54 protein-coding genes, 1 tRNA gene and 1 pseudogene (2 of these 56 running past the window's edge) are annotated in these 57,671 nt (G+C 61.0%); 37 read left to right on the forward strand and 19 right to left on the reverse strand.

Annotated features, from left to right (window positions below; genetic code table 11):
* The 12 genes from DVR09_RS08540 to DVR09_RS08590 all read left to right on the forward strand — a co-directional run.
* Positions 1-529, forward strand: partial view of a hypothetical protein gene (locus DVR09_RS08540; RefSeq protein ID WP_115416557.1) — the final stretch only. It extends 713 nt beyond the left edge of the window; the window shows 529 of its 1,242 coding nt (coding positions 714-1,242); its start codon lies beyond the left edge, outside the window; it ends in the stop codon at positions 527-529.
* On the forward strand, positions 522-1,460 hold the full coding sequence (locus DVR09_RS08545) for an ATP-binding cassette domain-containing protein (RefSeq protein ID WP_115416558.1): 939 nt from the start codon (positions 522-524) through the stop codon (positions 1,458-1,460). Before DVR09_RS08540 ends, DVR09_RS08545 begins: the two co-directional genes overlap by 8 nt.
* On the forward strand, positions 1,457-2,497 hold the full coding sequence (locus DVR09_RS08550) for an ABC transporter permease (protein ID WP_115416559.1): 1,041 nt from the start codon (positions 1,457-1,459) through the stop codon (positions 2,495-2,497). Before DVR09_RS08545 ends, DVR09_RS08550 begins: the two co-directional genes overlap by 4 nt.
* Entirely contained in the window at positions 2,490-3,656 is a 1,167-nt protein-coding gene (locus DVR09_RS08555; protein ID WP_115416560.1) for an aromatic ring-hydroxylating oxygenase subunit alpha, read from the forward strand. Before DVR09_RS08550 ends, DVR09_RS08555 begins: the two co-directional genes overlap by 8 nt.
* 10 nt (positions 3,657-3,666) lie before the next feature.
* A complete protein-coding gene (locus DVR09_RS08560; protein ID WP_115416561.1) occupies positions 3,667-4,464 on the forward strand; it encodes a hypothetical protein in 798 nt (265 codons plus the stop codon).
* Entirely contained in the window at positions 4,461-5,681 is a 1,221-nt protein-coding gene (locus DVR09_RS08565; RefSeq protein WP_115416562.1) for a carboxypeptidase-like regulatory domain-containing protein, read from the forward strand. Before DVR09_RS08560 ends, DVR09_RS08565 begins: the two co-directional genes overlap by 4 nt.
* A gap of 14 nt (positions 5,682-5,695) precedes the next feature.
* On the forward strand, positions 5,696-6,466 hold the full coding sequence (locus tag DVR09_RS08570; RefSeq protein ID WP_115416563.1) for a hypothetical protein: 771 nt from the start codon (positions 5,696-5,698) through the stop codon (positions 6,464-6,466).
* A gap of 186 nt (positions 6,467-6,652) precedes the next feature.
* Positions 6,653-6,781: a hypothetical protein gene (locus DVR09_RS17785; RefSeq protein WP_267899713.1), complete on the forward strand. Its 129-nt coding sequence runs from the start codon at positions 6,653-6,655 to the stop codon at positions 6,779-6,781.
* A 339-nt stretch (positions 6,782-7,120) separates the two neighbouring features.
* Positions 7,121-7,519, forward strand: coding sequence for a single-stranded DNA-binding protein (locus DVR09_RS08575; RefSeq protein ID WP_115416564.1), 399 nt, complete (start codon positions 7,121-7,123; stop codon positions 7,517-7,519).
* Between the two features lie 310 nt (positions 7,520-7,829).
* Positions 7,830-8,051: a hypothetical protein gene (locus DVR09_RS08580; RefSeq protein WP_115416565.1), complete on the forward strand. Its 222-nt coding sequence runs from the start codon at positions 7,830-7,832 to the stop codon at positions 8,049-8,051.
* Positions 8,052-9,245: 1,194 nt separating this feature from the next.
* On the forward strand, positions 9,246-10,586 hold the full coding sequence (locus tag DVR09_RS17465; RefSeq protein ID WP_199798567.1) for an RHS repeat-associated core domain-containing protein: 1,341 nt from the start codon (positions 9,246-9,248) through the stop codon (positions 10,584-10,586).
* A complete protein-coding gene (locus DVR09_RS08590) occupies positions 10,583-10,990 on the forward strand; it encodes a hypothetical protein (RefSeq protein WP_162814920.1) in 408 nt (135 codons plus the stop codon). Before DVR09_RS17465 ends, DVR09_RS08590 begins: the two co-directional genes overlap by 4 nt.
* A 12-nt stretch (positions 10,991-11,002) precedes the next feature.
* Here the strand turns inward: DVR09_RS08590 and DVR09_RS08595 are convergent, their stop codons facing one another.
* Positions 11,003-11,200: a hypothetical protein gene (locus DVR09_RS08595; protein WP_115416567.1), complete on the reverse strand. Its 198-nt coding sequence runs from the start codon at positions 11,198-11,200 to the stop codon at positions 11,003-11,005.
* Between the two features lie 362 nt (positions 11,201-11,562).
* Here DVR09_RS08595 and DVR09_RS17595 point away from each other — a divergent pair, with 362 nt between their 5' ends.
* On the forward strand, positions 11,563-11,823 hold the full coding sequence (locus DVR09_RS17595; RefSeq protein ID WP_234041377.1) for a hypothetical protein: 261 nt from the start codon (positions 11,563-11,565) through the stop codon (positions 11,821-11,823).
* A gap of 190 nt (positions 11,824-12,013) precedes the next feature.
* Positions 12,014-12,715 (forward strand): RHS repeat-associated core domain-containing protein, encoded by a 702-nt coding sequence (locus DVR09_RS08605; protein ID WP_234041378.1) that lies wholly within the window; start codon positions 12,014-12,016, stop codon positions 12,713-12,715.
* A 424-nt stretch (positions 12,716-13,139) separates the two neighbouring features.
* Here the strand turns inward: DVR09_RS08605 and DVR09_RS08610 are convergent, their stop codons facing one another.
* Positions 13,140-13,382, reverse strand: a complete 243-nt coding sequence (locus tag DVR09_RS08610; RefSeq protein ID WP_369692516.1) for a hypothetical protein — start codon at positions 13,380-13,382, stop codon at positions 13,140-13,142.
* Here DVR09_RS08610 and DVR09_RS08615 point away from each other — a divergent pair.
* From DVR09_RS08615 to DVR09_RS08620, 3 genes are read left to right on the forward strand one after another with little or no spacing between them, the layout of a single operon-like run.
* Complete coding sequence (locus DVR09_RS08615) at positions 13,329-13,865, forward strand: hypothetical protein (RefSeq protein WP_177822620.1); 537 nt, start codon at positions 13,329-13,331, stop codon at positions 13,863-13,865. The two genes, DVR09_RS08610 and DVR09_RS08615, sit on opposite strands and share 54 nt — an antisense overlap.
* A gap of 26 nt (positions 13,866-13,891) precedes the next feature.
* Entirely contained in the window at positions 13,892-14,275 is a 384-nt protein-coding gene (locus DVR09_RS17600; protein ID WP_234041374.1) for a hypothetical protein, read from the forward strand.
* Complete coding sequence (locus DVR09_RS08620) at positions 14,221-14,847, forward strand: RHS repeat-associated core domain-containing protein (protein WP_234041610.1); 627 nt, start codon at positions 14,221-14,223, stop codon at positions 14,845-14,847. Before DVR09_RS17600 ends, DVR09_RS08620 begins: the two co-directional genes overlap by 55 nt.
* 391 nt (positions 14,848-15,238) lie before the next feature.
* On the opposite strand, the gene DVR09_RS08625 is transcribed toward DVR09_RS08620, so the two are convergent.
* Both DVR09_RS08625 and DVR09_RS08630 read right to left on the reverse strand, forming a co-directional pair.
* Positions 15,239-15,436 carry a hypothetical protein gene (locus DVR09_RS08625; RefSeq protein WP_369692517.1) on the reverse strand — a complete coding sequence of 66 codons (198 nt, stop codon included), beginning with the start codon at positions 15,434-15,436 and terminating at the stop codon, positions 15,239-15,241.
* Positions 15,433-15,630 carry a hypothetical protein gene (locus DVR09_RS08630; protein WP_115416571.1) on the reverse strand — a complete coding sequence of 66 codons (198 nt, stop codon included), beginning with the start codon at positions 15,628-15,630 and terminating at the stop codon, positions 15,433-15,435. The genes DVR09_RS08625 and DVR09_RS08630 overlap by 4 nt, the downstream gene beginning before the upstream one ends.
* A gap of 216 nt (positions 15,631-15,846) precedes the next feature.
* Between DVR09_RS08630 and DVR09_RS08635 the strand changes: the two genes are divergently transcribed.
* The gene (locus tag DVR09_RS08635; RefSeq protein WP_199798570.1) at positions 15,847-16,932 is read left to right on the forward strand and encodes an RHS repeat-associated core domain-containing protein; all 1,086 of its coding nucleotides are present in this window, start codon (positions 15,847-15,849) and stop codon (positions 16,930-16,932) included.
* Entirely contained in the window at positions 16,932-17,342 is a 411-nt protein-coding gene (locus DVR09_RS08640) for a hypothetical protein (protein WP_115416572.1), read from the forward strand. The genes DVR09_RS08635 and DVR09_RS08640 overlap by 1 nt, the downstream gene beginning before the upstream one ends.
* A gap of 173 nt (positions 17,343-17,515) precedes the next feature.
* Here DVR09_RS08640 and DVR09_RS08645 read toward each other — a convergent pair.
* Positions 17,516-18,457: pseudogene (locus DVR09_RS08645) on the reverse strand (IS630 family transposase).
* Between the two features lie 261 nt (positions 18,458-18,718).
* Positions 18,719-19,075 carry a metallopeptidase family protein gene (locus tag DVR09_RS08650; RefSeq protein ID WP_234041380.1) on the reverse strand — a complete coding sequence of 119 codons (357 nt, stop codon included), beginning with the start codon at positions 19,073-19,075 and terminating at the stop codon, positions 18,719-18,721.
* Positions 19,076-19,206: 131 nt separating this feature from the next.
* Here DVR09_RS08650 and DVR09_RS08655 point away from each other — a divergent pair, with 131 nt between their 5' ends.
* The 3 genes from DVR09_RS08655 to folE are packed head-to-tail and all read left to right on the forward strand — an operon-like array spanning position 19,207 to position 21,867.
* Positions 19,207-19,698: a hemerythrin domain-containing protein gene (locus DVR09_RS08655; RefSeq protein ID WP_115416574.1), complete on the forward strand. Its 492-nt coding sequence runs from the start codon at positions 19,207-19,209 to the stop codon at positions 19,696-19,698.
* A gap of 19 nt (positions 19,699-19,717) precedes the next feature.
* The gene (locus DVR09_RS08660) at positions 19,718-21,259 is read left to right on the forward strand and encodes a phospholipase D-like domain-containing protein (RefSeq protein WP_234041381.1); all 1,542 of its coding nucleotides are present in this window, start codon (positions 19,718-19,720) and stop codon (positions 21,257-21,259) included.
* The gene (gene folE / locus DVR09_RS08665; protein ID WP_115416576.1) at positions 21,256-21,867 is read left to right on the forward strand and encodes a GTP cyclohydrolase I FolE; all 612 of its coding nucleotides are present in this window, start codon (positions 21,256-21,258) and stop codon (positions 21,865-21,867) included. Before DVR09_RS08660 ends, folE begins: the two co-directional genes overlap by 4 nt.
* 74 nt (positions 21,868-21,941) lie before the next feature.
* Here folE and DVR09_RS08670 read toward each other — a convergent pair whose 3' ends face one another.
* Positions 21,942-22,217 (reverse strand): LuxR C-terminal-related transcriptional regulator, encoded by a 276-nt coding sequence (locus DVR09_RS08670; RefSeq protein ID WP_115416577.1) that lies wholly within the window; start codon positions 22,215-22,217, stop codon positions 21,942-21,944.
* An 840-nt stretch (positions 22,218-23,057) separates the two neighbouring features.
* A complete protein-coding gene (locus tag DVR09_RS08680) occupies positions 23,058-23,537 on the reverse strand; it encodes a peroxiredoxin (RefSeq protein WP_115416579.1) in 480 nt (159 codons plus the stop codon).
* Positions 23,538-23,768: 231 nt separating this feature from the next.
* Between DVR09_RS08680 and ahcY the strand changes: the two genes are divergently transcribed.
* The 9 genes from ahcY to trxA all read left to right on the forward strand — a co-directional run bounded on the left by ahcY (position 23,769) and on the right by trxA (position 36,595).
* On the forward strand, positions 23,769-25,175 hold the full coding sequence (gene ahcY, locus DVR09_RS08685) for an adenosylhomocysteinase (protein ID WP_115416580.1): 1,407 nt from the start codon (positions 23,769-23,771) through the stop codon (positions 25,173-25,175).
* A gap of 83 nt (positions 25,176-25,258) precedes the next feature.
* A complete protein-coding gene (locus DVR09_RS08690) occupies positions 25,259-27,604 on the forward strand; it encodes a sensor histidine kinase (protein ID WP_115416581.1) in 2,346 nt (781 codons plus the stop codon).
* Complete coding sequence (gene tsaE, locus DVR09_RS08695) at positions 27,601-28,038, forward strand: tRNA (adenosine(37)-N6)-threonylcarbamoyltransferase complex ATPase subunit type 1 TsaE (RefSeq protein ID WP_115416582.1); 438 nt, start codon at positions 27,601-27,603, stop codon at positions 28,036-28,038. The genes DVR09_RS08690 and tsaE overlap by 4 nt, the downstream gene beginning before the upstream one ends.
* Positions 28,035-29,024 (forward strand): aminoglycoside phosphotransferase family protein, encoded by a 990-nt coding sequence (locus tag DVR09_RS08700; RefSeq protein ID WP_115416583.1) that lies wholly within the window; start codon positions 28,035-28,037, stop codon positions 29,022-29,024. The genes tsaE and DVR09_RS08700 overlap by 4 nt, the downstream gene beginning before the upstream one ends.
* Positions 29,021-29,743 carry a nucleotidyltransferase family protein gene (locus DVR09_RS08705; RefSeq protein ID WP_174223735.1) on the forward strand — a complete coding sequence of 241 codons (723 nt, stop codon included), beginning with the start codon at positions 29,021-29,023 and terminating at the stop codon, positions 29,741-29,743. Before DVR09_RS08700 ends, DVR09_RS08705 begins: the two co-directional genes overlap by 4 nt.
* Positions 29,736-32,747, forward strand: a complete 3,012-nt coding sequence (addB, locus tag DVR09_RS08710) for a double-strand break repair protein AddB (RefSeq protein ID WP_115416584.1) — start codon at positions 29,736-29,738, stop codon at positions 32,745-32,747. Before DVR09_RS08705 ends, addB begins: the two co-directional genes overlap by 8 nt.
* Positions 32,744-36,043 (forward strand): double-strand break repair helicase AddA, encoded by a 3,300-nt coding sequence (addA, locus tag DVR09_RS08715; protein WP_369692519.1) that lies wholly within the window; start codon positions 32,744-32,746, stop codon positions 36,041-36,043. The genes addB and addA overlap by 4 nt, the downstream gene beginning before the upstream one ends.
* Entirely contained in the window at positions 36,040-36,222 is a 183-nt protein-coding gene (locus DVR09_RS17910; protein ID WP_369692520.1) for a hypothetical protein, read from the forward strand. The genes addA and DVR09_RS17910 overlap by 4 nt, the downstream gene beginning before the upstream one ends.
* A 52-nt stretch (positions 36,223-36,274) precedes the next feature.
* Complete coding sequence (trxA, locus tag DVR09_RS08720; RefSeq protein ID WP_115416585.1) at positions 36,275-36,595, forward strand: thioredoxin; 321 nt, start codon at positions 36,275-36,277, stop codon at positions 36,593-36,595.
* Here the strand turns inward: trxA and DVR09_RS08725 are convergent.
* On the reverse strand, positions 36,592-37,359 hold the full coding sequence (locus tag DVR09_RS08725) for an inositol monophosphatase family protein (RefSeq protein ID WP_115417870.1): 768 nt from the start codon (positions 37,357-37,359) through the stop codon (positions 36,592-36,594). The genes trxA and DVR09_RS08725 overlap by 4 nt on opposite strands.
* A 44-nt stretch (positions 37,360-37,403) precedes the next feature.
* Positions 37,404-38,630: a bifunctional glutamate N-acetyltransferase/amino-acid acetyltransferase ArgJ gene (gene argJ / locus DVR09_RS08730; RefSeq protein ID WP_115416586.1), complete on the reverse strand. Its 1,227-nt coding sequence runs from the start codon at positions 38,628-38,630 to the stop codon at positions 37,404-37,406.
* Between the two features lie 50 nt (positions 38,631-38,680).
* Here argJ and DVR09_RS08735 point away from each other — a divergent pair, with 50 nt between their 5' ends.
* Complete coding sequence (locus DVR09_RS08735) at positions 38,681-38,989, forward strand: hypothetical protein (protein WP_115416587.1); 309 nt, start codon at positions 38,681-38,683, stop codon at positions 38,987-38,989.
* A 97-nt stretch (positions 38,990-39,086) separates the two neighbouring features.
* Positions 39,087-41,846: a preprotein translocase subunit SecA gene (gene secA, locus DVR09_RS08740; RefSeq protein WP_115416588.1), complete on the forward strand. Its 2,760-nt coding sequence runs from the start codon at positions 39,087-39,089 to the stop codon at positions 41,844-41,846.
* Positions 41,847-41,867: 21 nt separating this feature from the next.
* Here secA and DVR09_RS08745 read toward each other — a convergent pair whose 3' ends face one another.
* A complete protein-coding gene (locus DVR09_RS08745) occupies positions 41,868-42,485 on the reverse strand; it encodes a GNAT family N-acetyltransferase (RefSeq protein WP_115416589.1) in 618 nt (205 codons plus the stop codon).
* Between the two features lie 63 nt (positions 42,486-42,548).
* On the opposite strand from DVR09_RS08745, the gene DVR09_RS08750 reads away from it, so the two are divergent.
* Positions 42,549-43,289, forward strand: a complete 741-nt coding sequence (locus DVR09_RS08750; RefSeq protein WP_115416590.1) for a sulfite exporter TauE/SafE family protein — start codon at positions 42,549-42,551, stop codon at positions 43,287-43,289.
* Between the two features lie 6 nt (positions 43,290-43,295).
* Here the strand turns inward: DVR09_RS08750 and DVR09_RS08755 are convergent.
* Together DVR09_RS08755 and DVR09_RS08760 are read right to left on the reverse strand one after the other, a co-directional pair.
* Positions 43,296-43,370, reverse strand: a tRNA-Asn gene (locus tag DVR09_RS08755).
* Between the two features lie 96 nt (positions 43,371-43,466).
* Positions 43,467-44,249 carry an NAD kinase gene (locus tag DVR09_RS08760; protein WP_115416591.1) on the reverse strand — a complete coding sequence of 261 codons (783 nt, stop codon included), beginning with the start codon at positions 44,247-44,249 and terminating at the stop codon, positions 43,467-43,469.
* A 131-nt stretch (positions 44,250-44,380) separates the two neighbouring features.
* Between DVR09_RS08760 and DVR09_RS08765 the strand changes: the two genes are divergently transcribed.
* Entirely contained in the window at positions 44,381-45,703 is a 1,323-nt protein-coding gene (locus DVR09_RS08765; protein WP_115417871.1) for a bifunctional diguanylate cyclase/phosphodiesterase, read from the forward strand.
* Here the strand turns inward: DVR09_RS08765 and mfd are convergent.
* Together mfd and DVR09_RS08775 are read right to left on the reverse strand one after the other, a co-directional pair.
* Positions 45,700-49,191: a transcription-repair coupling factor gene (gene mfd, locus DVR09_RS08770; RefSeq protein WP_115416592.1), complete on the reverse strand. Its 3,492-nt coding sequence runs from the start codon at positions 49,189-49,191 to the stop codon at positions 45,700-45,702. The two genes, DVR09_RS08765 and mfd, sit on opposite strands and share 4 nt — an antisense overlap.
* A gap of 116 nt (positions 49,192-49,307) precedes the next feature.
* Positions 49,308-49,586, reverse strand: a complete 279-nt coding sequence (locus DVR09_RS08775) for an FAD assembly factor SdhE (protein WP_115416593.1) — start codon at positions 49,584-49,586, stop codon at positions 49,308-49,310.
* Between the two features lie 121 nt (positions 49,587-49,707).
* Here DVR09_RS08775 and recG point away from each other — a divergent pair, with 121 nt between their 5' ends.
* A complete protein-coding gene (gene recG / locus DVR09_RS08780; RefSeq protein ID WP_115416594.1) occupies positions 49,708-51,771 on the forward strand; it encodes an ATP-dependent DNA helicase RecG in 2,064 nt (687 codons plus the stop codon).
* Here recG and DVR09_RS08785 read toward each other — a convergent pair.
* The 4 genes from DVR09_RS08785 to acs form a co-directional block, all read right to left on the reverse strand.
* Positions 51,768-52,574, reverse strand: coding sequence for a fructosamine kinase family protein (locus tag DVR09_RS08785; RefSeq protein ID WP_115416595.1), 807 nt, complete (start codon positions 52,572-52,574; stop codon positions 51,768-51,770). The two genes, recG and DVR09_RS08785, sit on opposite strands and share 4 nt — an antisense overlap.
* Positions 52,561-53,034, reverse strand: a complete 474-nt coding sequence (locus DVR09_RS08790) for a low molecular weight protein-tyrosine-phosphatase (protein WP_115416596.1) — start codon at positions 53,032-53,034, stop codon at positions 52,561-52,563. Before DVR09_RS08790 ends, DVR09_RS08785 begins: the two co-directional genes overlap by 14 nt.
* Positions 53,035-53,073: 39 nt before the next feature.
* Positions 53,074-54,273 (reverse strand): sensor domain-containing diguanylate cyclase, encoded by a 1,200-nt coding sequence (locus DVR09_RS08795; protein WP_115416597.1) that lies wholly within the window; start codon positions 54,271-54,273, stop codon positions 53,074-53,076.
* Between the two features lie 107 nt (positions 54,274-54,380).
* Positions 54,381-56,330, reverse strand: a complete 1,950-nt coding sequence (gene acs, locus DVR09_RS08800) for an acetate--CoA ligase (protein ID WP_115416598.1) — start codon at positions 56,328-56,330, stop codon at positions 54,381-54,383.
* A 104-nt stretch (positions 56,331-56,434) separates the two neighbouring features.
* Here acs and DVR09_RS08805 point away from each other — a divergent pair, with 104 nt between their 5' ends.
* Positions 56,435-57,671: the 5' portion of a TonB-dependent receptor plug domain-containing protein gene (locus DVR09_RS08805; RefSeq protein WP_115416599.1), read on the forward strand. The gene runs 773 nt beyond the window's last position; only the first 1,237 of its 2,010 coding nucleotides appear in the window; its start codon is at positions 56,435-56,437; the stop codon falls past the right edge of the window.

Consider the following 57,671-nt stretch of genomic DNA (forward strand, 5'->3'; position numbering starts at 1 on the left):
CGACGAGGCTTGGGGTTGGTCCGCGCAATCGAAACCGGACTTAATGTCATCGCAGGAAATCCTCGCCTTCGTCGATGGCTCGCTTGCCGATGAGCCGCTTCATCGGCTGTCGGCCTTCGGTCAGTTTCTTGCGCGAACGCAGATGCTCTTCTCAGATCCCGAATACGATACAGGCCATGTCGCATTCGCGCTCCAGCATAGCGAGTGGCGCAGATCTGGAGAATTGTCAGAGCCGGCGACCGAGGCGCATCAGGCGGTGATTGAGCTCTACCGAATGGTAGACGACGCGATCGGGTGCTTGGGCGACCCGGGCGAGCTATGGGAACAATCGTACGCCCACCTTTCGGCCTCGCTCGCACGCTATCCGGATGACCCCCTTCTGGCGGCGGCTGCCCTGATCTACCTTGCAAAGACACAGATGCCTGAGATTCCGGGCGCGCCATCGATAGAAGTGCTGTCGGCCAAGTGGCGGAATGACGAGGTTTTCGGCCGCGCTTTTGCAAGTTTGAAGGAGCGCATTTGTGAATAGTAGCCAGAAGATCGTGCTACCTGAACCCACAAGCGCGCTGGTGGTAAATAGCCTTACGCTCCTTGGGTCCGACGGGTTCGTCCTGAACGTACCGGAGCTTTCGATCGAGCAAGGTTCGATCGTCGCTATTATCGGCGCGAATGGCTCGGGTAAGACAAGTCTCCTCGAAGCTATCCTCGGATTGCGAAAGGCCAAATCGGGTGATGCGAAATTCCGGGGCCGGAACCTGGATACTCTGGTTCGGAAAGAGCTGGGTGTATACCTTCAGTCCGCCAGCTTTGAACCGAGCATGCTTGTCGGCGAAATACTCGCTCTGCATGCCAGCCTTTATGACCATGTAGAAGTCAATCTTCGCGAAACACTCGGCATTGACGAGTTGAAGAAGAAGACCTTCGAGCATTGCTCGACCGGCCAGCGCCAACGGGTTGGGATCTATCTTGCTTTGGCCAGTCGGCCACGCCTTTCGATACTCGATGAGCCCACCTCCGGGCTGGATGCAAGTGCGGCGGCGGCATTTCGAAAGCACCTTGGAGAAACGGACTGGCGAAGCTCCCAGCGGACCTGTGTCATCGTCACCCACACCGATGCCGATGCGCGCCTCGCTGAACGCGTTGTCTGGTTAAACCAGGGCAAGATCGTAGGCGATGGACCGCTTGATGCGTTGATCTCCGCTCGGCTCGGCCCCAGGCACCTAGTTCTTAATCACCTCACCGTCGATCAGCACAAGTCGATCAAGAAGGCTATCCCCAGCGGTTCCGTGGTGCGCGAGACGTTCGATGGTGAACGGCATACAATCCATGTCTTCGGCGACGATCAATTCGAGCGGGAGTTGTTGCCGAGACTTCAGGACGAACGGAGGCTTAGCTACACGGCCTCCGAAACCGGCGCTGAGGATCTAGTGCTTTTTGGAATGCAGGAGACGGACCAATGAGCGCACTCAAGACAGCCACATTGGTCGAATACAATTCGTTTATCCGACAGCCGGTCTCTTTGTTCTGGACCTTCGTATATCCGATCGTCCTGTTGCTGATCCTCGCCTTTGTGTTCGGTGGATCGTCGGTAATGTCTTTCTCGGTTTTCAGCCAAGACAGCGTAGCGGAAGCGAGGTTCGAAGGCGCTGCCAAATTGCTGGAGGAAAGTGGCTGGACTATCGAACGCGCCGACGACGACGAGGGCGCGGAAGTGATTCTCAAATCGGAGACCGACGGCTCCATCGAAGTGGGGGGATCGGTGAGTCAGGAAACACTATCGTCTGTACGCCTCGCGCTTGCGGCGGAGTCTGGAACCGATGCAACGGACGTGCCTGGCCTGTCCCCTGATGCCTCTGGGGCGCAAAGCGAAGGTTCCGAAGACTATCGACTATTCCTCGTATCAGGTATTGTAGCGCTTTCGGTAGTTAGTCTGGCACTGTTCGGTTTTACCCCCGTGCTTGTTGCGAACCGCGCTGCTGGTCGCCTGAAATGGCTCGCATATTGGCCGCTTGGTAAACTTCGATATCTCATCGCCTTTACTGTCTCACGCGCTGTCGTGATCATCCTTTTCTCTATGTTCTTGCTTTACGGCTTTGGTTGGCTTTACGGCGCAGAGGCCATCTGGAACGCGCCGACAGCAATTGCTCTGATCGTCTCATTAGTCGCCGGGACATTTGCGTTTTTGGCGCTGGGACTTTTGCTGGCGAGCGTCCTGACGAAGCCCATGACTGCGGCAGCAGTCGTCAATCTGCTGAACTTGCCAATCCTTTTCTTGTCGGATCTGGTCGTACCTTTGAGCGTATTGCCGGACTCAGTGGCGGCGACTGCCAAGCTTTCTCCAGTTTACCTTTTTGTCGACAACATCCGTACCATCTTCGAAAATGGTGCCGCGGTTCTCACAATAGGCGACATCTTTGTCTGGGTTGGTCTAATCGCAACCGGTGTCATCGCATACTTGGTGTCCGCAAAACTGTTCAAGATTTCGGAAGATGGCTAGTTTGGCGAGCAGTGTTACGCCCGGCCAGCAAGAACCGCAGCGCCACTCTCACAATGGTGCTCATTCAGACCTGCTTGCCCGCCAATACAGTTGCGTGGCCCATGCGAATGAAATCCGCCAAGGTCGTTTCCGGCGCGTATCACTGCAGAACGAGAGCATTCTAATCGCACGAGATGACAGAGGAAAGCTTACCGCCTTTGCCGATGTTTGCCTTCACCGCGGTTCCCGTCTCGCAACGAGTGAAGAAGGAGATGCCAACGCCATTCGATGCCCCTATCATGGTTGGGAGTACGACGCAGCCGGTTGCCTGACCTATGCGCGTCTTATGCCGCGGCAGAGTTCGGCAAGACTACCTCGAATTGATTTGCTTGAGCATTCAGGGTTGATTTTTCTGGCGTTCGATGCGCAGCAGCGCGAAGACTTTGGAACAGCGCTGGATCAGGTCTTCGGCTCACTCGGCCCTTTTGGGCTTGAAACGCTGAAGGTGGCTGAGAGGTTGGTTTTCTCCGCACACGCTGCATGGCCGCTGTTCGTGCAGAACTTTGTCGAGTGCTACCATTGTTACGGTGCTCACGAATTGTTGAGACGCAGTGAAGCCTTTATCGACTTCGCCGAAAATGGCGAAGGATGGAAGATTGGTCAGCTTGACAAGGCGACTCAGCTCCGTGCGATCGACCACGGCAAACCGGTCATGGCGATCGAACCGTCATCTCTGAGTCCAGTACTCAGAGCTGCGCGAACATCGACCCTCTCGACCGATTCCGAAACGGTGGATGGAAATCTTATCGGAAAGCCTCTTGGTGGATTGCCGGCGGGAGATCGCGCTTTCGTTTATGGTTTTGTCGGTCCACTTACGCACTTCACAGTCCTGCCGGATCAGCTTGTAGTGTTTACCTTCGACCCAGTTGGAGATGATCGTACCGATATCACAGTGACTTGGCTCGTTCATCAGGACACCAGTCTCGATGAGGATCAGAAAGCAAACATGGTAGGGTTCTGGGCACGCACGCTCAAGGAAGACATCGCGCTCACGGAAGCGGTTCAGCAAAACGCGAACTCTCGCTTCATTCCAAAGGCGAGCTTTGCCTCGTTGGAGCATGACGCGAAGATATTCACCGCCTGGCTCAATCGGCACAGTGAAGAGGCGAATCCTCAATAGGAGAGATAGAATGACGTTCAGGGTCTTACTCGCTGCGTCGATACCTGTCGTTGCCAGTTCCGCTACGCCCGCAATTATGGCGCAGAATTCTGCTGTCGAAGCACCGGCAGTCGATCCGGTGGAGATGTTGCGCGATATCGAGGTAAGAGTGGACGAAGCCGCACTTCTTGCTTTGACTGACAACGATTTCGGCATATTTGAACAAATCGAGAGCGATCTGCGCAGACTCGACACAAGAGGGGTCGTGTCACTCGAGAATTATCGCACCTACTGGCTCTCTTACGCATTGTATCAAGAGTCCATTGCCCATTTGCGCACACAGGACATGGAAGCGACTGAACAAGCGCTTTCGCAAGCGTCGGCCGCGCTCTCCCAATTGAAGATCGAGGACGGAGAGGTTGAAACTCTGCGGTCCTTAGTTACTGGGCTGCAACTGATGTTTGTGCCGCCGCAGGACGTGCTGCGCGATGCCCAAATATCACAGCAGCATCTAGATGCGGGTATGAGACAAGGGCCAACAATCCGGTCATACTACGCGCTGGCCATTGCCGATTGGAACACTCCCCCAGAGTATGGTGGTCGTACTAAAGCTGAAGCCGCACTGCGTGAAGGATTGGAGCTTCCGAACGAAGCAAGCGGGCGGCTAAAGCCATCTTGGGGACGCGATCAAGCACAGGCACTGCTGATACAAATTCTCTACACGACCTCACGAGCCGAAGAAGCTGACACCAGGTTGGTAAGCGCGCTTGAGATGTATCCTGACAGCGTCGCGCTACGTGAATTGATCAGAATGAAAAAGGCTCAATGATAGCACGTGTGCTTTGGGGCCTCAGCCTGCTTTCGGTGCCGCAATATGCACGGGCGGCAGAGGATTGTCCTGAAGACCAAGTTTGCGGAATAGTTGTCGACTCAGACGAAAAGCCGCTCGCCTTTGCAGAAGTCGAAATCACTTTTGAGGCTGAAGCAATCTTCGCATTGACCGACGAAAGTGGCACGTTTGTGGTGCCTCGCGATGCTGCCGGTGAGCCGACCCTTGTGACGGTTAGCTTGATTGGTTTCCAATCGTTGTCGGTCGACTTCGCTGAATTCGAGGCTCGCGATGCGAGGCTAATTCTGGACCGGGCAACCGACGGCACTGCGACCGAGGACAATTCGATCATTGTCACCGCAAGAGCCCGATCTCGGCCTTTTGCGAACCGTGAACTCACAACGCTCGATATTGTCAGCGATCCATTGGCTTCTGCTGATGTCCTGCTGGCGGTTTCGGGTCTGGCCATCTCGACCAACGTCAATAACTCGGCCGACCTGCAGCTTCGTGGCGGCGCTGTGGGCTTGAGTCGGACCTACTTCAATGATGTACCGCTCTATGAAGTGGTGCGCGGTAATTCGGTCGATCAAACCACTCGTTTGTTTTCGATCTTCGACCCGCGAATCCTCAGCAATGTCGAGGCCTATCCGACGAACCCGCCGACATATCTCGCCAATTCGGCCGCAGGTGCATTGCGGGCACTTCCTCAGTACGATGCATCCGAAACGACGTCCGTGTTAGTTGGGCTATCGGGTATTAAGGTAACAAGCTTACAGCCCGTTCTCAAAGACGGCACCGCGCAGCTCTATGCAAGCATTGAAGATGTTGCCCCCCTCATCGAAATCAATCCAGAACTTGCCGATATCATCACCTCATCGAGCACACAATCTCTCGGCGCGACGATTAGTTTGCCGATAGAGAATGGCGGCGAAGTCACACTATTCGCGGCCCTCGACTTGGAGGACGGTGAATTCCCGCTGCGTATTCTCAATCAATCTGGGCAGTCCACCAATGATCGGCTACGTGCTTACGGGGTGATCTGCTCGGCCCCGAACTCGACTACCGTGCAGGACTGGCATACGAGCGTTTCGATCTGCGCTCCGAGAGTGCTGCGAACTTTGGCTTCGGCGATGCCGCATTGTCGTCGCCAATTTCGACGGTTGAACGGCAGAACCCTGACTATCTTGCAGCCTATGCGTTTCTCACAAGCCGCCTGAGTGACAATCTGACCATGCAATTGGGCACTCGCCAATTTCTTGTCGATGATGCCGGACAAGACGCAGTTTATTCGCTTGGCCTCACCTTCACGTCTGATGACAGGCGGCACAGATTGATTTTCGGGGCTGGCCAGTATAGTGCGGTGGTCCCGCCTGAACTTGGCGGTGTGCAACCATTGTTCGCTTCGACCAGTCAGCAGGTATCTCTGGATTATCTCTTCGATGGTGACGGACTGAGAGTTGCTGCGGGAGCCTATGCGAAGACGGATAGCTTCGATGGCGCCGAGGTCGACATTCTCGGCTTCGATGCAGAACTCGACGCGCGCCTAGCGAACTGGTTGGACCTGTCGCTTCGATTTGCGTCGTCCGATCATCGTTCGGGTGGAGCGGTCGGGGACAATGATTTGGGATATCAGTTGCGCGCTATCCTTAAGGCCAGACCAAACCGATCCTCCAGTATAACGGGCGCTCTCACTATGAGAAGCGGTGCGGTGTTTACGCGAGTGATCGGCGCGCAAAACGATCCTGGGCGGGGAGTTGAACCAATCTTCAGCAGCGATATCAACGGCGAGAGATTGTCCGATTTTGTCAGTCTTGACTTCAATTTTTCGCACGTGCTGGGACTTTGGCCCGGAGAAACTAAGCCCATAGGCATTTTGGCAATCACCAACGCTCTCGATAGCAGCAACGAGGCTCGAGCAATATACTCGCCGGATTTCTCGCAGGAGCAAAGATCATTCTTTGGGCCCCGAGTCTTCTATTTTGGTCTCATTTTCGACTTCTGACCGACGTTTCGCGGCTTGAGACTTCGCGGGGAACAAGAGTGGTCGCAGCGTAAGAGCCGACGAGGCAACTCGTTGCCGTTTGCGGTCGTTGTAGCGCCTTTATTCCGCGTACTCTAATCCCGCTTCGTTAGCTTGGAGCTTAGGTCATCGAATTCCTAAAAAGCCTAGAAGCAAGCGGTTTGCACTGTGGTCGTTCCTGCACATGTTCGGGTCTGCCCCGACCTCGACGTGGCGTTCGAGAACGAGGAAGACCGGGAAGCAGCTCGCAACTTCATGGATCTCCTGGCGGCATCGGAAGGCGATGGTGTAGGTTGATTGCAGCGAGGTCACGCGAGCCTTCAGACCCACACCCGATACCCATCCGGCTTTCTTCGCGAACAGTCCTGAATCAGGTCAGCTGAGTAGCCGCAACCCGTTCCTTTGACGGCCGTGTTGGCAGCGTCTCCCTGTGCGATTGCGGACGCAAAACCGGTTCCCACTTTTGCTGCAATCGCTTGGGCGCTGCCTGCCCGCACCACCCGTCATGAACAGGTTTCCCTTCGGCCCGCAGACGATGTCTGTTGGCCTGCGGTGCAGTCCTCCCATGCCCTGCTTCTTCTAGATGTTCGCAAGCCGGAGATGGTCTCCGGTTTGAGGAACTGAAGGACTTACACCATGACCAATATCGCAATCCTCACCGGCCGCATCGCCCGCGATCCCGATACCCGCGAGACCAAGGGCGGCACCAATGTCACCGGGATCACCGTCGTCACCGATCGCCCCGCACGCGACAAGGACGGCAAGACCTACAAGGACGAGAACGGCTACACCGCCAAGGAAAGCGAGTTCCACCGGGTGACCTGCTTCTCGCAGCTAGCCAAGACCGTCGGCCAGTACTGCTCCAAGGGCCAGCTGGTATCGGTCCAGGGTCGCATCCACTACACCCAGTGGGAGGACAAGGACGGGGTCACGCGCTACGGCACCGAGATCCTCGCCGGCAAGGTCGACTTCCTCTCCCGCGGCAACGGCTCCGGTGAGAACGACGACAACAAGGATGCTCCCGAGATCGACTGATTTCCATCATCATTGGTCCGGCTCAGAAGGGCGCTGTCCGGACCAGACAGCGCCCCTTCTCACGTTGTTCAAACTCTCTGGCGGGGAGGGGGCCTGGCTCACGTTCTCCCATTCTGATGGGCGTGCAACAGGCGCGTCAAGGACGGCGGGATCCCACCATTTTGCCTCCCCTTCGCTCACGCTACGGTCCGACAAAATCGTTGCCCCTACCGCCGCTTCGCGGTCGCCCTTTTGGGGCGATCCCTGACCCGCCGGCCGCACGCCCATCCGTCCTGCTTCTGCCGTCAACGGCAGACATCAGGAGGATATTATGGCTACGCAATTTCAATCCACTTCGACTTCGGATCGCTACTTTGCCGCACTGGCTGTGGCAGAGCATAGGGCGCTGCACAGCTTCTTCGATCAGCACATCGTTGAGGACCGGGAACTTGGATATTTTGCTCTGGACGAGGGAGACTACAATGCACTTCCGGAGCACCTTGCAGCGCGCGTAGTGCATACGGTGCACGGTGCGATGTCAGACGAGTTCTGACCGTAGGATCAGGGCAGGGGCCGGGTACGGCTCCTGTCCTTTTTTCATGTTCGCAAAGATTGGATCGATGCCCGAATAATTCGGCAAGACAGCACTCTGTTCGGGGCGGTTTTGGACGATGGAAGTCGTGCGCAGTTTGGCTTTTGAAAATGGCTATTTGTTACCAAAATGCTCCCGAATGAGAACAAACTCGCGTTCTAGTCTCTTCCCCTCCAGCCCGGTTTGGGCTAGGAAACCCGAGTGAAACCAGTGCCTTTGCCGTCACGGAACGGTCGGAGTAGTGATGGATCAGACCATGCACATATGGGGAACAACTTCGTGCACACCGTACGCAGCGGTTCTGGCAAGTAAGTTATTGAGGTGTTTGTGGAAAACGGCAATGTCCCTTTCTGTGCCAGTAGTGGGTCAATGGTAATTTAGCGGCACAGACCGTGTCAGCCGCGCTCCAAAGCTCTGTAATCGCTGACCAATCTCCCGCCATTCGACTGTGCCGCTTTGACCCGGATGATCGCCGCTCGCGTGTGGCGATAGAGCGCGTGAAACCACCCTCAATAGCGTCCCACCGAGTCTCATTTTTGAGACTGATTTGCATGGTTATCTATAGTGCAAATCTTCGCGCCCGATGATCCTCGCGCTGCGTCCGCGTCCTCGCTCGCTCCCGCTCGCTGCGGTGCGCAGACTGGCGCTGAAGGATCGATTTGGCGGAGTGGGTAGCCAAGCCATGTTCCGCTGTTAAGCGGCGTGTTCCAGATGGAAAACCCTCCCACATCTCAGCGGCCCGACCGGTATGGGACCGAGGTCAGCGAGCCAGTCCCTGTTAGAAGCACACCCTACACGGATAAACCGTGGTTCGTTGTAACGAGATAGCCGCGTAAATCCAGAGGCTTGCGATCGCGGAGGGGGTGCTCGGAGAAGTTGCAACGGGTTGCAAGATCGCGTGGGCAGGGTGGTTGTTGTGCGATGTCAGTGACTTGGCGTTGCAAGGGGTTGCAACCGGGCGTGCGTGTGAGCGTGGTTGCAACGGTGATACGCCGTCCTGATCCAATCCTTTTTAGAGCAGCCAAAAGGCTCCGCCGAGGGGCTTGCGGGTGTGTCCCGGCCCCTGACCTATGTCTGCGCTGATATGCCGCTAGAGAGCGGCTGAGAGAGGATCAGGCGGCGTTGGCGCTCTCCTGTCTGTGCTGTGCGGCGAGGTTGTCGAGCAATCCCGCTTCTCAGATTGCGTCCGAGACGCAGTCGAACGATGCCTATAGCTGGGACGGCCATGTCGATGCGGTCCGCGCCTACACCACCAACGGGCTCAACCAGTATAGTGGCGGCGGGAGCGCGAGCTTCTGCTACGATGCCAATGGCAATCTCACCGCCGACGGGACGAGCGTCTATCTCTACGATGTCGAGAACCGCTTGGTCGAGCGGCGCGCGCAGGGCAGCGCCAACAGCAACTGTGCCGCGCTATCCTATACCGGCGCGCTCAAGGCCGAGTTGCGCTACGATCCGACCGGTCGGCTCTATCAGGTCAGCGGGGGCAGCCTGGGCACGCAGCGCTTCGCCTATGACGGCAATGCGCTGATCGGCGAATATAATGCTGCCGGCGCTTTGCTGCGGCGATACGTCCATGGCTCGAATGCGGAGGCCGACGATCCGCTGATCGTCTATGAGGGCGCGGGGGTGAGCGATGCCTCGCGGCGCTATCTCCACGCCGATCCGCGCGGCTCGATCGTGATGGTGACGAACTATCAGGGCGCCCCGCTTCATACCAACAGCTATGACGAGTACGGCATCCCCGACACCGCCACGGGCGACGACATCGCCACCAAGGGCCGGTTCCGCTACACCGGGCAAGTGTGGATCCCTGAGCTGGGCATGTATTACTACAAAGCCCGCATCTACTCGCCCACGCTCGGCCGGTTCATCCAGACCGATCCCATCGGCTATGAGGACCAGTTCAACCTCTATGCCTATGTCGGGAACGATCCGGTGAATGGGGTCGATCCGACGGGGATGGATTCATACATGGTCGCGCGGCAGCTTGATTCCGCTGTTGGCAAAGCGGGGATCGGACATGCCTACATCGTGGTTGATGCAAAATACCCAGGTGATCCCAATGCGAAAGTGATTTCTTTCGGGGAATTGTCAAACGGCAATATGGGTAATGTGAATGATCCGAGCAGAGCTTCGGATTTCTCTAAGACTGCACATGCCGCCGACCAGACTCACTGGGATTCACTTACCAAAGACGATGCTGGCTCTTTCTCTCAGATTGACGCAAAGGATTCTACGGTTTCGGCTGTCGCAGGTGCAGTTTTAGAAACAGGGGATTATGATATCATTCCCGGTGCTGATCTCTTCGGAGGAGCTCCTGCTGTCAACAGCAACTCCGCAGCGATGGGTGTAGCTGAGAGGTCCACAAGCATATCACGAGGTGAGCCCGCGCGAGCACCCACCGATTATGCCTTGCCTGGGGTGAATGAATCGGGCCGAGTTCAATTCAACGAAGCGAAAATCTGCGCTAGCGATGGGATAAAATGCCAGTGAAAACCTTCATTTCTATACTCATCGCGATAATAGTGCTTATCTTAATTGGAGATTTTTTTCGGTTGAATGCGTGGATCGCTAGGCAATCTGTGCCGATTGGAGCTTATGTAACGCTGTATCCTTTTCCGTTCCATATAGAGGAAACTTATGTAGACGGGGAGTTTCAAGGGATAGGGATTGGCGAATCAATAACCGAGGTGGCCGGTGCACTGAACAGCAACCGGCGCTGCCAATTCGTGATAGATGAACGGCTTGTTGAGATAGCTGATGCCAACATCACGGGTTACGGCGATGGCGAATTGATTATGCGTTGCAAATCGGGTGGAGTCGCCTGGAACCAAATTTTGGTGATACAAGGAGGCGTTATCCAGCAAGTCAGGATCTCTGGCGGTCTTTGGCTGTAAAGTAACTGCCACTTACCCCAATGCCACCTCCACCCCCCGCCGCACCTCGTCGATAGCCCCGACCCGCGCGCCGTTGCGTAGGCCAAGCGCTTCGGTGAGCCTGGCACGGCTATCGGTGTAGAGCGCGACCGCATCCTTCGCGCGGGATATCGCGACGTAGACCGCCGGAGCATCGACGGTATTGGCGCGGAAGCTCTCCAGGTGAGCCATGCCCTGTCGGCGGTCGCGCCCTGGGCGGAGTGGATGGTGCGGACCCAACCGGGCCGAATATGCCGATCGGCGAGCCGTGAGAGGTCGAGTGTGTCCTGCTTGCCGTCCTCGCGCTCAATCTGCACGGCTCCACGCGCGATGTCAGTTGGAGCTACACGCGCAATCCGGCCTCGCAGATCATCAGCGAGACGCAGTCGAACGATGCCTATAGCTGGGATGGCCATGTCGATACGACCCGCGCCTACACCACCAACGGTCTCAACCAATACACGGGCGCGGGCAGCGCGGCCTTTTGCTACGATGCCAATGGCAATCTGACTGCCGACGGATCAAGCGTCTACAAATACGATGTCGAGAACCGCTTGATATCCAAAAGAGCGCAGACCAACACCAATTGCTCAGCGCTCTCTTATAGTGGCACGCTACAGGCTGCGTTGCGGTACGATCCTACAGGCCGAGTCTATCAGGTTTCTGGCGGAAGCCTGGGCACGCAAAGGTTCCTTTACGATGGCAATGCGCTGATCGGTGAATACAACAGCGCCGGCACCTTGCGGCGGCGCTATGTCCATGGCCCGAGCATGGACGCCGACGATCCGCTGATCGTCTACGAGGGCGCGGGGTGAGCGCTGCCTCGCGGCGCTATCTCCACGCCGATCCGCGCGGCTCGATCGTCATGGTGACGAACTACCAGGGCACCCCGCTCCATACCAACAGCTATGACGAATACGGCATCCCGACACCGCCTCGGGCGACGACATCGCCACCAAGGGCCGGTTCCGCTACACCGGCCAGGTGTGGATCCCCGAGCTGGGCATGTATTACTATAAAGCCCGCATCTACTCGCCGACGCTGGGGCGGTTCCTGCAGACCGATCCCATCGGATACGAGGACCAGTTCAACCTCTACGCCTATGTCGGGAATGATCCGATTAATGGCACTGACCCGACCGGGATGTGCAAGGCGGATTGGCAGTGCGATGGCGAATGGAGTTCCGAAACGCAGACATCCTCCCCATCTGATCTTGGTTCCTACAATGACCATTTTCGGAACGGCAATGGTTCTGACTACGCCGTTGATCCATCGGAGTCGGGCGGTCTGGAGCAAGCCATCGATATCGGCAGCCAAATTCAGCAAAGCATTAATGACGGGGGCGTGATGTCGGGGATTGCCGATCAAGCATACTCTAACATGGCTGATGGCCCTCAAAGCTTCGCGCTACCAGACAAGGCCTGGAGCTTTACCCCCACCATAGAATCGGAAGCTGGCCTCACAGTGGGGCGTTTCACAGGGACGATTACGGAAGGCGCAATGCAAGTCTCAACGGACGGATCATATGTTGTTCGGGGAGAAATGACATTGAGTTTGGGTGAGTATAACTTCAACCTAGACGGGCGAAATGCAGCCCATAACGCTGCCATCTGGATTGGGGGCAAAGTCGCAGGTGATGGCAAGACCTTTGTTCCAGTTCCGACCAGAACCTATACTTTTACAGCCACAGGGCGGTATCGCCGATGACAACTTCCCGATCACGCATTACTGTGTTTTCGCTTCTAATTTTGGGAGCGTGTTCACGCCCTTGGCCGACTGGTGGTGAGGAGCAGGTTCAGGAGCTACTAGCCCGAGGCCCCCAAGATCTTCAGTGCTGGGACTCAGCGTGGATGAAGGCAAACAAGGAACGAAATTATCCGTATTTTAGCGACTCTGATGAATGTAAAAAGAACCTGTCTATAATAGAAATTTCCTCTGATGAGGAGCGTGCTACAGGCGTTGCTAGGTGTAGAATTGGGTCGGTTGACGCAGAATATAAACTCTCCGTTTTTAGATCATCTGAGCGGAATGATTATTATGGCGGCTACTTCTGCACCAAGGCTCAGGGAGAGAATCTTGGCAGCCTACCTGTTGGGTCGGTGACGGACGCAGAGGGCGCAATGTAGTTCTGCTACCCCATTGCCACCCCCACCTCCTGCCGCACCTCATCGATGGCCCCAATCTGCACGCCGTCGCGTAGACCGAGGGCTTCGGTGAGCCTGGCGCGGCTGTCGGTGTAGAGCGCGACCGCATCCTTGGCGCGGCTGTAGGCGACGTAGACGGCGGGCGCATCAACGGTGTTGGCGCGGAAGCTCTCCAGATGGGCCATCACGCGATCGGCGGTAGCGCCCTGGGCGGAGTGGATGGTGCGCACCCATCCGGGCCGGATATGCCGATCGGCGAGCCGGGTGAGGTCAAGCGCCTCCTGCTTGCCGTCCTCACGCTCGATCTGCACGGCTCCACGCGCGATGTCAGTTGGAGCTACACGCGCAATCCGGCGGGTCAGATCGCGTCCGAGACGCAGTCGAACGATGCCTATAGCTGGGACGGCCATGTCGATGCGGTCCGCGCCTACACCACCAACGGGCTCAACCAGTATACTGGCGCCGGGAGCGCGAGCTTCTGCTACGATGCCAATGGCAATCTCACCGCCGACGGGGCCAGCGTCTATCTCTACGATGTCGAGAACCGCCTGGTCGAGCGGCGCGTGCAGGGCAGCGCCAACAGCAACTGCGCCGCGCTATCCTATACCGGCGCGCTCGAGGTTCGGCTGCATTACGATCCGCTCGGGCGGCTCCATCAGGTCAGCGGGGCAGCCTGGGCACGCAGCGCTTCGTCTATGACGGCAATGCGCTGATCGGCGAATATAATGCTGCCGGCGCTTTGCTGCGGCGATACGTCCATGGCTCGAATGCGGAGGCCGACGATCCGCTGATCGTCTATGAGGGCGCGGGGGTGAGCGATGCCTCGCGGCGCTATCTCCACGCCGATCCGCGCGGCTCGATCGTGATGGTGACGAACTATCAGGGCGCCCCGCTTCATACCAACAGCTATGATGAATACGGCATCCCCGACACCGCCTCGGGCGACGACATCGCCACCAAGGGTCGGTTCCGCTACACCGGCCAAGTGTGGATCCCCGAGCTGGGCATGTATTACTACAAAGCCCGCATCTACTCCCCACGCTGGGGCGGTTCCTGCAGACCGATCCCATCGGATACGAGGACCAGTTCAACCTCTACGCCTATGTCGGGAATGATCCGGTGAACCGAACTGATCCTACTGGTCTCTATGAATGCGATGGGACCAAGGGACAATGTGCAACTGTTGAAAAGTGGCGAGGCGAAATATCCAAGATCAAGGTTACAGAGACAGGCTCGCGCATTGCTCGGAATGTTGGTCAAAGAGTAGCTAATGCACTTGGCGATCCTGGAGAAAAGAATGGAGTGAAGATTAATTTCAACGATGAGCAAGACAATACAGGTGTTACAAGCGGCGGAAATATAACACTTAACATGAGCATGATCCAAGACAAAGCGAAGCAAGAGCGTGTCTCTACTCAGACCTATGGAATGACTGTTTTAGGCCATGAGGCTATTCACGCCACGCAAAGGAATTTTAACAATTCACAGTATCAGAAGGAAATTACTGCATACGCCCATGATTACTGGATAGGTAGGTCGCAGGGTTGGGATCAGAGCGTTGGTTTTGGGAATCGATCCCACGGGCAATATCTGAAATTTCGGGCATTCGAGTCATGTCGCCAGAGCATTGGCAGCGACGCTTGCTGGAGACAGGAAGGCGCTTGGGTTAGCCAACAAATAAAGGGGGGACGGTGAAGTGACCGTTAGAGCGATCCTTACCGCACTCACTATCAGCGTTATTGTGTCATCCTGCTCGTCGATGCCGGACAGTTGTCGAAGCCTTGAACTCGATGCCGGTTATCATACTGTTCCTCTCCATATGTCCTGGAGTGGTGTGGGAGCGGATAGTCCTAATTTTACTAAAACGGGCTGTGATTTACCGCTTCAAGGCGTCATCATATCATATGACACAAGAAAAAACATCGAAGCATTGAAGGCATCTGGCGGACTTGCAGAGGGTAAATCGTCGTTCGAAGCTAACGTCAATGCTTTCTTATATCAGGCCAGAAGCGGGTCCGAAAATAGGGTTTTTATTGTTCGATTAGAGTTTAAATAGAGGGGCGCTAAAATCGATTGCATAGTAATCCTATAGCTCCACCCCTACCTCCCGCCTCATCCCATCAATCGCCCCGACCTGTGCGCCGTCGCGTAGGCCGAGCGCTTCGGTGAGCCTAGAGCGGCTATCGGTATAGAGCGCGACCGTATCCCTGGCTCTGCTGATGGCGACATAGACCGCCGGGGCATCGACGGTATTGGTGCGGAAGCTCTCTAGATGGGCCATCACGCGGTCGGCGGTCGCGCCTTGAGCGGAGTGGATGGTGCGGGCGCAACCGGGCCGGATATGGCGGCCGGCTTGCCGTCCTCGCGCTCGATCTGCACGGCTCCACGCGCGATGTCAGCTGCAGTTACACGCGCAATCCGGCGAGCCAGATCGCGTCCGAGACGCAGTCGAACGATGCCTATAGCTGGGATGGCCATGTCGATGCGGTCCGCGCCTACACCACCAACGGGCTCAACCAGTATAGCGCGGCGGGATCGGCCCGGTTCTGCTACGATGCCAATGGCAATCTCACCGCCGACGGGACGAGCGTCTATCTCTACGATGTCGAGAACCGCCTGGTCGAGCGGCGCGTGCGGGGCAGCGCCAACACCAATTGCGCCGCGCTATCCTATACCGGCGCGCTCAAGGCCGAGTTGCGCTACGATCCGACCGGTCGGCTCTATCAGGTCAGCGGGGGCAGCCTGGGCACGCAGCGCTTCGCCTATGACGGCAATGCGCTGATCGGCGAATATAATGCTGCCGGCGCTTTGCTGCGGCGATACGTCCATGGCTCGAATGCGGAGGCCGACGATCCGCTGATCGTCTACGAGGGCGCGGGGGTGAGCGCTGCCTCGCGGCGCTATCTCCACGCCGATCCGCGCGGCTCGATCGTGATGGTGACGAACTACCAGGGCGCCCCGCTTCATACCAACAGCTATGACGAATACGACATCCCCGACACCGCCTCGGGCGACGACATCGCCACCAAGGGCCGGTTCCGCTATACCGGCCAGGCCTGGATCCCCGAGCTGGGCATGTATTACTACAAAGCCCGCATCTACTCCCCCACGCTGGGACGGTTCCTGCAGACCGATCCCATCGGATACGAGGACCAGTTCAACCTCTACGCCTATGTCGCAAATGATCCGATTAATGGGGTCGATCCGACGGGGATGTGCGAGACGCAGACGGGCAGTAGGATTTGTCAGAGGCTGGACGGCAGTCGAACTAGCGAATCCTACGGGACCGACAAAGGTACGCAGCTATTGCAATCAGAAAGAATTGCTACGACCGATAGCGATGGAAATTCGAATTCGCAGGCGCTCAACGAACGGACTTCTGTATACGCGCAAGCGGCCATTAACTTGACCGAAGCGTCCGATTTTTCGAGAGAGCATGCGGTGACGGTTTCACTCGATGCCGAAGCTGGCGAATATGTATTGCAACTATTCGAAGGACCCGAAGGTGGCTTCTTCAGTCCTGCGTCCGTAGACCCTGGGCTTGCTTCTGGGCAACAGCTTTTACTCGCAGCTCATACCCATACCGGAATCGGTGTGCCTGCGGGGCAAGGTAGTCCCTTCAATGATATTGCCGGGGCAGTCCAAGATCGGAAAATTGTGCAGTCAGGAGCGAGCCCAGGCGATAAAAGCTTTGCACCGCGGATACGGAGTGTGCATCCGAACGCGCGGTTGATGGTCCTGTATCAAGACTTCAATGGTTGGAAATCGGGAGGTTTTTGATGACGGCGAGTACCTTTCTCCCAAGAGCATTTCAAGTTTGCTTCATTACAGGATTGGGGGTCGCCGTTCTGCATTTAGGCTTCGTCTTACTCTCATTCTATCAGGGTGAAGGAGCTCTTTATGCGGGACTCTGGCCAATTATACTTTCCGCGAGTTCCATCTTGTTGATAGCGTCGGTACTGTTGCAGAGGAACCAAAAGGCATTGATAGCAATTGCCTTTTTTGTTTCTTTGTTTGCGGTTGCTCTCGGTGACGTATCCATTGCCAAAGCACTTAATTCGTTGATGAGCGGCTCGGCATCTTTGCTGGACGTGCTTCTCATCGGACTGGGGTTCGGCGTACCGATTATCGGAGCCGGAAGTGCTATATTGCTTCTAATGAACCGTCCTAACGGCTCTCGCGAAGCTTAGATTATTCGTCACTCATCGACGTTGAGAACGATTCCGCATCATCACCGCATCGACCTTCGCAATGGGGAAGCCTTAGGGCGCACACCCTACGCAGCGGCGGTAAATCGCAACTCATTAAATCAACGCCATCAAAATTTCCCAATAATTTGAGTGCCCATTAGAGCGTTTTTCGATCATTCCGGGTCATACCCGCACGAACTGAAGTAGTTGGCACATTCTTCGGGTTTGAAGATGTCGACGAGCTTGCCGATGAGGCTCCACAGGCCGCTGACGGTTCGTTCACCTGCCTTGCGGAGCATGGCCTTGAGGCGCGCGAACGCTTTCTCGATCGGATTGAAGTCGGGACTGTAGGGTGGGAGGAAGCGCAAGGTTGCGCCTGCTGCCTCGATCCTTCTCGCGCACTGCTGCACGCTTGTGGCTCGACAGGTTGTCCATGACGACGATGTCGCCAGGGCGCAGTTCGGGAACGAGCACTTGTGTGACATAGGCTTCGAACCAGTCGCCGTTGATCGGACCATCGAGCACCATCGGCGCGATCATGCCCGTCGAGCGCAGGCCTGCCACCAGCGTGGTGGTCTTGCGGTGACCATGCGGGAAGCCCATCCGCAGCCGCTCGCCCTTCGGACAGCGGCCATGGCTGCGGGTCATGTTGGTGGCGGTCCACGTCTCGTCGATGAAGACGAGGCGCTCCGGTTCCAGGTCGATCTGGCCCTCGAACCATTCCCGGCGCCGCTTCAGGACGTCGGGACGGTCTTGCTCGATTGCATGGCCAGTCTTTTTTTGCGCGTCATGCCCCGGCGCAAGAAGAAGCGATGCAAGGAGGCCACGGAGACAGTCAGGCCCATTTCGGCCAGAGCCAGACGCAGTTCCTCAAGCGTAATGTCCTTGCGCGCCTCCCAGGTGGCCAGGATGTCATCGGCCCTTTCCTCGATCCGGTGGGATCGCATGTCGCCACCCCGAGGCTTGGGGGCAACGCTGCCTGTCGCCAACCGCTGCGCTCGCCAGCGGATCGCCGTTGATGGTGCAACACCAAACCGCGCCGCAGCGGCCCGGCAACTGCTTCCATCGTCAATCGCCGCCAGAACGCGGACACGCAAATCCTTCGAAAGTGCCATCCATGCCGACCTCCTTCGCCAGCACGGATTCTGAATCACAAATCACGCCAGACGTGAATCCCCTTTCGATTCATATCGATCGAATACCGCTCTAATGTCATCTCGGGCGCGCCATAAAAGGCCATCCTTCTTCCGGGAGGGTGGCCTTTTATGGTTTCAGGGTAGGGCTGCCGTCCGCGGCGGCACGTCTTTTCGGGCAAGGAAGAGGGCTTCCAGATTCCCGAGCGATGAAAGCATTCGCGAGCGAGTAGGGGTGTCCGGTCAGTCGGCCTTGTCTTCCAGCCAGTGCATGTCCTCGTCGCTGAAGCCGAAATGGTGGCCGGCTTCGTGCACGACCACGTGGCGGACGAGATCGTCCATGCGCACGCCCGTCTCACGCCATTCGGCAATTAGGGGCTGGCGAAACAACCAGATGCGCGGCGGCAGGCGCCCGCTTTCCCATATCGATCGGTCGGGCAGCGGCTCGCCCTCATACAGGCCGGACAGATGCCAGCGATTGTCGATATCGACCGAGGCAAGTTGCTCCTGCGTGGCGAAATCCTCGACCCGCAGAACGACATCGCCCATCTGCTCGCGGAATTTCGCGGGCAGAGCCGCAAACGCGGCTTCCGCCATCATCTGCATTTGCAATCTGGTGGGGGCTTGTCGGTCGTGCATCTCCTGGCCGACATGGGATCGGCGGGCCAGAGACACAAGATTGGAACCGCACCGCCGGTATCCTGTTCATGTCTCGAAGGAGAAAAAGTTGCATGACCGATGCCACCGAAATTTTCGCGCGCCTGAAGAAGGATCACGACAAGCATCGTGAATTGCTCGACAAGTTACTCGAGACATCGGGCGACAGCGAGCAGCGTAAGGCTCTGTTCGAAGAACTTACCAAGGAATTGAAGTCGCACGCCGCTGCCGAAGAACAGGCGCTTTATTCCACCATGCTGAGGAAACCGCCGACGACGGGTGAAACGCGCCATTCGGTTGCGGAACATCACGAAATCGAGGAGGCGCTGAACGATCTCGCCGCGACGGACATGTCGGAAGGCGGCTGGCTTACCAAGTTCAAGAGCTTCGATCATCGCTATCGCCATCATATCGACGAGGAAGAGGACGACCATTTCCCCGACTTCGAGAGGCATCTCGACGAGGAAGACATGCAGCATATGAAATCGGTGTTCGATCGTCGCAAGCAGGAAGAGAAAGCCGATGCCGAGGTGACGCCTGAAAAGAAGGAAGATGCCAAGGAATGATCCCGGCATGGGGAGGGCCGTGACAAAGGCTGAGGCCCCCGATGCCAGCCGGGTCTCCCGTCTGGCGCCGTCGGTTGAGCCGGGGGTGTGGCGTTACGCCTCGGCGTCGCGGGCCAGCGTCATCGTGGACGCGGCGGATTACTTCGCCTTCATGCAGGAGGCGATGCTCAACTCGCGGCGACGCATCCTGCTGATCGGGTGGGATTTCGATACCCGCATCCATCTCCAAAGAGGGCGCCGATGGTGGCAGCGGCCATGGAAGCGGGGATTCCCATCGCGGCTGGGCAGCTTCTTCGCCTGGCTCGCCCGCCACCGTGAACACCTCGATATCCGCATTCTCAAATGGAGCGTAGGGGCGCTTTCGACCATCGGACGTGCCTCGATGTGGTGGGATCTGGCCCGATGGGTGCGGCACCGGCGGATCACCTTCAAATTCGACACGGCTCATCCGGTGGGGTGCACTCACCACCAGAAAATCGCGGTGCTCGACAATCAGGTCGCCGTATGCGGCGGTATCGATATCACCGACAAGCGCTGGGATACGCGCGAACATAAGGAAGACGATCCACGACGTAAGACGCCTTGGGGGAGGCCTTACGCGCCGTGGCACGATGCTGCCATGATGATGGAGGGCGACGTCGCCCATGCGCTGGCGGAACTCGGCGAAGACCGTTGGACCTGCGCGGGCGGCGGTTCGCTTCCCGACATCGAAGAAAGGCCGGGAACGCCTTGGCCCGATGCGCTCGCGGTCCAGTTCGAGAATGTCGAAATCGGCATCGCCCGAACCCGGGCGGCCTATCGCGACTGGGACCAGGTCGACGAAATCCAGCAACTCTATCTCGATCAAATCGCGGGTGCGAAGCGCTTCATTTACGCGGAGAGCCAGTACTTCGCGTCACGCGCCGTTGCCGAGGCGATGATCGAACGGCTGCGCGAACCCGATCCGCCCGAGATCGTGATCGTGCATCCGTGCAATGCCGATGGCTGGCTGGAACAACAGGCGATGGACCATGCCCGCGCCGAACTGGTGCGGGCCATCGAAAAAGCGGATGAGAAACGGCGGTTTTCCATCTGGTCGCCCTTCACCGGGGAAACGCCGATCTACGTTCACGCCAAGATCATGATCGTCGACGACGAGATATTGCGCATCGGTTCGGCCAATCTGAACAATCGCTCGATGGGGCTGGACAGCGAATGCGATGTTTTCATCGATTCGACCCGGGACGGTAACGCGCACGCGCGCGACGCCATTGCCGCGCTCCGGCGCTCGCTATTGGGCGAGCATTGCGATCTGGAGGAGAAGGAGGTTGGCCGGCTTCTGGCGCGCCACGGTTCGATGGCGGGGCTGATCGATCATGCGCAAGGGGACCGAAAGCGACTTTTGCGGCGCTACCATCCTCCCGAACTCAATGGTGTGAAGCAAACCCTGGCACAAAGCGCCATACTGGACCCGGAAGGGCCGGAAGACATGTTCGAGCCGTTTGCAAAGGGCGGTCTTTTCCGCAAGGGGAGCAGGCTCGCACGCTTTCGCGACAGGTTCAGGAGGATTGAAGAATCGTGAGCAGCCTAGTTGGACCCGACGAGGATGACCCCCGAGGCAAGCCTCCGGTGCCCGAAAATGTTCAGGACGCCATTCGGACACTCATCGAATGGGCGGGCGACGATCCATCGCGCGAGGGTTTGCTCGACACGCCGGCTCGCGTCGCCCGTGCATGGAAGGAATACTGCCTCGGCTATGACGAGGACCCCGCTTATCATCTCAGCCGCGTCTTCGAAGAAGTCGGCGGGTATAACGAGATCGTTCTGCTCAAAGACATTCCGTTTCAATCGCATTGCGAACATCACATGGCGCCGATCATCGGCAAGGCCGCAATCGCCTATCTGCCCAATGACCGCGTGGTGGGGATTTCGAAACTGGCCCGTGTTCTGCATGGGTATGCACGCCGTCTGCAGGTCCAGGAACGCCTGACCGCCGAAGTCGCCGATTGTATCTGGGACAACCTCCAGCCGCAGGGCGTGGCGGTGGTGATCGAAGCGGCCCATAGCTGCATGACCGCGCGCGGAGTGCGGACCCCGGGAGTCAGCATGGTAACCAGCCGGATGATGGGCACGTTTCTCGAAGACCAGCGCAGCCGCGAGGAAGTTATGGGCCTGATGGGTTACGGCTGAGGCATTCGCGCAGTCCCGCCTCCCTGTAGAGCAGGGGCACCGCGATACCCGTTGCCCATGGCTTTCACGCCCGACTAACTTGGTGGATATGAGCGGGTAAAGGCGAAGGTGGATTCACTCTCGTCCAGTTTCTGATTGATGAGGACGCGGTAGACGTCCACCGTGCGTACGCTGATATTCAGCCTGGAAGCGATCTCGCGTCCGGTGAAGCCTCCGATAAGAAGTTGAAGAACCTGATTTTCCCGCTCCGACAAGCGTTCTTTCAGGCGCTGCGCGTGTAGATCGGCGGTGGTCCGTTCATACTGGGGCCGGGCCTTTTTCAGACCATCTGCAAAGAATTCGCCATTCATGCGCAGGTCCTTTCAGCTTTCAGGCGCGCGATGCCCTCCTCGCCCGACCAGGGCAGACGGGCGCCATCCTGCCATGGTACATCGTCGCGGCCCGCCAAACGGATCGGGTTCGATCGGAACGGATGGTTTTCGCAACAGCGGCATCCGCACGCGAAAGACCGCTTCGGCATCGCTTTCCTAGGCAGCAGCTTGCGTCGCGGCCGCCCAAGGTCGTTTCGCGCCCTCTCGATGGCCCTGCCGCTTGGCCCCATGGGCCTATGAAGCGTTGTCGTGCGCCCCATCGCGCGAGACAAATCGCGCTGGTTTTGCGTTTCCCCGCTTGCCTCCAAGGCGTCGGTAATAGGGATATGTGGCGAGCGATATGGCCTGGCATAGAAATCGGGTCGTTCGTGGGCGATGGGCCAGGACGAGTACAGCGTTTCGGCGTGGTGCCGCGTCTGTTTCAGGATCGGCATTGGTACATTCATGACCAGCCTTTTCGACGTCGTGTGCTCAAGCGGAAGTCGAGATCGTCACTCGACCGCCATGGCCCACCCGTCATGGTGAATGCTTTCAGGAGAATATGATTCGGTATTGTAAATTCTCGCCGAATTTCAATACTTTCAATTGTTACTACACTCTATGTCGGAGGAGGGAGGCTTGCCTGCCCCGAAGGGCGACGGGACCGCATGTGCCCGCCTGCAGCCACCTTGAAAACGGTGCCGGGGACCGCTGATCTGTTGTTAGGTGCCCGGCCATCCGGTCGGAGCCATTCAATCCCTTCGGCCCCGCATGACAATTGCCCCGCCAGGCAGGAGCCGGGCGGGGCAATACGATACACAGGTTCGACCTGCCCGGGCGTTATAGCTGGCCCAGCATGTGTTCTGCCGACGAGACCGAGAAATCGCCCGGGGCCTCGACATTGAGCTGCGTCACCACGCCATCTTCGACCACCATCGAATAACGTTGCCCACGCTTGCCCATGCCGAATCCCGAACCATCCATCGTCAGGCCCACGGCTTCGGCGAACTCGCCATTGCCGTCTGCCAGCATGGTGATGTCGTCGCTACCGGCCGCGCTATTCCACGCGCCCATGACGAATGCGTCATTGACCGCGGTGGCGACGATTTCGTCCACACCCTTTGCCTTCAGGTCTCCGGCCTTTTCGACATATCCAGGCAAATGGCGCGCCGAACATGTCGGCGTAAAGGCCCCGGGCACCGAAAAAAGTGCAACGGTCTTGCCCTTGAAATAATCGCTCGAACTCACCTGTTCCGGTCCGGCATCGGTTGCCTTGACCAGCGTTACGTCGGGCAGTCTTTCGCCTACCGAAATCGTCATGTTGGAAACTCCGTCTATCCCGTCCGCCGAGTGAGGTAGGATGACAAGCCATGCTAGGCAAGCTCTGCATCGTGGCAGGGATCGTTTGGCCAAGTGGCGCGGTGGGCACGCCCCCTGAGGCGTGCGATAGCGGCTGTTGCCCTCCGTTCACTGAAAGCCTAGGGGCGGCGTCAATAGGGCGGCTGCCCTGTCTTTAGTGCAGCCACGATTCCGAAAGCCGAGGACTACTTCGTGACCGAATTTACCGATTACGTGATCAAGGACATCGCGCTCGCCGAATATGGCCGCGCCGAAATCGCCATTGCAGAAACCGAAATGCCGGGGCTGATGGCGCTGCGTGAGGAATATGCGGAGAAGCCGCTGAAGGGTGCGCGGATCACCGGGTCGCTCCACATGACCATCCAGACCGCCGTGCTGATCGAAACGCTGGTCGCGCTCGGAGCCGATGTACGATGGGCTACCTGTAATATTTTCTCGACGCAGGATCATGCTGCTGCCGCCATTGCCGCGCAGGATATTCCGGTGTTCGCGATCAAGGGCGAGAGCCTTGCCGATTACTGGGATTATGTCGGCAGGATCTTCGACTGGTCGACCGAAGACGATGCCGACCGTACGGCCAATATCATTCTCGACGATGGCGGCGATGCGACCATGTTCGCCCTGTGGGGCGCGCGCCTAGAGGCGGGCGAGGGACTGCCCGAACCGCAGAATGCCGAAGAAATCGAATTCCAGCGCGCGCTCAGGGCCTTCATCAAGGCCAAGCCGGGCTATCTGACCAAATCGGTCAAGAACATCGTCGGTGTGTCGGAGGAAACCACGACCGGCGTTCATCGCCTTTATCATCTCGCCAGGCAGGGCAAGCTGCCGTTCCCGGCGATCAATGTGAACGACAGCGTGACCAAGTCGAAGTTCGACAATCTCTATGGCTGCCGCGAATCGCTGGTCGATGCGATCCGCCGCGCGACCGACGTCATGCTTTCGGGCAAGGTCGCCTGTGTCGCCGGCTTCGGCGATGTCGGGAAGGGCAGCGCCCAGTCGCTCCGCAATGGCGGCGCGCGCGTGCTTGTGACCGAAATCGATCCGATCTGCGCATTGCAAGCGGCGATGGACGGTTTCGAAGTGGTGACCATGGAAGAAGCGGTGAAGGTCGCCGACATCTTCTGCACCGCCACGGGTAACGAACACGTCATCACCGCCGAGCACATGAAGGCGATGAAGGACAAGGCGATTGTCTGCAATATCGGCCATTTCGACAGCGAGATCCAGATCTCGGCGCTCGACAATTACGAGTGGAACGAATTGAAGCCGGGCACCGACCTGGTCAAGTTCCCCGACGGGAAGGAAATCATCGTCCTCGGCAAGGGGCGACTGGTGAACCTCTCCTGCGCGACGGGCCATCCCAGCTTCGTGATGAGCTTCAGCTTCACCAACCAGACGTTGGCGCAGATCGAACTGTGGACCAAGGGCGACGAATATCAGAACGACGTGTATGTTCTGCCCAAGCACCTCGACGAAAAGGTCGCTGCGCTGCATCTCGACAAGCTTGGCGTTAAGCTGACTCAGCTCAGCCAGAAGCAGGCCGACTACATCGGCGTGCCGGTAGAGGGGCCGTTCAAGCCCGAACATTACCGCTACTGATCGTCGCAAGCGACGGAAATTGCATCGCATGAACTCGCGCGGGGGCATTGCACTCCCGCGCGGGTCGGCATAGCTGGCGGGTAATGGAAAGTTCTCCCGCATTGTCGGCCTTGCTTGGCCTTTTGCTTGCGCTGTGGACCGCCGGTGCGGTGTGGGTGATGTTGCGTGCCAGCGGTCGCGAGCAGAAATCGCTCGCCAGCCGCAAGCTTGCCCTTCGGCTTTCGCGCCTGATCGAGGAGGGTCCGGCCATACCACTGCTCGTCCGGGCGGATGGCCGTATCGAGGCTCCGGATCGCCTCGCGCGGTGGATCGGGCTTGACAAGGTCCCGGATTATCTCAGCGAATTGTCCGGTCCCGACGGGCGCGGGCTGACCGAGCAGCAGATCGACGATCTCACACGCAATGTCCGCCGTACCCAGAGGACGGCACGCCCGTTTCGCATGGAGGTTGCCGTCGTGCCGGGATCTGGCAAGTCGCTGGCTATGCATGGATCGCTGGCGGATCCCGCAGTTTCGCCCGGTGGAGCGGCGCTGGTCTGGGTCTTCGATTTCAGCGACAGCGAGGCGGAGCTTGCGCAATTGCGGGAAGAGGCAGCGCGCGCCCGCGAAGATTTCGGTGCCCTGGTCGGTCTGATCGAAGCCGCCCCCATGCCGATGTGGTTCCGCGGTGCGGACATGCTCTTGCGGCTGGTCAACAAGGCTTATGTTTCCGCAGTCGGCGCCGAAAGCGCCGATCAGGTCGTTGCCGACCAGATCGAACTCGTCGAAACCGTCAATGGCAGAACCGCAGCTCAGGTCGCGCAGCAGGCTGCCGATCGCCGCCAACCGATCGAGCGTATCCTGAGCGCCACGATCGACAATGCGCGTCGCACCATTCGCGTTACCGACCTGCCTTTGATGGGCGAGGGGATTGCCGGATACGCGGTCGATATCGAGGAGATGGAGGAGCAGGCGCGCGAGTTCCGGGCCTTCCGCGAAGCGCAGCGTTCGATGCTGGATCAGTTGTCGATCGGGGTTGCTCAGTTCGATGCCGCGCACCGCATGACATTTGCAAACCAGCCGTTCCACCGCGTGTTCGCCCTGCCTCCCGGTGTGGTGAACGAGCGGACGACGTTCCAGCAGATGCTGCTGATCGCCCGCGAAAACGGTCGCATTCCCGAAGTGCGCGATTTCCCCGCCTGGCGCAACGAGCTCGCCGAATGGTTCCTGCGCGACGAACCGCATGAGGAAGCGTGGCCGCTGCCCGATAGCACCCATTTGCGGATTATCGCGCAGCCGCTGCCCGATGGCGGCCTGGTAATGATCGCGGAAGACCGCACCGAACAACTCGCGCTGTCCGCCACGCGCGACACTTTGCTCCGCACTCGCACGGCGACGTTCGACAATCTGTTCGAGGCGCTCGCGGTCTTTGCACCCGATGGACATCTCGAGCTGTGGAATCGCGGCTTTCCGGGCGCTTGGGGGATCGATCCCGAGGTTCTGGACGGGCATCCGCAGGCTGAGGACTTACTCGAAGCGATCGCCAAGAACCTTGCCGATCCGGCAGCCGTGTCGCGCATCAACCAGGTCATCCGCGCGGCGACGCTGGACCGCAAGAAAAGTGATGACCGCATCGAACTGTCCGATGGCCGCACGCTCGATTTCGCAGGCGTGCCGCTGCCCGATGGCAATGGCCTATTGACTGTGCTCGACGTCACGGCCTCGCGCCAGGCGGAAGAGGCGCTTCGCGAACGCAACCGCGCTTTGGAAGAAGCCGATGCGGTGATGACACGCTTTCTCGCCAATATGAGCTACGAATTCCGGACGCCATTGACTTCGATCGGAGGATTCGCCGAGCTGCTTACGAGTGGAATTGCCGGCGAGCTGACCCCGCAGGCGAAGGAATATGCCCAGGCAATCTCGCTGTCGGTCGGCAAACTTACCGAGCAGGTCGAGAACGTGCTCGACCTGTCGCAGTCCGAAGCGGGCCTTATGCCGCTGCGCAAGACCGAGCTCGAGCTGCTACCCTTCATCACCCAGATCGTTCGCAAGCAGGAAGGCCGCATTCTTGATGGCGAACTGACGCTGGATTTGAAAGGCAACCCCGACAAGTCGGTGACGGCCGATCCGCAACAACTGCGCCGCGCGATTTCCCAATTGCTGGACAATGCCATCAAAGGAACTCCGCGGGGGGGCCGGATCGTTGTCGATATCGGGCGCAAGCGCGGCGAAACGAAAATCATTATATCCGACAATGGGCGTGGGATGAGCCAGCATGAACTGGCGCGCGCACTCGAAGGGATTCGGATGGCGCCGGGCGGCAAGGGTATCGAACGTCGGCAAGGCCTGGGCATCCCGCTCGCACGGCAGCTGATAGAGGCACACGATGGGACGCTCGACATTCAAAGCCGCAAGAATGGCGGAACCACCGCCACCATTACCCTGCCATGAGGATCGCACTTCCCGACCTTGTAGCCATGGACGCTTTCGGCCGCCGGATCGCCGGAAAACTGGCTCCAGGAGACGTTGTAGCGCTGACGGGGACCTTGGGCACCGGCAAGACGACCTTGGCGCGAGCGATCGTGGCGGCGCTCGGCCATGTCGGCGAAGTGCCGTCGCCCACCTATACGATTATCGAGACCTATGACGATACGCGGCTGCCGCTCGTTCACGCCGATTTCTACCGGCTGGAAGATCCGTCCGAAGTCGAGGAACTCGGCCTCGACGACTATCGCGAAGGGGCCGTGCTGCTTGCCGAATGGCCCGATCACGCAGGTGGTTTCGCACACGAGGCGGGTTGCCTTTCGATAGCGCTCGAAAAAGTGGGAGACGGGCGCGAAGCCGTTGTAACGCCCGGTACATCTTGGCAAAGCCGTTGGCCATGAGTGACGCGCTGCCCGACGGCCTACATAGCTTTCTTGGCGATACCGAATGGGAAGGGGCGGAAATCGCCCCGCTTGTCGGCGATGCCAGTTTTCGTCGCTATTTCCGCCTGCGTATGGCCGGACGGAGCGCAATGCTGATGCATGCGCCGCCACCGCACGAGGATCCGAAGCCCTTCCTCCAAGTCGCGCACTGGCTCGAGAACAACGGGATGCGCGCTCCGCATATCTTCGCCGAAGACGCAGGGGAAGGCTGGGTTCTGATCGAGGATTTCGGCGATCAGCGTATGCGCGAGCGGGTCGACGACCACTCCGACGAAGAATGCGGTGTCTACGCCAGGGCTATCGATGCGCTGGTGCGGTTGCACGAACTGCCGCCCGGGCCGTTCGAGCCCTACGACATGGCTGTTTACCAGCGCGAGGTGGACCTATTCGTCGAGTGGTATTGCCCGGCGATGGGCCTTGCCGTGGATGGCCAGGGCTGGGTCGAGGCGTGGCAACGGGCGCTCGCTCCGCTGCTTGATCGGCAGAATCCCGGCGTTACCGTACTGCGCGATTACCACGCCGAGAACATCATGCTGCTAGAACCCGGCAAACCTGGTGGAGATCAGGGGCTGATCGATTTCCAGGACGCTCTCGTCGGCCATCCGGCCTACGACCTGGTCAGCCTGCTGCAGGATGCACGCCGCGACGTGTCGCCGGAACTCGAAGCCGCAATGTTCGAGCATTACCGCGTGGCGGCGCAGCCGGGCGAGAATTTCGAGGCGGATTATGCGCGACTGGGCGCGCAGCGCAATGCCAAGATCGTCGGCATTTTCACCCGCCTGTGGAAGCGCGATGGCAAGGCTCGCTATCTCGCGATGATCCCGCGGGTCTGGAGGGCGATGGAGCGCGATCTTGCACATGAGGGCATGGCACCCGTGGCCGAGTGGTTCGCGGCCAACATCCCGCAGGAAATTCGCGATACTTTCGGAGGGGAAATCCAGTGACGAAGCTCGCTTCCGATACTGCCATGCTGATGGCCGCCGGACTGGGCAAGCGTATGCGCCCGCTGACTGCCGCCACGCCCAAGCCACTGGTGCGCGTAGCGGGAAAGGCCCTGATCGACCGCGCGCTGGACCGGCTGGAGGAAGCGGGCGTGGGCCGGGCGGTTGTCAACGTCCACTACCTTGCCGATGCGATCGAGGCACATGTTGGGCAGCGCAAGGCTCCCGCGATTACCTTCTCCGACGAGCGCGATCTTCTGCTCGAAACCGGCGGCGGCATGGTTAAAGCCCGGGCGGACGATCTGCTTCCCGACCCGTTCTTCGCCTGCAATGCCGACAGCATCTGGCTCGATGGCCCGCGCAATGCTTTTGCCGACCTGTCGGCGCGCTGGAATCCGCAGAAGATGGATGCGTTGCTGCTGGTCGTTACCCATTCGCGCGCCTTCAATTTCGATGGCACGGGCGATTTCTACATGGATGGTTCGGGGCAGTTGAAGCGCAAGCTGCCGGGCCGGATCGCGCCGTTCATTTATACCGGCATTCAGATCGTCTCGCACCGCCTGTTGCGCGATGCGCCGGACGGCAAGTTCTCCACCAATCTGTTGTGGGACCGGGCCATCGCCGAGGGACGTCTGTTCGGTGTGGCTTTTACCGGCCAGTGGTACGAAGTCGGCACGCCCGCCCATATCCGCCCGACCGAGGAGGCGCTCACGGGTGGCTGAGCGCGCACAGCCGAAGGTCTATTCGATCGCCGCGCATCGCGGGTTCGCCGATGCGCTGGTTGCGGGCCTCGTCCCGCTTTATGTCGATGCCGAATTCGGGCTGGCGAGACTGACGCTGCTGGTGCCTAGCAGCCGTGCGCGCCGGACGATTTCCGAAGCCTTCATCCGTCACGCACGCGAAATGGGCCGACCGGGGCTGCTGATGCCGCGCATGGCGGTCGTCGGCGATCTCGACCTCGATGAAACGCTCGGCCCGTTGCTCGATCCATTGGGTGCGGCGGACATACCGCCGGCCATCGATCCTCAGCGGCGCCTGTTCGAATTGGCGAAGCTCTTGAGCGGCGTGATGGGCGAGCGCGCACCCAAGGGGGCGACCTTGCTGCGCCTCGCGCGGGAGGCCGGGGCGACGATGGATCGGCTCCTGGTGGAAGATATCGATCCCGCAGACCTGCTGGATGATGCGGTGACGGGCATTTATCCCGATCTGTCCGCCCATTGGCAGAACAGCCTGCGGGATTTCTCGGCAGTCCAGATCCTGTGGAAGCAGGAGCTTGCGCGCGAGGGGCTGCTCGATGCCGCCGCGCGGCGCAATCGCCTGTTCGAATGGGCCGGACGGCGGTGGAAAGACAATCCTCCGGAAACACCCATCGTCGCTGTCGGCGTGACCAGCGCGGCGCCCTCGCTGGCGATACTGCTGCGGGTCATCGCCGATCTGGAAAACGGCGCTGTCGTCCTGCCCGATTTCGATCTCACTATATCCCAGCCGGTGTGGGACGAACTGGGCCGGGCGGGTGCAGCACCGGAGCCTGGCGATACGCCTTTCGCACGCGACGATGCGGTAACCCACCCGCAATACCATCTCAAGCTGCTGCTCAATCGCATGGGCATCGGGCGCGAGGAAGTGCAGCCTTGGCATCGCAAGGGTCTTGCCGCCGCGCCGCCGAAGCGCAGCCATGCGATCGGGTCGCTGTTCCTCCCGCCGGAAGCGAGCAAGGGCTGGGTCGATCTGCCAGCCGAAAAACGCCGCCTCTCGGGCGTCAGGATCCTGACATGCGCCAATCCGGAAGAGGAGGCGCAGGCTATTGCCTTGCTGGTGCGCGAGGCGCTGGAGGAACCGGAAAAGCGCGTTGCCGTGGTCACGCCCGACCGCGCTCTGGCGCGGCGCGTGGTCCATCACCTCGACCGCTGGAATATTGCAGCCGATGATTCTGCGGGGCGGCCCCTGTCGCAAACACCCGCCGGTCGCCTGTTGCTGCTGCTTGCCGAGATAATGGCCGACAAGGCTCCTCCCGTGCCCCTGATGGCGCTTCTGGCACACCCGCTGGTCGATGGCGGGATGGAACGCGGTGTGTGGCTGCGCCAGTTGCGCCGCGTCGAACGCGAACTGCGCGGACCGCGCAGGGCGGGTGGCCTCAAACCGATCGGTGAGATTGCCGCCAGACTGGCCGAACGGCATGCGCGGGTCGGGGAGTGGTTTGCCGTCGTCGAAGAGGCACTCGATCCGCTGCTTTCGCCGAGCGATCGGCCGCACGTTTCACTCGCCGAACTGCTCGATATGCTGGCGGCGACCGGCGAGGCGTTATGCGGTGAGATGCTGTGGGCCAAGGAAGACGGCCGCGCGCTCGCCGCTTTCGTCGAGGATTTTCGCCTTCATGCGCGCGAGGCGGGTTTTGCCCTCGCACCCGGAGATGCCGCGATTGCCTTGCGCGATGCGATGGAACAGGTCGCGGTGCGGCCACCCTATGGCGGCCATGCGCGTGTGCAGATCCTCGGCCTTCTCGAAAGTCGGATGAACCGGGCGGAGCTGATGATCTGTGCCGGCCTGAACGAGGGCGTCTGGCCAACGCGGGGCGGAGTCGATGCGCTGCTCGCACCGCCGGTCCTGCGCGCGCTGGGCGTTCCCGGTTCCGATTTCCGCATCGGCCTGTCCGCGCACGATCTCGCTGGGGCCATGGGGGCGCCCGAGGTCGTGCTTTCGCGTTCGGAGCGCGACGAGGCCGGCCCCGCCATCCCGTCGCGGTTCCTGCTGCGGGTACAGGCGCTGCTCGGAGAAATGCTGGACCGATATGAGGAAAAGGAGGCGGTCGATCTCGCGCGCGCCATGACCCGCGCCCCCATGGCCGCACGCTATCCGCGTCCTGCGCCCGACCCCACGCCCGAACAGCGCGACGTCGACATTTCCGCCACCGCGCTCGACCGGCTACTGGGCGATCCGTACCAGTTCTACGCGGGCAAGATCATGGGCCTGTCCGATCTCGACGTTCTCGATGCCGAGCCATCAGCGCTGTGGCAGGGCAATGTCGCGCATACCATCCTGCAGCGCTGGCACGAGGCGCGCGAGAAGGATAATAGCGCGCCGCTTGGGCCGATCATGGAGGCTGTGCTCGACGAGGAGAATGCCGACCCGCTGATGCGCGGGCTGTGGCAACCGCGGCTCGAATCCGCGCTTCAGTGGGTCGAGCACGAGGTCGAGAGCTACGAGGGTCGCCGCGTGCTTGCAGTCGAAAAGGAAGGCCGGATGAGTTTCGAAGGCGTGCCGGTTCACGGGCGTGCCGACCGTATCGACCGGCTGGAGAACGGCAGCCTCGCAATCATCGATTACAAGACCGGAAAACCGCCCAGCGCGTCGATGGTCGAACAGGGCTTTGCACTGCAACTCGGTATTCTCGGCCTCATCGCCGAACGCGGCGGGTTCGAAGGACTTTCGGGCGATCCGGAGGGCTATGAATACTGGTCGCTGGGCAAGGCGAAGGACGACAATCCCTTCGGTTTCGGCTATGTCGACGTTCCGCTGAAGGTTGGGCGCAAGACCTCGGGCGTGCTGCCGGAGGATTTCCTGCCACTCGCCGCCGACAAGCTCGCGCTCGCGATCAACCGCTTCATAAAGGGGCGTGATCCCTTCACGGCGCGCGAGAACCCCGACTACCCGGCCTACGACACTTACGACCAGCTCATGCGCCTCGATGAATGGATTGCCCATCAGGACGGTGGGGACGAGGCATGAGCGGGACCGTCTACGAACTGCAAGACAAGCAACGCCTCGCGGTCGATCCGCTGGGCAGCGTGTGGCTTTCTGCGAGCGCGGGAACGGGCAAGACGCAGGTGCTGTCCGCGCGCGTGCTGCGGCTGCTGCTCGAGCCGGGGGCCGATCCTGCGCAGGTGCTGTGCCTTACCTTCACCAAGGCGGGCGCGGCGGAAATGGCAGTGCGCGTCAATGCAGTGCTCGCGCGCTGGGTGCGGCTGAAGAGCACCGATCTTGCGCGAGAGCTTGGCTATCTCGGTGCGCCTATCGATCCCGAAACGCAGGCTCGCGCGCGTTCGCTGTTCGCCCGCGTGCTCGATTGCCCGGGTGGGGGGCTGCGCATCGATACGATCCATGCCTTCGCGCAATATCTCCTCGCAGCCTTTCCAGGCGAGGCGGGCATTCTGCCGGGATCGCGCCCGATGGAGGACCGCGAGCGCGACCTGCTGAGCCGCGAGGTTCTGTCCGACCTGCTGGCCGAGGGCGATCCCCGCATCACCGCGGCAATCGCCGAAATGAGCAAGCGCAAGGGTCCCGATGCGGTACGCGGCTGGCTGATGCGCTGCGCACGGCATATGGATTTGTGGGAAGGGCCGGGAAGCTGGCAGCCACCGATGGGGCAGCGCGTACACCGGCTGCTCGGAATTCCCGCCGATGCGGACGAGGCGTGGGTGGCAGAGGCGTGCTCGGACGGAGATTTTCCCGTTTCCACTCTGCGGGCATGCCAAGCGGCAACACGTGCATGGCCGGCCAAGACCGGACAGGCGGCAGCGGATTTCATCGACGGCTGGCTGCAAGGCGATGCAGAAGCGCGCCTAGCAAGGCTCGACGGTTTCCTCGACACGCTGCTCAAGAAGGACGGAAGCCCTCGCAAGATGGGCGGGGCGGAGAAGGCCGATCCCTCCTTTCCCGACAACCAGCAAACGATCGCCGAGGCGGTGGCGAAGGTCGGCGAGAGGCGGGCGCTGCTCGGTCTCGCCGGTTTCCTCGCGCCGCAGCTCGAGGCCGGACGCGCGTTCGCCCTTGCCTGGCACAAGGCCAAGGAGCGCGAGGGGCTGGTCGATTTCGACGATCTGATCGCGCGGGCGGCCACTCTGCTGTCCGACAGCGCCATGGCCGACTGGATCCGTTACAAGCTCGACCGCAGCTTCGACCACATCCTCGTCGACGAAGCGCAGGACACCAATGCCGCGCAATGGGACATCGTGAAAGCGCTGACCGACGATTATTTCGATGGCGAGGGCGCGCAGGGCGGGGCGGTGCGGACGATCTTCGCGGTTGGCGATTACAAACAGGCGATCTTCGGTTTCCAGGGCACGAGTCCGGAAAATTTCCGCGAGGCGCGGGACTATTTCGACGCAAGGATCAGCGGTGCAACCGAGGCGGCGGGTTCGATACGTGGCGGCCCCCGCTTACGCCCGCTCGAGAAATACGGCCTCGGCCGCAGCTATCGCACCAACCAGCAAGTGCTCGGCTTTGTGGACCGCGCGATCGATGCGATCGGATGCGATGCTTTTGGTCTCGATACGCCTTCCGACCCGCATAGTGGCAGCCGCGAACCGGGGTTGGTCAGCCTGTGGCAGGTGGTGCGTGTCGCCGAGGAAGAGGACGAGGACGGCGAGCGGGAAGGGTGGCTCGGCCGACACGACCGGAAGCTAGCGGACAATATCGCGAAACAGGTGGCCGCATGGCTAGACCCGGAAGGCGAGGGCTTCACGCTATCGAAGGGCAAGAAGCGTCGCGCCACGGCGGGCGATGTCATGATCCTCGTCCAGAAGCGGCGCGAACTGGCCGCGCTGATCGTCGCGCGGCTGTACCGTCACGGCGTACCGGTGGCAGGGGTCGACCGGCTGCGCCTGGGTAATCCGCTGGCGGTGAAGGACCTGATGGCGGCGCTGCGCTTCGCCGCGCAGCCGCTCGACGATCTGACGCTCGCCAGCCTGCTGGTTTCGCCGCTGGTCGGCTGGAGCCAGGAAGACCTGCTTACACACGGCTACCGCGCCAAGGGCCAGAGGTTGTGGGAGCATCTACGCGCGAGCGAGCATCCTTTCGTCGCCCAAACCGTCGCGACCTTGCGCGAAATCCTGCGCCGTGCGGATTACGACAGCCCGCAACAATTGCTCCACTGGATACTGATCGGGCCGATGGACGGTCGCCGCAATCTGGTAGCGCGGCTCGGGCGCGAGGCGAACGATCCGATCGACGAACTGCTCAACGCCGCGAACGCCTATGCCGGCGCGCATGTGGCAAGCCTGCAGGGCTTCATCCGCTGGTTGGACGCAGGTGACGGCGAATTGAAGCGCGAGGCGGGCGAGGGCGGGGACCAGGTCCGGGTGATGACCGTCCACGGCTCGAAGGGGCTGGAAGCGCCGATCGTCATCCTCGCCGATGCCGCGATCCGTCCCGATGGCGCGGGCGACCTCGTGCTGCGCGAGGAGCTGCCAGGCAGCGATAGCCTGCGCGAAGTGCCGCTGCCGGGGCTCGGCAAGGACGAGAAGGTCGGCCCCGTGGCGCTGGCCGACGAGGCCGAGGCAGCCAAGGCGATGCAGGAACACTGGCGGCTGCTCTATGTCGCGCTGACCCGCGCGCAGGAGGCGCTGTTCATCACCGGCTCGCTCGGCCCGCGCGATGCCCGGAACGGTCCGCATGAGGACAGCTGGTATGCGCGCCTCGAGCCGCTGTTCGGCGAGGACGAGGGCCTTGCCGACGACATCTGGGGTGCCCGCTGGGAGATCGGCGAGAGGGCACCGAGCGTGAAAGTCGCTTCTGAGGTCTCGGCGGCCACTGCCGCACCGGTACTCCCCGCCTGGGCGCTTGCGCCTATCGGCCCCGAACCGCGCCCGCCGCGCCCGCTGGCCCCATCGGGTCTGGGTGAGCTGGAGGGCAGCGACCCGCCGCTTCCGCCGGGCGAGGCGAGCGAGGCGGCGCGGCGCGGCACGCTGATCCATGCCCTGCTCGAGCGGATGCCGCAAATCGCACCCGATGCGCGTGCGGAAAAAGCCCGCGAGTGGCTTGCCCGGCAGGCTGCCGATCTGGGGGAGGTCGAGCGCGAGGAAATGCTAAGCAGTGCGCTGGCCGTGCTCGACGATCCGCAATTTGCCGAGGTCTTCGGGCCGCAGGCACTGGCCGAGGTCCCGCTTGCCGCGACGGTCGAGGGGCAGGTGGTCATGGGGACCGCCGACCGCCTGCTGGTCACTTCCGAGAAAGTCACCGTGGTCGACTTCAAAACCGCTCGCAGGCCCCCCAATCGCTCGACGCGATACCCGAGAGCACGATGAAGCAGATGGCCGCCTATGTCGCCGCGCTCGAAATCATATATCCGGGACGCGCCATCGAGGCGGCCGTGCTCTATACCCAGACGCCGCAGCTCTTCGCCTTGCCGGTCGCCCGCCTTGCCGCCTACAAGGACGCGTTTGCGGAGACGCAGGAAAGTTTTGCCCTGCCACCCATTGAGTAATCCAGACTGCCGCCCACATCGGGCGCTATACGATGTTTCCAGGAGATACCCCATGGCAACCACCGCCGTTACCGATGCCAGCTTCAAGTCCGACGTGCTCGAAAGCGACAAGCCGGTGCTGGTCGATTTCTGGGCTGACTGGTGCGGTCCCTGCAAGATGATCGCACCCGCGCTCGAGGAACTGAGCGAGGAACTGGGCGACAAGGTCACCATTGCCAAGATGGATATCATGGAGAACCCCGGCATTCCTGGCGAAATGGGTGTCCAGTCGATTCCCTATCTGGTGCTGTTCAAGAATGGCGAACCGGCGGCGCAGATGCGCGGCGCGGCGCCCAAAGGCCAGCTCAAGCAGTGGCTTGAAAGCGAACTTTAATTCATTTTCGCATATAGTTCGGCAAGTTCGTCCCACAGGGCCGGGCTTGCCGCACCCAACAGGCCCGGCCGATCCCACTGGTCGACACGATAAGCGGATCCGTCGGGCCTTGCTGCCTTGCCGCCCGCTTCGTTGAGCCACAAAACGCCCGCCGCGTGATCCCAGGCGAGCGTGCGCTCGAAGATCGAGACGTCATTTACACCCAGCGCCAGCCGAGGGTATTGCTCAGCCGCGCAAAACGGAATGTCGACCAGTTCGTAATTGGGCGAGATATGGCGGCGCGTGGCCTCGCGGCGTTCCTCTTCCATGAAGATCAGCGAGATCGCGCCGATTGGCGGCGCCTTTCCGGTCGGTCGCGCAACGATCCGCCCGCCGTCGATGGTGGCGCCTTTTCCCTTATGCGCGGCGCAGAAGCGGCCCGATAGGCAATCGTAAATCCATCCGGACTGCGCTTCGCCGTCCATTGCCTGCGCAATGATGATCCCGAAAGGCGGCTTGCCAGTGGCGAAATTGCGCGTTCCGTCGACCGGATCGACGATCCAGCAGGGCCGGTCGAGCCGGTCGAGCACCGCGGGATCGGCATGAGCCACTTCCTCGCCGACGAAGGCCGGCGTACTGTCGATTTGCAGCAGACCTTCGCGCAGCAGCGCTTCGCTTTCCCTGTCGGCGATGGTTACGGGATCGTTGCCGCCCTTGTCCTCGACTTCGCCCGCGGCAAGATTGCGGTAGCGCGGCATGATCGCCAGTTCGGTCACGCGCTGCATGAGCGCGAGGATCTCGCGGTCGAGGGTCTCGGTATTCCTCGGGGTCACGAGCGATAATCCGCGTTGATCGATATGTATCCGTGGGTCAGATCGCAGGTCCACACCGTGGCGCGGCCATCGCCGATGCCCAGATCGACATCGATCCGGATGTCCTGGCCTTCCAAATGTTTCGCGACCGGCGCTTCGTCGTAATCGGCGAGCGGCTGTCCGTCCCTTGCAGCCCAGGTCCCGCCGAACCCGATAGAGAGCCTGTCTCGGTCCGCCGGTTCGCCTGCCTTGCCGACGGCCATGACCACGCGCCCCCAATTGGCATCGCCGCCCGCGATCGCGGTCTTCACCAGCGGGGAATTGGCGATGGAAAGGCCGATGCGGCGCGCGCTGGCGTCGTCCGCCGCTCCGGTTACCGCGATTTCGATGAATTTCTGCGCGCCTTCGCCGTCGCGAACAACAAGCTGCGCCAGTTCGCGGCACAGCTGGAGCAGGGCTGCGTAGAATGCGTCCGCCCCGGCATCCTCCCAGGCGGCAAGCGGAGCATTGCCGGCCTTGCCGGTCGCGAACAGCAGCACCGTGTCGCTGGTCGAGGTATCGCCATCGACCGTTATGCAGGAAAAGCTCGCCTGATTCGCCTTCGACAGCATTTCCTGCAGGAAAGCGGGCTCCACGGCAGCGTCGGTGAAGATATAGCCCAGCATTGTCGCCATGTCGGGTGCGATCATCCCGCTGCCTTTGATGAAACCCGCCAGTTCGACCCGCGTCTCTCCCAGCATTGCGGAGGTATGCGCGCCCTTGGTGAAGGTGTCGGTCGTGCCGATGGCGGTAGCTGCCGCTTCCCATCCGCAGGGTTCGGCGGCGAGGACGGCTTCGACCCCGCTGCGCGCCTTGTCCTTGGGCAGCGGCACGCCGATCACACCCGTTGAGGAGACGAATACCTGCTCGCTCTCGCAGCCGAGTGCACCGGCAACCTGCTCGACGATCTGCTCGACCGCTTCGCGTCCGCGATAGCCGGTGAAGGCATTCGAGTTGCCCGCATTGACGATCAGCGCGCGGGCACGACCTTGCCCGATCTGCTCGCGCCCCATCTCGACCTCGCTCGAGGCGCAGGCGCTTTTGGTAAAGACGCCCGCCACCGCTGTGCCTTCAGCCAGCTCGGCAAAGGTCAGGTCGGCACGCTCCCACGTTTTGTAACCTGCGCGCGCCACGCGCAGCGTCACGCCGTCGATGTGCGGCAATTCGGGGAAAGGGCGGGCGAGGGGAGAGCGATCGAGTTCCATTGCGCATGCCGAATAGGGGCAGACTGGCCCGGGGTAAACGGTCAAGCGGGGTGGACGCGCTCGGTGACACGCCCTATCTGAGCGATGCAATGCTTCGTCGCCTGATTACCCTGCTTGCGCTTCTGACCGGCCTTGCTGCCGCTGGTGCGCCTGCGCATGCGGTTGTCTATAGCGCCGCGTCGGGTGTCGAAGTTGCTGCCGGGGCCGAAAAGCCCTGCAAGGGCGAGGCTTGCGAACGCCGTGCCGCGGCCCGCCGGTCGCTGGACGGCCCGCGCACCGCGAAGCCTTGTAAGCCTGAACCCTTTGTTACGGTTTTCATTCCGACCGTACAATTGGGCATTGACCGCGCCTACGAATAGCGCGCGCTCTACCAAGACATCCGATTTCCTCCCGCCACCATGATCGTGCGCGGGTGTTCCCGCCATAGTTCATCAGGAAGGCTCGAAGGCCCCTCACATGCTCAATTCCATAATGAAGGCCGTATTCGGCTCATCCAATGACCGCTACGTCAAATCTCTCGGCAAGATCGTCAACCAGATCAACGCGCTCGAACCGCAGCTTCAGGCTCTGAGCGATGACGAGCTCGCCGCGCAGACCGACAAGTTCCGCACGCAACTGGCCGATGGCAAAACGCTCGACGATATTCTTCCCGAAGCTTTTGCCACGGTGCGCGAAGCGTCGGTCCGTGTGCTCGGCATGCGGCATTTCGATGTGCAGATGGTCGGCGGTATCGTTCTCCATCGCGGCGAGATTGCCGAGATGCGCACCGGCGAGGGCAAGACGCTGGTCGCGACGCTGGCGACCTATCTGAACGCGATCGAAGGCAAGGGCGTACACGTCGTTACCGTCAACGACTATCTCGCCGCGCGCGATGCGGAATGGATGGGCCGCTTGCACAAGTTCCTCGGCCTGACCGTGGGTGTAATTGTCCCCAACCTGAGCGAGCACCAGCGCCGCGAAGCCTATAATTCGGACATCACCTATTCGACCAATAACGAACTCGGCTTTGATTATCTGCGCGATAATATGAAGCACGAGCGGGGCCAGATGGTCCAGCGTCCCTTCAATTTCGCCATCGTCGATGAAGTCGATTCGATCCTGATTGACGAAGCGCGCACACCGCTGATCATTTCCGGCCCGACCGAGGACAAGTCCGACCTCTACATGTCCATTGACGAGGTGGTGAAGCAGTTCCCCGAGGACTGGTATGAGAAGGACGAAAAGCAGCGCAGCATTCAGCTCACCGAAGACGGTACCGAGGAGGTCGAGAAACTGCTGATCGAGCGTGGCCTGCTCGAGACCGAAAACCTCTACGATGTCGAAAACACCCAGGTCGTCCATCACCTCGACCAGGCCCTGCGCGCGGTGCATATGTTCAAACGCGACACGGATTATATCGTGAAGGACGACAAGGTCGTCATCATCGATGAATTCACGGGCCGCATGATGGACGGGCGCCGCTGGTCGAACGGCCTGCACCAGGCTGTAGAGGCCAAGGAAGGTGTAAAGATCGAACCCGAGAACCAGACGCTCGCTTCGATCACCTTCCAGAACTATTTCCGCATGTATCCCAAGCTGTCGGGTATGACCGGCACCGCGGCGACCGAAGCAGCGGAGTTCTGGGACATCTACAAGATGAACGTGGTCGAAATCCCGACCAATGTTCCCGTCGCGCGCATCGACGAGGACGACGAATTCTACAAGAACACGCAAGACAAGTTCAAAGCCATCGCCAAGGCGATCGCCGAGAAGAACGCCATAGGGCAGCCGGTGCTGGTTGGCACCGTCTCGATCGAGAAATCCGAACTGCTCAGTGAGTTCCTCAGGCAGGAAGGTGTCGAACATGAAGTCCTCAACGCACGCCAGCATGAGCGGGAGGCCCATATCGTGGCCCAGGCCGGCCGTATCGGGGCCGTGACCATCGCCACCAACATGGCCGGTCGCGGGACGGACATTCAACTGGGCGGCAATGTGGATTTCCGTATCGACGATGAACTCCGCGACATGGAAGAAGGCGCCAAGAAGGATCTCGAGATCGAGCGTATCAAGGCCGAAGTCGCTGCGGAGCGTCAGAAGGTGCTCGATGCGGGGGGGCTTTTTGTGCTCGGCACCGAGCGGCATGAAAGCCGCCGTATCGACAATCAGCTTCGTGGCCGTTCGGGCCGTCAGGGCGATCCGGGTCTTTCACGCTTCTATCTGTGCCTCGAAGACGATCTGCTGCGCATCTTCGGCCCCGATACGCTGTTTGCGAAGATGATGAATTCCAACCTTGAGGATGGCGAGGCGATCGGCTCGAAATGGCTGTCCAAGGCCATCGAGACTGCGCAGAAGAAGGTCGAGGCGCGCAACTACGAAATCCGCAAACAGGTCGTGCAGTACGACGACGTGATGAACGACCAGCGCAAGGTCATCTACGAGCAGCGCGCGGAAATCATGGACAGCGAAGCAGTGGAAGATGTCGTTGTCGACATGCGCCACGATGCGATCAATTCGATCGTGTCCCAAGCCTGCCCGCCGGGCTCCTATCCCGAACAGTGGGATATCGATGGCCTCAAGACACGCGTGCACGAAGTGTTGAATTTCGATGCGCCAGTGGAACAATGGGTCGAGGAGGATCAGGTCGAACCCGAGATCATCGAGGAACGCCTGGCTGCCGAAGCTGATCGCATCATGGAAAACAAGATCGCGGCGGCGGATCCTTCACTCTGGCGCCGGATCGAGAAAAGCGTTCTGTTACAAGAGCTTGACGGGCAGTGGAAGGACCATCTCGCCACGCTCGACGCGCTGCGCCAGGTCGTGGGCCTGCGCGCCCATGCTCAGAAGCAGCCGCTCAACGAATACAAGCAGGAAGCGTTCAGTCTCTTCGAATCCATGCTCGACAAGTTGCGCGAAACCGTGACGAACAAACTGATCCGCCTCGAGCTGGTCGAGCCGGCCCCGCTGCCGGATGTGGACCTGCCCGAGCTTCCCGATTTCCTGACCGGCCACATCGATCCGCTTACCGGCATCGACAATTCGGATGATGACGATGGTTCGCGGGGGCGCGAAGCCCTGTTCGGTGCGCTGGCCGGCAGCGCCCGCGCGGCCGTCGGTCCCGGCGGTTCGGCGAAAGAGAATCCCTATGCCGAAATGGACATCAGCCGCAATGCGCCATGTCCCTGCGGTTCGGGCAACAAATACAAGCACTGCCACGGCGCGATCAGCGCAAGGGCATGAGCGGGCATGGCAGCCCCGATGCTAGATGCGCCGGGGCTGCCTCACCATGGGCATGAGCGGTGGGCAGCCCGGTTCGGGATGGATTGGCTGGCCGAGCGGTTCGAATCCGCATGAGCTATAGAATCCGGTATTCGCCGGGTTCGAATTTTCGAGATAGGCGGGAAGTCCCTGGCGGTCGCAAGCATCCAACACGGGCTGGATGAGCTTACGGCCAAGCCCCTTGCCGCGTGCCGCTGGGCGAACACCGATACTGAAAAGATAGGCGTGTTCGAAGGTTGGGTGCCGGTCTTCCATGGCCTTGCCCGTTTGAACGGCGCGGCTCACGGCACCCAGACCGCAGTGCAGCAGGGTTGGCATAACGAAAGCCGCATAGTCCCGTAGCCCGAAGTTCCCGTCTCCGCCCGGCAGCATCCACATGCAGGCGCCCTCATCCCCCCGAGCATAGCAGAAACCGCGCGGGACATAGATGCGGCGCGCCTGCAAACGGAAGAGGTGTTCGATCCCCGCAAATTTGCGGAAAACCCACAGGTTGAACGGATCGTGGCGAAAAGCGTCGGCGGTGATATCGCCGATCATGTCGGCAGCGCCGGGGCCAGCACGCGCAAGCGTCCCGTCCAGATCGATATCGCTTGTCAGCAATTCAGCCTCCCTCCTCACTTGCAGATGCTAGCCCGCCCCGCAATGTCGGTCTAGACGGCTTGCATGCCCGCCCTCGCAATCGCATTTTTCGTTACAGCCCTGCTGTATGCCAGTGTGGGTTTCGGCGGAGGATCGACCTATACGGCTCTGCTGGCGCTTGCGCAGGTGGACTACAGAATTCTCCCCCTGCTCGCTCTGACGTGCAATATCGTGGTCGTTGCGGGTAGCTCGCTGCGCTTCGCCCGCGCAGGGATAACGCCCTGGCGTGGAGCGCTGGTCCTCACCGGGATCGCAGCGCCGGCGGCGTTTCTCGGGGGGCTTACTCCGATTTCGGAAAAAGCCTTTCTGGGAATACTCGGCGTCAGCCTGGTTCTCACGGCACTGACGCTGCTCGTGCCTGTGCAGGAAACGCCGAAAAAACATCCGACGCGGCTTGCCGGTGTGATGCCCTTGCTCGCGGCATCGTTCGGTTATCTTGCGGGCCTGGTCGGAATAGGTGGCGGAATTTTCCTCGCGCCGTTTCTTCATCTTGCGAGATGGGACAGTGCGCGGGCGATTGCGGCCACTGCAAGCCTGTTCATCCTCGTGAATTCGCTGTTTGGTCTCGCCGGACAGCTGCTGAAAGGCGGGGCGGGGCGCCTGGGCACGGCTGTGGACCTCGGCCTCCCGCTCATCGTCGCGGTGGCCATCGGTGGTCAGATCGGCAGCCTGCTGGCACTCAAATACCTGCCGCAACGCTGGATCCGGCTCGGCACAGCCGCGCTTACCGCCTGGGTGGGCGGGCGCTTGCTGTTGAATTTGTGAGAAAAGTGGCTCCCCGAGTTGGATTCGAACCAACGACCAAGTGATTAACAGTCACCTACTCTACCGCTGAGCTATCGGGGAGCAGCCCGCTGGGCAGGGGTGCGCCTATATGGGCGCGATTCCGGTTTGGCAAGCAGGCAAATGGCAAAAATTGTGCGGCGCGGTGAGAAAGTGTTCTCAGACCACGAACTGTTCGGCCACAATGCGTTCGTCGAGTGCATGGCCGGGGTCGAATAGCAGAGTCAATTCGCTGTCGCGCGCGATCTCGAGGTCGACCCGGGCGACGTCGCGCAGCTCGCGCTGGTCGGCCACCACCGAGACCGGTCGCTTTTCCTCTTCCAGCACGCGCAGCGAGATACGGCTGCGGTCGGGCAGGATCGCCCCGTGCCAGCGGCGCGGGCGGAAGGGGCTGATCGGAGTCAGTGCCAGCAAGTTGGAATCGAGCGGCAAAATCGGCCCGTCGGCCGAGAGATTGTAGGCGGTCGATCCCGCAGGGGTTGCGAGCAGCACGCCATCGCAGACCAGTTCGGGGATCCGCACCTTGTCGTCGACCATCACTTCGAGCTTGGCGGTCTGGCGCGTTTCGCGCAGCAGGCTGACTTCGTTGATCGCGCAGAAGGTATGCTTCTTGCCGTCCTGCGTGACGGCGCACATGCGCAGGGGGGCGATATGGTGCGGCTTGGCCTTATTGATCCGTTTGACCAGGGTTTCGGGATTGCGGTTTCGGTTCATCAGGAAACCGACTGTGCCAAGGTTGAGGCCGTAAGCGGGGATGATCCGACCCGAATCGAGCATGCCATGCAATGTTTGCAGCATGAACCCGTCGCCACCGAGCACCACCACGGCCTCGGCTTCGTCCAGCGGCACCCAGTCCGTGACATTGCGAAATTCGGTTTCGGCGGCTTCGCGCGCTAACGGCGCGTCGGACACGACCAGAGCCAAACGACTGAATTCGGACATCGTCCCTCGTATCCTCCCGTCCCGGCCAAGGCTATCCGGGCACGCCGCGCTACCTATGGTTGCGCGTCCCATTTGGCAACATGCCGGAAAAACTGGCAAAGCTCGGCGAAGGCCGCGATAAGGAACGCTGCATGGCGAGCTTGTCCCAAGAAATGATCTACGAAACCCGCGATACGCTCACCGGCCTGGCGGATCAGGCGCAAGCGCGCGAAACCATCGCGCAATGGCAGCGTGACTGGCCGCACAAATCGATCGCCTGCCCGATGCAGGCGATGATGATCACGCTTGGCCGGATCGACACGGTGAACGTCGCGTTCGGCGAGACTGCCGGTGATGGCGCGCTGGTCGAGATCGCGCAGCGCATCAAGCATTTCGCGGGAGACGAGCTGGAGAGCTCGAGCGCATGGTTCGCGGCGCGGCTGAGCGGCGGGAATTTCCTGCTGGTCGCGCGGCAGGAATGCAGCCGCGAACGCTGGCAGTGGCTGGCCGAAGCGCTGGCCGACGCGATCGCGATGCCGATCGCCAATCCGGAAGGCGGGGCAAGCTTGCGCCTGTGGCCGCGACTGGCCTTGATGCGCGTGACCGAAAACGACGATCCCGACAGCGTGCTCGACCGCTTGTCCGAAGTGGCCGCGCGCATGCGCGTAAGCAATCGGCGACGGATCGACTGGTCGACCGGGCAAGTGGCCCGCGCCGGGCGGTCCAACCAGCAGCTCGAGGCCGACCTTCTCGAAGCGATCGACCGCAACGAGATCGAGATCCTGTTCCAGCCGCAATATGCACTCGCAGACGATCGGATGGTTGGTGCCGAAGCATTGGCCAGGTGGGATCATCCGGTCATCGGCCGGATCGGTGCCGGAACCTTGTTCCAGATCGCCGAACGCGCCGACCACGTAGCGCATCTGTCGCGGCACATCGCCAGGCGCGCGCTGGAGAAGGCTCGCGAGTGGCCGGACGGCTTGCGGCTCTCACTCAACATCACGCCCGCAGATCTTGCAGCGGACAATTTCGCGCTCGATTTCGCCGGAATGGCGGAAGAGATCGGTTTTCCGCTCGAACGAATCACGCTGGAGATCATCGAGCAGGTTCTGCTTGCCGATCTCGACCGTGTCAGCCGCGTGCTCGACCAGCTTAAACTGTTCGGCATCCGGATCGCGCTCGACGATTTCGGCGCGGGGTTCTGCAACTTCCGCTATCTCAAGGTCCTGCCGATCGACTGCATCAAGCTGGATCGCTCGATGCTCGACGGTGTGCTCGACGACGAGCGCGACCTTGCCGTGTTTCGCGCCATACTGGCAATGGCCGTGGCGCTCGATCTGAAAGTCCTGGTCGAGGGAGTCGAGAACGAGGCGCAGCGCGATTTGGCGCGCAACGAAGGGTGTGAATCCTATCAAGGGTTTCTGCGCGCCCAGCCGATGAGCGCTGATGAATTTCTCGAAATCGTAGAGAGTTAAACTGCTTTCCTGTCGCGCTTTCTCGCTTTCCTTGCGATACCCGATAGTCCCTTGGTGAGCTGGAACAGACCATTGAGCCTGCTTTCGGGCGAATTCCACGCGCGGCTGATGACTAGCTTCATGTCGGGGCGCAGCTTGGCGGTGCCCTGAAGCCGGTCGACATAGGCGATCAAGCCCGGCCCATCGGGGAAGTCGTCATTGTGAAACGTAACCAGCGTGCCCTGCGCGCCGACATCGATTTTGGCGATATTGGCTTCGATCGCCTGGTGCTTGATTTCGATCAGCTTGACCAAATTTGCCGTCGCGGGCGGCAAGTCGCCGAAACGGTCGATCATTTCGGCGGCGAGCACCTCGATCTCGGCCTTGTCTCCGGCATCGTTGAGGCGGCGGTACAGGGCCATGCGTACTGCCAGGTCGGGCACGTAATCCTCGGGGATCATGATCGGGGCATCGACCGTGATCTGCGGACTGATTTTCTCGGGCTTGGCTTCCAAACCCAGCTCACCGGCCTTCGCGGCAAGGATCGCATCCTCGAGCATGGACTGGTAGAGTTCAAACCCGACCTCGCGGATATGGCCCGATTGTTCGTCGCCGAGCAGATTGCCGGCCCCGCGAATGTCGAGATCGTGGCTAGCGAGCTGGAAGCCCGCGCCGAGGCTGTCGAGATCGCCCAGCACCTTCAGGCGCTTCTCCGCCACTTCGGACAACTGCGTATCGGAGGCGTAGGTCAGGTAGGCATAGGCGCGCAGTTTCGCGCGACCGACGCGCCCGCGCAATTGGTAGAGCTGGGCGAGGCCGAAAATGTCGGCGCGGTGAATGATGATCGTATTGGCGCTCGGCAGGTCGAGCCCGCTCTCAACGATGGTGGTGGCGAGGAGAACTTCGTATTTGCCCTCGTAGAAGGCGCTCATCCGCTCTTCGATCTCGCCCGCGCTCATCTGGCCGTGAGCGGAGACGAATTTTACCTCGGGCACATGTTCATGCAGCCAGTCGGCGATGGCTTCCATGTCGGAGATGCGCGGCACGACGATGAAGCTCTGTCCGCCGCGATGGTGTTCGCGCAGCAATGCCTCCCGCATGACCATGTCGTCCCACTCCATGACATAGGTACGCACCGCCAGGCGATCGACCGGCGGGGTCTGGATGGTGGACAGTTCGCGCAGACCGGTCATCGCCATTTGCAGCGTGCGCGGGATCGGCGTGGCGGTAAGCGTGAGCATGTGCACGTCCGCGCGGAGCTGTTTCAACTTTTCCTTATGTGTGACCCCGAAGCGCTGTTCCTCGTCGACTATCACCAGGCCGAGATTCTTGAACTTGGTTTGCTTCGAAAGGATAGCGTGCGTGCCGATCACGATGTCGACCTGGCCATCGGCAAGACCTTCGCGCGTTTCCTTCATTTCCTTGGCCGGGACGAGCCTAGACAACCTGCCAACTTTGAGCGGAAAGCCACGGAAACGATTCGCAAAATTCTCGTAATGCTGGCGCGCGAGAAGAGTGGTGGGGGCGACCACCGCGACCTGCTGTCCGTTCATCGCCGCGACGAAAGCGGCGCGTAGCGCGACTTCGGTCTTGCCGAAGCCAACATCGCCGCAGACGAGGCGATCCATCGGCTTGCCGCTTTCGAGGTCGCGCAGCACGTCCTCGATCGCGCGTTCCTGATCGTCGGTTTCCTCCCACGGGAAACGGTCGAGGAACTGGTTGTACGCCCCATCCTCCACTTCCAGCACCGGTGCTTTCTTGAGCGCGCGCTGGGCTGCGACCTGCATCAGCTCGCCCGCGATTTCGCGGATGCGCTCTTTCAGGCGTGCGCGGCGCTTCTGCCAGGCCTCGCCGCCCAGCCGGTCGAGCATGACTGCTTCTTCGGATGAACCATAGCGGCTGAGAACGTCGATGTTTTCGACCGGAATGAACAGCTTGTCGCCGCCCTTGTATTCGAGCTGGACGCAATCGTGCTTCGACTTGCCCACCGGGATCGGTTCGAGGCCGAGATACTTGCCGATCCCGTGTTCGGTATGGACGATGAGATCGCCGACGCTGAGGGCCTGCAATTCGGCAAGGAAGGCGTCTGCATCCTTGCGTTTCTTTTTGCGGCGGACGAGCCGGTCGCCGAGAATGTCCTGCTCTGTCAGCAGCTCCATCTCGTCGTTCGCGAAGCTGGCCTCGATCGGCAGCACCATCGCGGCCGGTTTGCCCTTGGCCGACAGGCCCAGCGCCTCCTGCCAGGTGTCGGCGAGCTGCACCGGCGTACCCGCTTCCTCGAGAATCGAGGCGATGCGCGAGCGGCTGCCCATCGAATAGGCCGCCAGCAATGGCCGTTTGCCCGTTTTCGAAAGCGTCTTCAGATGCTCGGCCAGCACCGGATAGACATTGTCGCCGCGCGCGCGTTCGGGCGCGAAATCGCGGCCCGAGCGGAAGCCGAAGGACACGACGCTATCGCTTTCGGGTTCATCGAAGGGCGTGGCGCGGTGGGCAGGCGTGCTGGCGAGAGCCTGCTTGAACTCCCCGCCCGTCAGGTAGAGCGCATCGGGTTCGAGAGGGCGGTAATTGCCCTTGGTCTGCCCGGTGATGGCCGTGCGCTGCTCGTAATAGTCGGCCACGTCTCTTACACGCTCGTCGGCGGCCGCCAACGACGCCTGGTCGATCACGACGAGGTCGTCCTTGCCCAAGTGATCGAAAAGCGTCGTCAACTTCTCCTCGAACAGGGGCAGCCAGTGCTCCATCCCGGCAAGGCGGCGACCTTCGCTGACCGCTTCGTAAAGCGGGTCCTGCGTTGCATGCGCCCCGAACATCTCACGATAGCGGCCACGGAAGCGCTTGATGCTGTCCTCGTCCAGCAACGCCTCGCTGGCGGGCAGGAGCAGATGCGAGTCGAGCCGCCCGGTGCTCATCTGCGTATTGGGATCGAAGGTGCGCAGGGATTCCAGCTCGTCGCCGAAGAAATCGAGCCGCAGCGCCTCGTCCATGCCGCTCGGAAAAATGTCGACGATCGAACCGCGTACGGCATATTCGCCCTTGTCGATCACCGTGTCGGTCCGGCTGTAGCCCTGTTTCTGCAGCAGCAGCGATAGGCTTTCGCGCCCGATCTCGATGCCCGGCTTGAACTCGCGCACGCTCTCGCGAATGCGAAACGGTGTGAGCGCGCGCTGGAGTACGGCGTTGGCCGTAGTGACAACGAGCTGTGCCTTGGCCTTGCCAGCCTGAAGCCGGAATAGCGCAGCCAGCCGTCGCGCGCTGATGGCGAGGGCGGGGCTGGCGCGGTCATAGGGTAGCGAATCCCATGCGGGGAATTCGATCACTTCCAGTTCGGGAGCGAAAAAGGCCGCTGCATCGACGATCCCGCGCATCGCCGCATCGTCGGGCGCGATGAACACCGCGCGACCTGAACTGGCTCGGGCAAGGTCGGCCATCACGAGCGGCTGTGCGCCGCGCGCGACCTGCGCCAGAGTGAGGGGCGTATCGGCTTTCAGGATACGGGAAAGGTCGGGCATCGGTGTCCTGGCGTTCGGGGCGCTGCGGGCTGCACACGCACGATTGCCCCCCGCCCGGACGGGAAGGGGTGCTGGGGAAATTCGTCAGTGGCGAGATAGTGCCCGGAGGCAGGGCGTCAACGCGGAATATCGACGTAATCGAGCTGTTGCATCGCGCGCATGAGATCGCCCTCGAAGCGCGGCGGTGCGGGCTGCGTTTTCAGCGCCCAGGCCATCACATCGACATCGTCTTCTTCCAGCAGGGCTTCGAACCAGGCGAGCTCTTCCTCACCCCAATTGGCATGATAGCGATCGAAGAAACCGCCGATCATGTAATCGGCCTCGCGCGTGCCGCGGTGCCAGGCGCGGAATTTCGCGCGCTGCTTGCGGCCTTCGAAAGTGAGCAGATCGGGCATGGGGGGGCGACTATCCTGCACGCCATCCCAGCGCAAGCTGGGATCTCTTTCCACAAGCACCAAGCGGATCGTGGGAGATCCCGGCTTTTGCTGGGATGACGATAGTGCTTATGGAAGGGCCATGCGCCCCGATATTCTCAATCCGCTGTTTGCCGAGACGGAAACGCTCGAGGGCGTTGGGCCGAAAATGAAAAAACCGCTCGACCGGCTCGGCCTGACGCGGGTGCGCGATCTCGACTATCACCTTCCCGAACGTTTCGTCACGCGCCGGGCGGTAGAGGATGTCGACGAGGCGGGCGAGGGCGAGCAGATCGTGGTCAGGCTGACCGTCACGGAGCATCGCGGCGGTCGGTCCCCACGCGCGCCCTATCGCGTGCTGGCACAGGACAGCGTGGGCAATGTCCTCGCGCTGACTTATTTCGGCCGTGCTTCCTATACGGCAAAGAAACAGTTGCCGGTGGGCGAAACGCGCTGGGTGGCGGGCAAGCTGGAAAGGTTCGGCGACATGCTCCAGATCGTCCATCCCGACCATGTGGTCGAGGAAGGCGGCGAGACACTCCAGCGGCTGTGTGAGCCTGTCTACCGCCTGTCCGAGGGACTGACCCAGCCCAAAATCGCAGGGCTGGTGGAACAGGCGCTGGCGCGTACGCCCGAACTGCCCGAATGGATCGAGCCCTCGCAGCTCGACAAGGAGGGATGGCCCACCTGGCGCGATGCGCTCGTGCTGACGCATAAGGGGGAAAATACATCCGCGCGCGACCGGCTGGCTTATGACGAATTGCTCGCCAACAGCCTGGCGCTGATGCTGGTGCGGGCAGACAATCGCAAGCGCAAGGGGCAGCCCTTGCGGGGCGATGGCAGCTATCGCGGCAGGCTCGAGCTGCCATTTCCGCTGACCGGCGCGCAAAGGCGTTCGATCGCCGAGATCGAGGGCGACATGGCGCAGGAAGCCCCGATGCTGCGGCTGCTGCAAGGCGATGTCGGCGCCGGCAAAACGGTGGTCGCGCTCGAAGCCATGCTGATCGCTGTCGAGGCCGGGGCGCAGGCGGCCATGTTGGCGCCGACCGAAATTCTGGCACGCCAGCACTTCGACAGCGTGCGCCGAATGGCCGAACCCACCGGCGCACGGGTCGCGCTGCTGACTGGCCGGGACAAGGGCAAAGCGCGCGAGGCCACGCTGATGGGCCTGCTCGATGGCAGTATCGACATCGTCGTCGGCACACATGCGATTTTTCAGGACAAGGTCGCTTACAAGAACCTTGCCATGGTGGTGATCGACGAACAGCACCGTTTTGGTGTCGGCCAGCGGCTGATGTTGGCGAGCAAGGGCAAGCGCGCGCCGCATGTGCTTGCAATGACCGCGACGCCGATCCCGCGCACTCTCACGTTGGCGCAATATGGCGAATTGGACGTGAGCAAGCTCGACGAATTGCCTCCCGGCAGGCAGTCGATAGACACGGTGGTGATGGGCCAGGCCAAGATCGGCGCTTTGGTCGAGCGACTGGCCGCCCAAATCTCGGAGGGCCGTCAGGCCTATTGGGTCTGCCCGATGGTGCGGGAAATGGACGGGCCGGACGATATCGCCGCCGCCGAAGCGCGCTATGCAGCGCTGAGGGAGCGGTTCGGCGAGGATGTGGTCATGGTTCATGGCCAGCTAGCACCCGAAATCAAGGATGCGGCGATGGAGCGCTTTGCCCGCGGCGAGGCGAAGCTTCTGGTGGCGACCACGGTGATCGAAGTCGGGGTCGACGTACCCAATGCGACGCTGATGGTAATCGAACAGGCCGAGCGTTTCGGTCTGGCGCAATTGCACCAGCTACGCGGCCGTGTGGGGCGGGGGAGCGAGAAGAGCTTTTGCGTCCTTCTGCACGGCGAAACCTTGTCGGAAACCGCGCAGAAGCGCCTGGCCCTGATGCGCGAAAGCCAGGATGGCTTCTATCTGGCCGAAGAGGATTTGCGCCTGCGCGGTGGAGGTGAGTTGCTCGGGACGCGGCAGTCCGGTGACACGCCGTTCAGCGTCGCGAGCCTGGAGCAGATCACCGATTTGCTGCCGAAGGCCTATGACGATGCGCGCCTGCTGATGGAACGCGATGGCGGGCTGGAAGGCAAGCGAGGCGAGGCGGCGCGGGTGCTGCTCTATCTGTTCGAGCGGGATTTCGGGGTGAAAACGCTGCGGGGGGGCTAGAAACCCAGCGCGTCGAGATCGCGCTCTGCCGCTGCACGATAGCTGTCGCCGAACAGGCGGACGTGGACCAACCACATCCACAGGCGATAGATCGGCAGGCGGTCCTGCCACCCCGGCTCCAGCGCAAGCCCATCGAAGAACGCAGCGGGCGGATTGTCGAAAACGGTGAGCGCGGCCACATCGACCTCGCGGTCGCCGTAATAGGCACAAGGGTCGATCAGCCATGCCCTGGTGCCGTTCCAGACGACATTGCCGCCCCACAGATCGCCATGGAGCAGGCTGATGTCCGGCCCTTCGGGGATCAGGCCCGCCAAGCGCGATGCCAGCGCTTCGACCCTGCGAGCAAGCGACACGTCGAGCGCTGCGATTTGGCACAGCAAGCGGTTCTCACGCCAGAATTCGACCCAGTTGGCACGGCGCGCGTTACGAACGATGATATCACGAAATCCGTAGTCCTCATGCCAACCGAAACTCTTGTTCTGCGCGGCGCCCCGCAACGGGACAAGGGCATGGGCTAGAGAGCGCCAGGCCGCATCATCGAACCGCTGCGAGGCTCCCACATCCTGCATGACCAGCCAGCCTTGCATCGTGCCCAGCACCGCGGGAACGGGCGCGCCAAGCTGTGCCATGGCCTGAAGCATCGCCGCTTCCCTGTCGGTCAGTGGGCCGTGCTTGGCCACGACGCTGGGGCCATCTGCCAGCGTTACTCTAGACGCTCCCGAAATATCGCCCCCTGCGAGGGGCTGGGTCGCAGCGACCTGCGTCCCGCAGATACGCTCTACGGCGTCCTCAAGCCGTTTCATCGAGCAGTACCGCGAGCAAGGCGCGGGCACCGGCATCGACTTCGTGCCATGTCGTCGCAAAGCCTTCCGGTCCGCCATACCAGGGATCGGCCACTTCGCGCCCCTCCTGGCCCGCCACGAGGTCGAGTAGCATCGCGATCCGGGCCTTGCCGTCGCCCGGATCGATGCGAGCGATGTCGGTCATGTTCGATCGGTCCATGCCGAGAATGAAATCGAACTCGTGAAAATCGCGCGCGCCCAATTGTCGCCCGCGATATCCGGTTATGTCGATCCCGCGACGCTCGGCCTCCTGGATGCTGCGCGGGTCGGGAGGCTCGCCGACATGGTAGTCGGCGGTCCCGGCACTCTCGACTTCGGCGTCCAGCCCGGCTTCGTCCGCGGCCTTCTTGAAGGCCGCTTCGGCAAGTGGAGACCGGCAGATATTGCCGAGGCAGACGAACAATATGCGATGTTTTGCCATGGAGCGCGCTTAGGCCGCCCATATCACGAGGCGCAAGGGTCAGGCTGCGACACGGACCTGGTTTCGTCCTCCGGTTTTCGCGTCGTAAAGGGCCGAATCCGCGCGGGCCAGAAGGTGGTCGACATCGTCATCGCGACAGAGCTCGGTGATCCCGATACTGGCCGTGAACGATATGATCGCGTCGTTCCGGACGATCGGCGAACCGGCAATGGCTTCACGCAGACGCTCGCAAACGGTGCGGGCGGTCTGAAGGTCGGTGCGTGGGAGGAGGACACCGTATTCTTCGCCTCCGATCCGGCCGACAAAATCGTGCTTGCGCAGCGCGGCGATCGCCCTCTGGCCGACCTCCTTGATAACCTCATCGCCAACCGGATGGCCGAATCGATCGTTGATGCGCTTGAAGTGATCGATATCGAAAACAGCCAGACTGAGCTTGCGCTCGGGGTCGCCTAGCGATTGTCTGATATGCTGAGAGGCGGCCTCCATGAAAGCTCGACGGTTGGGCAGGGACGTCAGCGGATCGGTCGATGCAAAGTGCTTGAGCTGCTTTCGCGCAGCATACTCGGCATCGAGTGCTCTTCGCACATAGATGGTTGCGAGGATCGATAGCACGAGCAGGCCAAGGCCAGCGATGGCCAGAAGGTATTGGTAGCGCTCATTGGCTATGGCGCTTTGTCGCGCGATCGCGGTCTGGGTGTCCAATGCTGCGCGTTCGGCGCCCTCGATCGCGTCGAGAGTGCGCAGTATGGCTTCTATCGCATCGCGGTCACTCCCGCTGCGCATGGTGGCCAACGCATTGCCCGACTCGCCTTTTCCCATGCTGTCGATCATCGACCCGCTGACCGCGTCCAGATGCGCAAGATGTATAGCGAGCGCTTCAACACGCGCTTGTTGCTCGCTATCGCTTCCGACTAGTTCAGCGAGCTGGACCTGTGCCGTCTCGGCCTCTTGCCTGCCAAGGGCATGCGGTTCGAGAAAAAGGGGGGTCCCTGTGAGGAGATATCCCCGTCCACCGCGAATCTGCTGCAGTGCTGCGGCCCGCAATCTACCGGTCGCCAACAGGACCTCGATGGTATTGTATTGTCGTTCGTCGGCAGCGGCACGCTCTATCGAGGATCGCCACGCACTCCAGCTCGTGCCTGCGAGAAGCAAAGCGAGAAGGACGACGCAGCCGATGAGAAAGAAACCGCGCCAGCCCGATTTAGGAGTACGCGAAACGATCTGCTTTACGATCCACATTGTAGCCGCGCCTCGTACATAGATACCCTATGCCACAACCGGGGTTAATCGCCCCATAACTCCATGCTCATCACACAGAAGCCGGAATTTCCGGGGCAGGAGCCCGGCTATCGGTTGCGTCGGCCATCGATCAGGGCCGAGACAACACCCGGGTCGGCAAGAGTTGAGGTGTCGCCCAGCGAGCCGAATTCGTTTTCGGCAATTTTTCGCAGGATCCGGCGCATGATTTTTCCGCTGCGGGTCTTGGGAAGGGCGGGGGTGAAGTGCAGGTGGTCGGGGGTTGCGATCGGGCCGATTTCCTTGCGCACATGGGCGCGCAGTTCCGCGGTCAGTTCCTCGCTTTCTTCGACACCCGCATTGAGCGTAACGTAGCAATAGATTCCCTGGCCCTTGATGTCGTGCGGGTAGCCGACGACCGCAGCCTCCGACACTTCGGGATGTAGCACCAGCGCGCTTTCCACCTCGGCGGTGCCCATGCGGTGGCCCGACACATTGATCACGTCATCGACGCGCCCGGTGATCCAGTAATAGCCGTCTTCGTCCCGGCGGCAGCCGTCTCCGGTGAAATACTTGCCCTTGTAGGTGCTGAAATATGTCTGCACGAACCGCTCGTGGTCGCCATAGACCGTCCGGGCCTGGCCGGGCCAACTGCGGGTGATGCACAGATTGCCCGAGGTCGCCCCGTCGAGCACCTCGCCCTCATTATCGACCAATTGCGGACAGACCCCGAAAAACGGGCGGCCCGCGCTGCCTGGCTTCATATCGTGTGCGCCGGGAAGGGTGGTAATCATGCAGCCGCCGGTTTCCGTCTGCCACCAGGTGTCGATGACCGGGCGTTCGCCTTTGCCGACGGTCTCGTGATACCAGCGCCATGCCTCCGGGTTGATCGGTTCGCCGACGCTGCCGAGCAGGCGCAATGCGGAAAGATCATGTTTCAGCACGTGGCTATCACCTTCGCGCATCAAAGCGCGGATCGCGGTCGGGGCGGTGTAGAAGATGTTGACCTTGTGCTTTTCGCATATCGCCCAGAAGCGGTCGTGGTCTGGATAGGTTGGAACGCCTTCGAACATCACCGCTGTCGCCCCGTTTAGCAACGGACCGTACACGATGTAGCTGTGACCGGTGACCCAGCCTATATCCGCCGTACACCAGAACACTTCGCCCTCGCGATAGTCGAAGATGTAGCGGAAGGTGGTTTCGGTCCAAACGGCATAGCCGCCTGTTGTGTGAAGTACGCCCTTCGGTTTCCCGGTCGAGCCCGAAGTGTAGAGGATGAACAGCGGATCTTCCGCGTTCATCGGCTCGCACGGGCATTCGGCAGGGCCGTCTGCCGACAGTTCGTGATACCAGTGATCGCGGCCCTCGGTCATCGAAACATCGCCGCCAGTGTGACGCAGCACGAGGACTGCCTTCACCGTTACCTTTTCCAGCGCCGCGTCGACATTGGCCTTTAGGGGGATATGCTTGCCGCCGCGCAGCCCTTCATCGGCAGTGACGATCCAGTCGCTTTCGCAATCTTCCACCCGGCCCGCGATCGCCTCGGGGCTGAACCCGCCGAATATGACCGAATGGATCGCGCCGATCCGCGCGCAGGCGAGCATGGCATAGGCGCCTTCGGGCACCATCGGCATGTAGATCGTGACCCGGTCGCCCTTTGCGACGCCCATCGCCTTGAGCGTATTGGCCATGCGAATGATTTCGGCCTGCAATTCGGCATAAGTGATACGGCGGACTCCGCCATCGGGTGCATCGGATTCGAAAATCAGCGCGAGCCGATCACCATGGCCCGCATCGACATGACGATCGACCGCGTTGTGGCAAATGTTGAGGGCGCCGTCCTCGAACCATTTGATCGCCACCGGATCAAAGGACCAGTTGGCGATCTTCGTCGGCTGAGCGAACCAGTCGAGACGTTCGGCCTGGCCGGCCCAGAATGCGTCCGTGTCTTCGACGCTGCGCGCATAGAGAGACTGATAATCCCCGAGCGTGCAATTTGTCCCTTCAATCGCTGCGGCGGGCCGCTTGACCCATTCCGCACGCTCACCTGCCTCGGCCATTCCATCTCTCCTCTTCCACCCTCATCTCTAGGCAATCGCCGCGAAGGTGCAATCGCCTAGCTCGCTCTCGCATTGCCGAGGATCACCCGTTAAGAGGCGGAGCGATGCCTATTTCCCGATATTGGATGGCCGGTACCGGCCTTGCGCTGGCCATGGTGACACCGCTTGCGGCCGAGGATGGTGGACAGGTGATCGTCGTCACTGGCGAAGGTCTGGGCGAAACACCGGCCGCGCCTGCTTACGACACACGGACGATCGACCGCGAGACGCTTCTGTCGGTGCCTTCGGGACGGATCGAGGATGCCCTGTCGTCAATTGCCGGATTCCAGCAGTTCCGCCGCTCGGACAGCCGTTCGGCCAATGCCTCGGCTCAGGGCGCTACGCTGCGTGCGTTAGGCGGTAATGCGACCAGCCGCGCCCTGGTGCTTCTCGATGGCGTGCCGATGAGCGATCCCTTTTTCGGTTACATCCCGTTCAGCGCGCTCGCGCCGGAGCGGTTGGGACAGATCCGTGTCACGCGGGGTGGCGGTTCCGGGCCGTTCGGCGCCGGGGCGCTGGCCGGGACGATCGAACTGGAAAGCGCCGGGATCGATGTTCTGGAAGGCGTTGCCGGGCACGTCCTTGCCAATGATCGCGGAGAGACCGAAGTCTCGACCACTGCCGCAGCACGGCTGGGTAGCGGTTTTCTCGTCGCATCGGGCCGATGGGATCGCGGGCAGGGGTTCTTCTCAACTCCCGGGGCAGATCGCGTTCCTTTCTCCGCGCGGGCGGCCTTCGATGGCTGGTCGGCGCAGATACGCGGAGTGGCGCCGCTGGCAGACGATATCGAACTCCAGTTTCGCGGGCTCGCCTATCGCGATGAACGGACGCTCCGCTTCGAAGGTGCGGACAGCACTATCGAAGGGCAGGATGCCAGCCTGCGCCTGGTCGGGCGCGGCGCGTGGCAGTTCGATGCCATTGCCTATATCCAGGCGCGCAACTTCACCAATCGGATCATCTCCTCCACGCGCTTCGTGCCGGTCCTCGACCAGCGGAACACCCCGGCCACGGGCCTTGGCGGCAAGCTCGAACTGCGCCCACCGGTTGGCGACGCGCATGTCTTGCGGCTGGGTGTCGATTATCGCCGGTCGGATGGGGAATTGTACGAGAATGCGATCAGCGCCTTTACCGGCGCGGTCCGCGCTCGGCGAAATGCCGGCGGCACCAACACCGATCTCGGCCTGTTCGTGGAGAATGACTGGACGATCGGCTCGCTCGTCCTGACCGCGGGCGCCAGGCTCGACCGCTGGACCATCCGTGACGGATTCTTCGACGAGCGCGATGGTGACGGGTTTTCGCTTG

It is taken from the genome of Erythrobacter aureus (assembly GCF_003355455.1).
In the GTDB taxonomy this organism is placed as follows: Bacteria; Pseudomonadota; Alphaproteobacteria; order Sphingomonadales; family Sphingomonadaceae; genus Qipengyuania; species Qipengyuania aurea.

Bases quoted from the DNA above. Each gene is read 5' to 3' on its own strand.
- DVR09_RS08550 (WP_115416559.1), top strand. From the start codon at position 1,457: ATGAGCGCACTCAAGACAGCCACATTGGTCGAATACAATTCGTTTATC.
- DVR09_RS08555 (WP_115416560.1), top strand. From the start codon at position 2,490: ATGGCTAGTTTGGCGAGCAGTGTTACGCCCGGCCAGCAAGAACCGCAG.
- DVR09_RS08560 (WP_115416561.1), top strand. From the start codon at position 3,667: ATGACGTTCAGGGTCTTACTCGCTGCGTCGATACCTGTCGTTGCCAGT.
- DVR09_RS08565 (WP_115416562.1), top strand. From the start codon at position 4,461: ATGATAGCACGTGTGCTTTGGGGCCTCAGCCTGCTTTCGGTGCCGCAA.
- DVR09_RS08570 (WP_115416563.1), top strand. From the start codon at position 5,696: ATGCAATTGGGCACTCGCCAATTTCTTGTCGATGATGCCGGACAAGAC.
- DVR09_RS08575 (WP_115416564.1), top strand. From the start codon at position 7,121: ATGACCAATATCGCAATCCTCACCGGCCGCATCGCCCGCGATCCCGAT.
- DVR09_RS08580 (WP_115416565.1), top strand. From the start codon at position 7,830: ATGGCTACGCAATTTCAATCCACTTCGACTTCGGATCGCTACTTTGCC.
- DVR09_RS08595 (WP_115416567.1), bottom strand. From the start codon at position 11,200: ATGGCTCACCTGGAGAGCTTCCGCGCCAATACCGTCGATGCTCCGGCG.
- DVR09_RS08605 (WP_234041378.1), top strand. From the start codon at position 12,014: ATGTATTACTATAAAGCCCGCATCTACTCGCCGACGCTGGGGCGGTTC.
- DVR09_RS08615 (WP_177822620.1), top strand. From the start codon at position 13,329: ATGGGCCATCACGCGATCGGCGGTAGCGCCCTGGGCGGAGTGGATGGT.
- DVR09_RS08630 (WP_115416571.1), bottom strand. From the start codon at position 15,630: ATGGCCATCCCAGCTATAGGCATCGTTCGACTGCGTCTCGGACGCGAT.
- DVR09_RS08640 (WP_115416572.1), top strand. From the start codon at position 16,932: ATGACGGCGAGTACCTTTCTCCCAAGAGCATTTCAAGTTTGCTTCATT.
- DVR09_RS08650 (WP_234041380.1), bottom strand. From the start codon at position 19,075: ATGATGGCGGAAGCCGCGTTTGCGGCTCTGCCCGCGAAATTCCGCGAG.
- DVR09_RS08655 (WP_115416574.1), top strand. From the start codon at position 19,207: ATGACCGATGCCACCGAAATTTTCGCGCGCCTGAAGAAGGATCACGAC.
- DVR09_RS08670 (WP_115416577.1), bottom strand. From the start codon at position 22,217: ATGAATGGCGAATTCTTTGCAGATGGTCTGAAAAAGGCCCGGCCCCAG.
- DVR09_RS08680 (WP_115416579.1), bottom strand. From the start codon at position 23,537: ATGACGATTTCGGTAGGCGAAAGACTGCCCGACGTAACGCTGGTCAAG.
- DVR09_RS08690 (WP_115416581.1), top strand. From the start codon at position 25,259: ATGGAAAGTTCTCCCGCATTGTCGGCCTTGCTTGGCCTTTTGCTTGCG.
- tsaE (WP_115416582.1), top strand. From the start codon at position 27,601: ATGAGGATCGCACTTCCCGACCTTGTAGCCATGGACGCTTTCGGCCGC.
- DVR09_RS08700 (WP_115416583.1), top strand. From the start codon at position 28,035: ATGAGTGACGCGCTGCCCGACGGCCTACATAGCTTTCTTGGCGATACC.
- addA (WP_369692519.1), top strand. From the start codon at position 32,744: ATGAGCGGGACCGTCTACGAACTGCAAGACAAGCAACGCCTCGCGGTC.
- DVR09_RS17910 (WP_369692520.1), top strand. From the start codon at position 36,040: ATGAAGCAGATGGCCGCCTATGTCGCCGCGCTCGAAATCATATATCCG.
- trxA (WP_115416585.1), top strand. From the start codon at position 36,275: ATGGCAACCACCGCCGTTACCGATGCCAGCTTCAAGTCCGACGTGCTC.
- DVR09_RS08725 (WP_115417870.1), bottom strand. From the start codon at position 37,359: ATGCAGCGCGTGACCGAACTGGCGATCATGCCGCGCTACCGCAATCTT.
- argJ (WP_115416586.1), bottom strand. From the start codon at position 38,630: ATGGAACTCGATCGCTCTCCCCTCGCCCGCCCTTTCCCCGAATTGCCG.
- secA (WP_115416588.1), top strand. From the start codon at position 39,087: ATGCTCAATTCCATAATGAAGGCCGTATTCGGCTCATCCAATGACCGC.
- DVR09_RS08750 (WP_115416590.1), top strand. From the start codon at position 42,549: ATGCCCGCCCTCGCAATCGCATTTTTCGTTACAGCCCTGCTGTATGCC.
- DVR09_RS08760 (WP_115416591.1), bottom strand. From the start codon at position 44,249: ATGTCCGAATTCAGTCGTTTGGCTCTGGTCGTGTCCGACGCGCCGTTA.
- DVR09_RS08765 (WP_115417871.1), top strand. From the start codon at position 44,381: ATGGCGAGCTTGTCCCAAGAAATGATCTACGAAACCCGCGATACGCTC.
- mfd (WP_115416592.1), bottom strand. From the start codon at position 49,191: ATGCCCGACCTTTCCCGTATCCTGAAAGCCGATACGCCCCTCACTCTG.
- DVR09_RS08775 (WP_115416593.1), bottom strand. From the start codon at position 49,586: ATGCCCGATCTGCTCACTTTCGAAGGCCGCAAGCAGCGCGCGAAATTC.
- recG (WP_115416594.1), top strand. From the start codon at position 49,708: ATGCGCCCCGATATTCTCAATCCGCTGTTTGCCGAGACGGAAACGCTC.
- DVR09_RS08785 (WP_115416595.1), bottom strand. From the start codon at position 52,574: ATGAAACGGCTTGAGGACGCCGTAGAGCGTATCTGCGGGACGCAGGTC.
- DVR09_RS08790 (WP_115416596.1), bottom strand. From the start codon at position 53,034: ATGGCAAAACATCGCATATTGTTCGTCTGCCTCGGCAATATCTGCCGG.
- DVR09_RS08795 (WP_115416597.1), bottom strand. From the start codon at position 54,273: ATGTGGATCGTAAAGCAGATCGTTTCGCGTACTCCTAAATCGGGCTGG.
- acs (WP_115416598.1), bottom strand. From the start codon at position 56,330: ATGGCCGAGGCAGGTGAGCGTGCGGAATGGGTCAAGCGGCCCGCCGCA.